This is a genomic window from Paenibacillus sp. RC21 (genome assembly GCF_044907935.1).
GTDB classification, from domain to species: domain Bacteria; phylum Bacillota; class Bacilli; order Paenibacillales; family Paenibacillaceae; genus Paenibacillus; species Paenibacillus terrae_A.
Genome location: NZ_JBIYCS010000001.1, coordinates 230,686 through 288,356, shown reverse-complemented (window position 1 = coordinate 288,356; position 57,671 = coordinate 230,686). Strand labels below are relative to the sequence as shown.

Below are 57,671 nucleotides of genomic sequence, written 5' to 3'. Positions count from 1 at the left end.
ATATCGCCACCATAGCGATCCGTACGTTGGTTCGTTCTCTCCCAAAAGAATTGATCAACCAGATAGCCGTGCGCTCCATGAATTTCAACGCCGTCAAAGCCCAGTCGTTTTGCATTCGCAGCTGCATCGGCATAGGCCCCAATGACCTTGATGATTTCTTCTTCTGTCATCGGCTCGGTCACTTTATTTCCTTCCAAGTCCAGCCCCGATGGACCAATCGACAGCGCTTCCGGGTTCGGCTGAGATCCCAACGGACGAGCCATCCCCATATGCCAAATTTGTGGAAAAATTTTGCTACCGGCTTCATGAACCTGTCTGACCACTTCAGCCCAACCGTTTAAAGCCGCTTCCCCATAAAAATTTGGCACCCTCGGCTCACTTGTTCCAGCCGGATGGTCAATCACTGCACCTTCAGTAATAATAAGACCTACACCATTTGGTGAAAAGGCGCGGCCCATGGCGGGCATTACAATACGAGTCTGTAAGGTCAGATTATGAATGGTATAAGGTTGAAATAAAGCTTCTGTTGAATGGACATTTTGCTGTTGATTACTCATGAATAGTATCTCCTCCATTTTCTTTTATCGTGTTTAGCATTTATATAAAAATTTGGTACACCATCAAGCGGTGTGCAATTGAAATGTTAGCAATGTTTAATTTATCATTCAACCAACAAAATGTTCATTCTGTTGCTTAACCAAAAGGGTTATGAAATTGTTGTATAACTAAATTCACTTGTTGACAAAACAACACATGTTTATAATGGGGGAATCATTCGATTTACCTGAAAGGAGTGTCTTGAGGATGCCTGGTGTAACTTCACCTAACCCAAACGATCCGCGCGTCATTCGAACACGTAGATTAATTCTCGACGCATTCGTTGACCAATTAAATAAGAAAGACTTCTACACTATTACGATCAATGACATTACCCAAAAAGCCACCATTAACCGTGCTACGTTCTATGCACATTTTCAAGATAAATATGCACTGCTTGAAACCCTTTTGTCAGATGGATTTTCGAAGTATGTAATCAATAGAATTGATGCTGAGGCACATTTGACCGAGGAGACCATTCAGAAGCTTATTCTTTCATTATGTGACTATCATGACACAAGTAACCAATGCGTCCATAAATATAATTCAGTGGCGCCGATCCTGGAAGAACATATCAAGAATCAATTAGAGCAATTCATACTTCAGATCATAACAAGAGAAACAAACAATACAGATCAAAGAACGTTAGAACTTGCTGTAACTATTTTAAGCTGGTCCATTTATGGTGTAACCTTTCGCTGGAATGTGGAGGGAAAAAAAGAATCCCCTGCGGCCTTAGCCGAGAGAGTCGTGCCATTAATATTTAATGGGGTTGTCTTATCTCTAGTCTCACAAATCTCTTAGCAGAAAATGCGAAAGGGCCGTTCCCAGTGTTCATCGATGATTTCCTGGGACAGCCCTTATAGTATATAACAAAATAATATCAGCTTTTATTTAAAGAATTTTCTTAAACATCTTGATGACTTGTTCTTTGGTAGGTATGAACGGATTGCCCGGAGCGCAAGCATCCTTCATGGAGTTTTCGGCAAGCAGATCCAAATCCACTTCATTTACACCCAGTTCAGAAAGTTTGGAGGGAATCCCTACTTCCTTCGACAGGTCTTTAATTCTTTGGATGACATAATCTGCGCATTCCTTATCTGTTTTCCCCTTGTCTTCAAAACCGATAACCTTAGCGATGGCACGAAACTTCTCTGGTACATGCTTCGCGTTCTCCTCCTCCACAATCGGCAGTAGCATGGCATTGCAAACACCATGAGGCAAATCGTATACGCCGCCAAGCTGATGCGCCATGGCATGAACGTAACCCAATCCAGCATTATTAAACGCAAGTCCTCCCAAGAAGATGGCGAAAACCATTTGCTCACGAGCTTCTATATCATGGCCGTTTCTCACCGTACGGGCCAAATGATTAAAAATAATCTCTACTGCTGCCAAAGCGGTCGCATCCGTAACAGGATAGGAACCTGGAGTAACCAAAGCTTCAATGGCATGGGTCAAAGCATCTAATCCTGTAGCTGCCGTTAACGCGGCGGGTTTGTCAACCATCAGTTCAGGGTCGTTGACCGAAATAGTAGCTACACTATTCTTGTCAACCATAACCATTTTGACCTTGCGCTCTTCGTCCGTAATGACATAATTGATCGTGATTTCAGCCGATGTTCCTGCCGTGGTATTAATAGCGACAATAGGCAGCGATTTATGCTTGGCTTTATGAACGCCCTCATACTCGGTTATATGTCCCCCATTGGTAGCAATAATGCCGATTCCCTTAGCCGTATCCTGTGGAGATCCTCCACCAATGGAAATTAAAAAGTCACATCCGTTTTCTTGCAGAAATTGAACGCCATCATGTACATTTTTACAGGTCGGATTGGGTTTGACCTCATCATATACCATATAGTCCAAGCCAATCTCATCCAACACGGATGTGACCTTGCCTGCAATACCGCTTTTCATCAAAAACTTATCCGTCACAACAAGTGCTTTGTTTAAATTCAGTTCTTTTATATAGGGTCCAACTTCATGCAAACAGCCTTTTCCCATTAGATTGATAGACGGTACAAAAAATACATGTGCGCTCATAAACATCGGCCTCCTAAAGGATTCACTTCTTGATGCCTCGCTAAATACGGAACCATTCTTTAAAGTGAAATATTTCACATATGTAATTTTATCTTTATTTTGTTTTGATGTCAACAATTAAACACAGATTTTATTTTGTTTTATTTTTGTTTACTTTGGTTTCACAAAAAAGGATAGGCTTACCCGGGCGATTCGGTAACCTTTATTCTTTTTGACGAGTATCCTGCGGATATTGAGCTCGCAAAATAAACAGACGCCACCCTGACAGGACGACGTTGTTATGTTCCATTAGGGGAAGGCCAGCTTCCCCATTACGGTAGGGCGTTCCGCTCCGGTGGCGGAAGGCAGATTATTGCAGAGACCATGCATAAAATCGTTGCCAAGCAGCGCAAAAATAACGGCTTCTTTGGCATCGTCGCTCACTCCGAGCGCTCCTGAAGTCAGCACCTTCAGCTCCGGCAGCAGACGTTCCAGCATTGCCAGCAGCGTGCGGTTATGCGCGCCTCCGCCGCTGACGATCACTTCATCCATCCGGCACACCGGAAACACATGGCGGCGGTAGCCGTCGGCGATCGTCCGGGCGGTAAAGGCGGTGGCTGTTGCCACCATATCCGCACCGTCAAGCCCGCGCTGCCGGGCCGAAGCTACGAACTGCCGGGCATAGTCTTTGCCGAATATTTCCCGGCCGGTCGACTTCGGCGGCTTCCGGGCGAAATAGGGATGCTCCAGCATTTCTGATACCAGCGTCCCGTCGGACTGGCCCTGCGATGCCCAGGCTCCGTCCTCGTCGTAGGACAAGCGGCCATCCGTCAGCAGGTGCACCACCTGATCAATAACCATGTTGCCTGGACCAGTATCGAACGCGAAGACCTGTTGAGGAGTGCACGAAGGCGGCAATATGGTGCAGTTGCCGATACCACCGATATTCTGGAGCAACCGTCCTTTTTCAGGATGCCGGAAGAGGATCAGGTCGCCGTACGGAACCAGCGGCGCTCCCTGACCGCCGACGGCCATGTCAGCCGGGCGGAAGTCCCCGACAACGTAACGGCCCGTTCGTTTGGCCAGCACGGACAAATCTCCAAGCTGCAAGGTGGAACGGAGCAGATGGGGATCATGGCTGGCTTTTTCCGGGATATGCCAGACGGTCTGTCCATGGGAGCTGATCAAGTCGATCTCTTCCATCTCCATTCCGGCGCCGCGCACCGCCTCAACTGCCGCCTCGGCAAACCGTTCGGCCAAATAGACATTCATGCCGCATACCAGTTCTACCGATGAATGCTCCACGGTGCACAGCGACTTGAGCCGCTCGCGGAGCGCAGCTTCATAAGGCACGCTGTAATAATGCAGCAGCTTCACCCGCGCATCCATTCCGCAGCCTTCAATAGACACCACTGCGGCATCAATGCCGTCCAGCGAGGTACCGGACATCAGGCCGACTACAGTGGCGTTAGTTTTGTTCCAGAGTGTGCCGATCATAGGCTCATTCCCCACCCCGCCGGATAGGCGGAGCCCAGTGAGACTGGTAGCCGCCCGCGGAAAGGAATTTCCCCGAGTAGCGCTTTGGCCGCACTCTCCAGCGCGAGCGGACGACTCTCGTAAACGGCGGCATAGACCTGCACGCCCGGCATGACGAGCAGGTCATACGGATTGCGCAGCGCGACGACGGCCATTGGCTTGCCAAGCGTCTGCAATGCTTCGGCCAGCTTGGCCTGCGCGGGATTAAACCTGGCGTTGTAGGTGCCAAGCACAATCTGACCGATTTCCTCCGCAGCGGCTACCGCCAGCAGCTCTGCGCTGTACTGTGCGAATTGATCGGACGGAATGACGCGGTCTTCGCATTCCAGGCCATGCTTGCTCAGCGCCGTACCAAGGCCAGGAGCAGGCGCGAAGGATTCATCGACCTGCGTGGCGACCATCGGAGCAGCCGTAATCACCAACGTGCGCAACCGCCGCAGTGGCAGCACCGGCGTATCGTTGCGAACCAGCGTCACGCTGGCTTCGCTGATCCGCCTCGCCACCTCCAGGTGTGCTGCGGTTCCGCAGCGTGCCAGGCCGGATAACGCCTGGCCTACTGCACCGCCGCCCCCAAGCAGACCGCGCTTCGCCTTCAGGGCCAGCAGTCGGCGCACTGACACATCGAGGCGCGCCTCGCTCAGCCGTCCCTCCGCTACCGCCCGGCCGATCGCCGCAATGGCGGCAAGCTGGCGGTCGGCGCGGTGGCTGATCAGGATCATGTCCGCGCCTGCTTCAATCGCCATTACGGATGCTTCCACTGTTCCGTAATGTTCAGCGATCGCATTCATTTCCATGCAATCGGTCATAATGATGCCTTCAAAACCAAGCTCCTCGCGCAGCAGTCCGGTCAATACCGTCTTCGACAGAGTAACGGGCAGCTTCTCCGGTTCCAGCGCCGGAAAATAAATATGCGCCGACATCATGGCATCCACCCCTTCAGCAATTGCCTGTCTGAACGGCACCAATTCCACCTGCTCCATCCGAGTCCGATCATGCGGCACCGTCGGCAGATCCAGATGGGAATCGACGGCGGTATCGCCATGGCCGGGAAAATGCTTCGCCGTAGCGGCAACACCGGCATCCTGGAACCCGCGCAACGTTGCCACTCCGAAATCGGCCACGCGCTGCGGCAACTCCCCGAAGGAGCGGACTCCGATTACCGGATTGTCCGCATTATTGTTGACATCCATCACCGGAGCATAGTTCAGATTGATGCCCATTGCCGCCAGCTCGTTCCCGCTGACAAAAGCCGCCTCATAAGCATCGGCTTCCGACCCCGCCGCGGCAATTGCCATTCCGCCAGGCATCAGGGCAACGTCCTTGGTAACCCGCGCCACCATGCCGCCTTCCTGATCAATGGATATAAAAAGCGGTGGCGTCCCGCCCTCCAGAGCCGCACGCTGCAACGACGCTGTCAGCCGTGCCACCTGCTCCGGCGACTCCACATTGCGGGCGAAATAGATAATTCCCCCGATTTTGCCGGTTGCGACAAGCTCCCGAACTTTATCCGTCAGGGCAGTTCCTTCAAAGCCGCACATTAACATTTGGCCGATCTTGTCCGCAAGGCTCATGCCAGCGAGGATCGCATCGAGATCATCCCCCGGCCCCGCAGTGTTGCGCAAATCCATATTCACAGCCGCTCCTCCCTTCGCTTCAATAATATCGTCCAGCCTCGCGTCTTAATATCGTTCAGTCTTTCGCCTCAATATCGTCGGTCCTCTCGCCCATCCGGCTCTGTATCTTCCCGATGTGCTTCAATGTATGTTTCCCCGCGTTACCACGCCTGCCGCTTCAGCCGCCGTATTCGCCATTCGCTCAGGTATAGAGCAGATACGGGCGAGCCAGCTCCTTCCAAGCTGCGCTGTCCTGCCGCCAGGATGCTTGAATATCGCGCAGACCCGCTGCCGACGCGATGGAGCGGCGCACCTCTTCGCCTCCAGTAAGCAGGTCGATGAAATATCTGGAGCCTTCCTGCGGCGGGGCCAGCCAGCGGAATGCCTGCGGGTACAGGGCGTTGACCTCGTGCAGCAGCAACAGCCCTGTATTTACGGATTCGTAACGCTGCGGATCGGTAATGAATAACCGCACGCCGCCGCACAATTCCCCCCGATATTTGGAAAAGGCCGGGGTAGCGTATACAGGGTGCACATGCACCCCCGGCAGTCGGTGCTTATTCATGGATTCGGACAGACGAGCGCCATCCAGCCAAGGCGCGCCGATCCACTCGAAAGGGCGGGTGGTGCCACGTCCCTCGGATAGATTGGTCCCTTCAAAAAAACAGGTTCCGCCATAAGCTCTGACTGTCTCAAGGGTCGGCATATTCGGCGAGGGCAGCATCCAGGGCAGCCCCGTGTCCGTATATTGCATGCTGCGGCTCCAGCCCTCAAGTGGAATCACGTCGAGATCGCAGCCCAGCCCTTTCAAATCGTTGACCATTCGCGCCAGTTCTCCAGGAGTCCTTCCGGTGCGGATCGGCATTGACCATGCGCCAACCATGGATTCATAACCTTCCTGCAGCAGTCCGCCTTCGCAGACGGTCCCGCCCAGCGGATTGGGACGGTCAAGGATAAGCAGACTTTTACCATTCTCGGCGCAGGCTTCCATTATATACAGCATGGTGGAAACATACGTATAGAAGCGCATCCCGAGGTCCTGCACATCAAAAACCAGCGTATCCAGGCCGACCAGCATGTCGGGGGTAGGCTTTTTATGTCTGCCATACAGGCTGTATACCGGAAGCCCCAGTACAGCATCCCGTTCATCTTCGAACTTCACGCCTGCCTGATACTGCCCGTGTATGCCATGCTCGCAGGCAAAAAGAGCCATCAGCCGGGACGATGCCAGTCCGCGGCAGACCTCGGCGGTGGAACGGAAATCCGCCGTAATCCCAGTCGGATTGGTCACCAGCCCGATCCGCCGCCCCTCCAGCAGCGGGTGTGACAGCCCCGCGGCCAGTCGGTCCACCCCACTGCACACGCGGGCACTCATCGCAGGCTCCCGCCCGCCATTCCAGCGCCAGTCTCCGCCGCTTCCCCGGCTTCGTTGTCCTCATCCGGGTGCAGCACATTATAAGCCGCTTTATGGAGGTAAACGGCAAGAACGCCGTTGTACAAAGCGGAAAAACCTACAACCGTGACGGCCAGCATCACGCCGACGCACAGTGCTTGAAAAAAAGCACCTATCGTATAGGCCGGATGGCGAAGGAACAGCTTTACGCTCTCTCCCATCGCCTTGAAAATGCCCAGCTTCTGCTGAATGACAAGCTGGAGCGTATAGAACTGAGAGACCAATACCATAGCGACAAAATACGTCTGGATGATCGCGAGCATCCGACTCAGTATCCCTTCGCGTCCCCCGTAATACCACCAGGTGGACCACAGAATGAGCACCAGCAGCGAACAGAGCAGCCCGAAAACCGCCGCAGGTGCAAAGCCGCGCCGCGCCCCCCGGAACATCTCCCGCATTGCGAACTTGTTCCCCTCCGTTCTCCGGTGATAGGCATAAAACGCGCCGAACACCAAAGGCATATAAATGAGCGGAATCAGGATAAACGCAAAGGCAAGCGGCGCGAACAGGACGACTGGCACCAGCACGGCCGAGCCAGCGAGGCTGAGCAGTGTAATCGGTATAATCTCCCTGAACGCCTCTGATCCTGTGCGAACCAAAACGTCATTCAGCTTGCGCATGATTGTCTCCCCCTTTTATCATAGCAGTCCAGCTTGCTTTTAACGGCTGCCGAGTTGTCCGACTACCAGAGGATTCTGTCCTCCGTCACCGGATCGAAGTAACGCGCTTTGGCCAGGTCGAGAATAAACGGCTTATCCAGCCCGTTGTACGCCTTGGTCTCCGGATGCACCTTGGCTGTAACCAATCTCTCACCTACGTGAAAATAGACCAGGTTCTCGGAGCCAAGATGCTCCACAACCTTGATATGTGCATTCAGCCGATGCTCAGCGGAAACGCCCGGCGCAAAGTCCTCGCCGTAAATATGCTCCGGGCGGATGCCGAGAATGACCTCGCCACTTTCATATCCTTGAAGTCCCGTGGCGGCATCCTGCGGCAGCTCGAATTCTCCGCCGGATATGAGCAAGCGGCCCCGCTCCACGCGGGCATTGATGAAGTTCATCGCCGGGGAGCCGATAAAACCGGCCACGAACATATTTTTCGGGTTGGCATACAGCTCTGTCGGTGAGGCAATCTGCTGAATGACGCCTTTGTTCATGACGACGATCCGCTCGCCCAGGGTCATTGCCTCCACCTGATCATGGGTGACATAAACGATGGTTGCGCCAAGCCGCTTATGAAGCTCGCCCAGCTCGACCCGCATCTGAATACGCAGCTTGGCATCCAGGTTGGAGAGAGGTTCATCGAACAGGAACACCTGCGGATCGCGCACAATCGCACGGCCTACGGCGACCCGCTGACGCTGCCCGCCGGACAGCTCGCGCGGTTTGCGCTCCAGCATATCCTCCAACCCAAGGATCGTTGCCGCTTCCCGGACCTTTTGCTCGATATAATCCTTCGGTTTCTTCAGATTACGCAGGCCAAAGGACAGGTTCTCGCGGATCGTCATGTGCGGGTACAGCGCATAATCCTGGAACACCATGGCAATGTCGCGGTCCTTGGGGTGGAGATTGTTGACGATGCGGTCACCGATGATGATATCACCGCTCGTCTGCTGCTCAAGGCCCGCTATCATCCGCAACGAGGTCGTTTTGCCGCAGCCCGACGGACCAACAAACACAACAAATTCTTTATCTTGAATAACAAAATCGGAGCCCGCCACCGCTGTAAAAGCCTGCTTGTTCTGATCGTTAAATTGTTTGCGCACATTGCGAAATTCAACACGTGCCATAGCCTTTCCCCCTTTAAGTTCCCCCACAAAAACTTACACATGGACATTGTCAAAATCCCGGGAGCGGCATCCATGCCGTTTTATCACTATGCCGTTCTCCCATACAAGCAAAGCCTGACCGCCGCTTCAGCCTTTGACCGCTCCGATGGTAATTCCCTGCAGGAAATACCGCTGCAGCGAGAAAAACAAGATAAGCATCGGCAGCGCGCCAACCGTCGCCCCGGCCATAATCGCTCCAAAGTCTGTCGATTCGGCAAAAACGAAGGAAGCCAGACCCACCTGGATCGTCCGCATCTCCGTCGAATTCGTTATCAGGAACGGCCAGAAAAACTCGTTCCAGGAGGCCACAAAGGTGAAGATCGCCAGCACGGCCAGCCCCGGCTTGGCCATGGGCAGAATCACCTTCCAGAAGATGCCGAACTCGCTACAGGCGTCAATCCGGGCCGCATGAATCAGCGAGGTCGGAAGCGAAGACATGTATTGCTTCATCAGAAAAATATTACCGACCGTTACTGCGGTAGGCAGAATAATCGCGGTGTAGCTGTCGCCAAGATTAAACACATTGACGATCAAGATATATAGCGGGATCAGCGTCACCTGCGCCGGAATCATCATCGTGCTAAGCAGCACCCAGAATATCGCATTGCTGCCAGGGAACTTCAACTTGGAGAAGGTATACCCGGCCAGCGAAGCGAAAAACACGTTGGTTACGGTCAACACGGTAGAAATCAGCAGGGAGTTGAACAGCCAGCGCCAGGCCGCCGTTTTGGCAAAAAAACGGTCATACGGCGCAAACGACAGCGCCTCGGGAATCATCCGGGGCCGGAAGCTGGCCGTCGCCATCGAGTCCTGCACGGAGCCGATCAGCATCCAGTACAGCGGAATGATCGTTACGATCGCCCACACCACAAGGATGAGGGTCGCCACGGCCAGAAAAACGGTTTTTGATCTGGTTTTCATGTAATGCTCACCCCTTCGCCCTAATACTCGACATCGCTCGAGAAGTATTTAAACTGGATGACAGAGACCAGGATAATCAGGAATGCCAGTACGAACGATTGGGCCGAAGCCAGGCCGAATTCATAAAATTCGAACGCCGTCTGGTAGATTAAATAGGCAATTGTCGTGGTCGCAAAGTTGGGGCCGCCCTGGGTCATCATATACACCGAAATAAATACCTGGAAGGAAGTAATTACTCCCGTAACGAGCAAATACAGCGTCGTCGGCTTCAGCAGAGGCCAGGTAATGCGTGTGAACTTGGTCCAGCCGCTGGCATGGTCAATGTCGGCAGCCTCATACAGCGATTTGGGCACCCCGCCCATAAAGGCCAGATACAGGATGATTCCTGCGCCGTGCGAGCCCAGCCAGTTCATCAGAATCAGGGAGAACAGCGCGGTTTTGGACTGGCCCAGCCAAATGACAGGATCGAAGCCGAACCAGCCGAGGAACCGGTTGAGCAGACCCACATCGGTCGGGTCAAAAATGGCCAGCCAAACGATGGAGATCGTCACACCGGAAGCTACCGCAGGCAGATACAGCGTTGCTTTGAAAAAAGTCTGCCATTTTGTCCTCATCTGGTAGATCAGATATGCAAGCACAAAGGTGATGATAATGTTCATCGGCACCGTGCACACCGTAAAGATGACCGTATTGCGCATTGATTTCCAGAAGGTCGCATCCTGCACGAGCCGCTCGTAATTGTCCAGTCCGACCCAAGTCGAATCCATAATGTTGTACTGTTGAAAGCTCATGATCAGGGCGGAGACGACCGGATACAGTGTAAACACGAGAAACAGCAGGACGGGCGCCAAAATGAACAAGTAGGCCCATCCGTATTCACGCCATAACCGCCCGGCGGAACTGCGCACCCGCTTTGGCGCGATTGTCGTCATCTCTTCCTCTCCTCCTGTCTATTTGCCGAGCATTTGCGTTCCTTTGCTCTTGAACTCCTCGGCGATTGCCTCCGGCGTTTTCTCTGCGGAATAGAGCGCCTGAAGGTTTGGTGTCACCACCTGCTCCTTGAACTGCTTCATTTTGGCGGCCGTCGCCGTATCGAGCTTCAACGTGACCGGATTTACGATATATTTGGCCATGGCCGCCGATGCCTTGATCGTCTCTTCCGAGCCAAGCGCCTTGCCGGCGAACAGGTCCGCCTGGGATTTGCGCACAAATGGCAGCACCAGCTCATTAGAGGAATTTCCAGCTTTTGCATTGCTCAAGTATTCAAGCACTTGGAATGTATTTTTGGCATGCTGCTCGCCTTTGTCGTTTTTCTGTTTGAAGGCGATGTAGCCTTCCGCCCCCATCGTTGTCTTGGCCGGAGCATTGTCGTTATGCGGAACCGGCAGCAGCACAAAATCGATTTTTTCACCTTTTACCTTGCCGGAATTAATGTCCTTGTTGCGGTTCTGGATCATGACGTCATAATACGGAATTGCTTTGGAAATAATCGCAGCCTGTCCGGCATAGAACATATCGGATCGTTTGGCCGGGGCAATCGCCGCAGTTTCCTTAGGCATATATCCTTTATCCAGCAGCCCTTTGATGAAATCCAGCGTCTCGACGATTCGCTCGTCACCCCATTGGAACGCCCCGGACTCATCCAGAACATCAGGCATATTGTTGTTGCGGGAGAGCATTTCGATAAAATCAAGCGAGGTACCGTCCGTAACCAGCGGATATTGCTTTGAGCCGTCGCTCAAGGTTTTGGTCAGCTTGGCCGCCGCCTCGTTGAACTGTGACCAGGTCCAGCCTTCTTGCTGGATTTTGGCCCAATCAATACCCGCTTCCTCCAGAATGCGCTTGTTGCCTCCCCAAGCCCACTGGAACTGGTACAGCGGAAGCCCGTACTGTTTGCCGCCAATCTGTGCAAGCTCCAGCGTTCCAGGCAGGTAATCAGTTTTGATGTCGTCGGTCATGTAGGGATCAAGATTAAGGGCAAGACCGGTATTAACATACGTGCCGTCCACGCTGTGAAAATACAGGTCCGGCGGGCTGCCGGCGTTCAGGGCAACGTCAAATTTCTTCGGCCCCTCGGCCCAGGACAGCACTTCCGTCTTCACTGTAATGTTGGGATGCTCTTTTTGAAAATTGGCCACCATTTCTTTCAGATCATCTTCATATGTGCCGTGTACCGGATAGGTCCAGACTACAACGGTATCCTTGTCATCCGGGCTTGCGGCTTCCTTGTTTCCGCCCGATTTGCCGCAGGCGCTCATCAGCATCAGCACAACAACCATACAGAGCAACAGACTTTTTTTCATCGTTTCCTCTCCCTTTTGCATATGTTCTTGTTATTTGGCGGCAATGCTGCACCCTGCCCAAGGCGCTACAGCCGTTTGATTTGCTGCCTGCTTCTCTCCAGATAAGTGACGGACTGCTCGTAATTCCGGCTGGCTACGGCGAGATACAGAATGTCAATCAGATTGAGCTGGGTAATTCTTGACGCCATCGCTCCGCTGCGGATTTCATTTTCGGTGGCGGAGGTACACAGCGATATGTCTGCGTTCCGGCTTAATGTGGAATTGCCGTATTTGGCGATGCTGATCACGGTGCCGCCGTTCTCTTTGACGATGGACGCGGCGCGAATTACTTCTTTCGTCTCGCCGGAATACGAAATGCACACAGCCGTATCTTCGGCGGTTGCCGTTATGGCACTGGTCAGCTGCACATGCGGGTCGGCGAACGAAAAGCTCGTTTTGTTGATCCGCAAAAACTTCTGCTGGGCATCCATCGCAATGAGGTTTGAAGCCCCCACTCCAAAAAAGTAAATCCGCTTCGCCCGGTCAATCGCCTCCACTGCCCGCTCCACCATCTCTTCATCCAGAATTTTCAGCGTATCGCGGATCGATTGGATGTTATTGTTCGATACATTCTGCATAATCGCGGCAATGGTATCGTTCGGACGAATTTCCTGATAGCCAACGATTCCTGGATCTCTTCCCTGTAAATCGCCAGCAACTTTGATTTTAAGCTCCTGATACCCCTTGAATCCGATCGTCTTGCACAGTCGGACAATGGCTGCCTGGCTTGAGCCGCTTTTTGCAGCCAGCTCGGCAATGGACAGATGGATCATCTCATCCGGATTCTGCAAAATATACGCGGCAATCTTGTGCTCAGATGGACTGAGCGATTCATGCAATTCCCGCAGACGAATTAAGCCGCCATTCATTGAAAGCAAGCACCTCCCTGATAAAGTGGTATTTTGCAAATGATGCTCGAAAAATACCTTCAATCTTAAATGTTAGATTAGATAACATGAACGGTTTGTTATCCTTCCAAAACATTGGATTGAATTCATTATATGAGTAGTGAAATAAAATTTCAACTCATATTTCTCATGTGAAATTTTATTTTACTTTAAACGAGGTTTCCCATATAATTAGAAAAAAATCAAAGTGGTGATTGATCGATGAAAGTGTATGTAGGCCTTGATGGAGGCGGCACAAAGACCGATGCAGCCGCTTTGGACGAACAGGGAGTCATGCTGACCCGCTGTACCGGAGGGCCTTCGAATCCGCATAGCGTCGGATTCGAGGTAGCGCTTACAGAAGTCATGTCAGTTATTGACGTAGTATTGGAACAATTACAGACGAAAATTGAAGATTGCGCTTCCATCTGTCTTGGTATGTCAGGTTTTTATACCAAGAAAGAATGTGATCTGCTTAAAAGCTCTGTTCAGCAGCATCTGTCAGAACGTGGGCTTGTCCTTCCAGTGTTTGTGCGCTCCGAAGGAGAGATTGCCCTGATGGCCGCGCTCAGCAGCCGTTCCGGAGTGCTCATCATTTCAGGCACAGGCTCCATATGCTACGGTTATCTCCCGGACGGTTCCCGCCTGCGCACCGGCGGCTGGGGACATTATCTGGGCGATGAAGGCAGCGGTTACCAGGTCGGCCTGCGCACGCTGAAAGCGGTCATGCGCAGCTTCGACGCCGTTCATCCCCCGACCATAATGACCGATATGATTATGCAGGAGTATGGATTTCAGCGGATTACCGACTTGAAGGGTTACATCTATAACCCGGCCTACAGCAAAGCGCAGATCGCCGCATTCGCCAAAATCTGCATTCAGGCCGCAGCGCAAGGAGATGTTGCCGCCACTGGCATTCTTGCAAGCGAAGCCGAAGCGCTCGCGGATACGGCGGCAGCGCTGCTGCGCAGATCGCCCGTACTCCGGCAGGGGCAGGCCGTGCTCAGCGGCTCAATGTTCAGATACGCGCCGCTCTTCCGCGAAATACTGTGCGACAGGCTACAGGAGTCATTCGGTGGACTGGTTTTTGTTGATGGGAGCCGGGGAGCGCCGCCTTCGGTTGGAGCAGCGCGGCTGGCCCGCGAACTGGCGAACGGGCGGCAGGATGAACCCCCATCCACCTTGTTGTAGCTTCAATACAGAGAAACAGGATTTTGCATATTCGATTGAAATACCGCTGAAATATTGCTTAGGAAATTATGCAAAATACTCAGTATACTAGACTGGTGGGAGGAAAAACCTCATGAACCATATTTTAGGTAGTTTAGTCACAGAGCAGCCCAATGACAAAACAAATGCAATCGACCATCTCGATTCCACCGGTATTATGCATCTAATTAACAATGAAGACCGCCAGGTCGCCGAGGTAATCCACGGTCTGATTCCGCAGATTGCCGAAGTAGCCGACTTTATCGTGGAGGCGTTCCGCAATGGCGGCAGGCTGTTCTACGTTGGTGCCGGAACGAGCGGGAGAATCGGCATTCTTGACGCCTCGGAGTGTCCGCCGACCTACGGGACCAACCCCGAGATGGTGCAGGGCTTAATCGCCGGCGGCTTCCGGGCCGTCAAGGACCCGGTCGAAGGCGCAGAAGACAGCGAGGAGTTGGGCGCCTCCGATATCGACGATGCCGGAATCAGCGTGAGCGATGTCGTGATCGGCATTGCCGCCAGCGGACGCACGCCTTATGTGCTGGGCGCGATGAAACGCGCCGGAGAACGGGGAGCGGTGGTTATCGGCCTCTGCAACAACTACGGAACGCCGATGACCAGGCTCGGCAAGCTGACGATTGAAGCCGTCGTCGGCCCCGAGGTTGTCATGGGCTCAACGCGGATGAAATCGGGAACGGCGCAAAAAATGATCCTGAACATGCTGACCACAACAGCAATGATCCGTATCGGCAAAGTGTACCGTAATCTGATGGTCGATTTGAACCCCTCTAACGAGAAGCTGGTCTACAGGGCCAAGCGCATTATCGAACTGGCTACAGATGCTTCCAGGGAGCAAATTGAACAAGCCTTCCATGAATCGGAAGGCCACGTGAAGACGGCGATTGTTATGCTGCTGGCCAGAGTTGACGCCGCTGAAGCACGTCGCCGGTTGACAGCTGCTTATGGATTCGTGCACGGCGCCTTGAAGGAAAGCTAGAATCGCTCCAATATTTGGTACACAACTAATCAAGGGCAGCCTCGTACAACTTAGATGAACATATCAACAACGAGGTGATGACAGCATGACAATCAAAAAGGGAGTATTGCTGGCTCTACTGGCGGTATTGCAGTTCCAAGCGAACCCGTCTTATGCGAAGTCGGTGCCGCTGACTCCAGTGACGACCGTCTATCTGGATGACCGCCCGCTCCAGCTTGCCGCCCAGCCGCTGCTGCTAGACGGGACAACGCTCGTCCCCATGCGCCAGTTGTTTGAGGCGCAAGGAGCCAGGCTCTCCTGGAACGGATCCAGCAAAACCGTAACGGCAACCAAAGACGACACGGTGCTGACCTACCGTATCGGGGAACTCACCTCCACCCTAAACGGCAATGAGCTGTCCCTGAATGTTCCCGGACAGATTGTTCAGGGTAATACGATGATTCCGCTGCGTTTTGTAAGCGAAGCGCTTGGGAGCACAGTGAAGTGGGATGCACTGACTCGGACGATCCGGATTGTTTCCAGAAACGATTTTTTCACAACGGTTCTTTCCGGGGTCAACCTGCGCAGCGAGCCAGATTCATCGGGTGCTTCCCCTTCCCTGAGGCTTATTTCAGGCGGCGAAAAGGTTCATGTCATCCGCGAGGTCAATGCCCTCTGGCTGGAAGTGCGCACCAAAGACAATCTGACTGGATACATATCGGCAAAACCAAAATACAGCGATTATACCAGCCCATCCCTGGCGGAACGGCAAGGGGATGAACTGATCGCCTACGGGGAGAAATTCCTCGGTACCCCTTATGAATTCGGCGCAGCAACCAGCCAGACATCGACCTTTGATTGTTCTTCTTTTGTAGCGGAAGTGTTCCGGCATACGCTCTCCATCGAGCTCCCCCGTGTCTCTTACGATCAAGCTAAAGAAGGCCGGAAGGTCGGGCTAAACGAGCTACGCAAAGGCGACCTGCTGTTCTTCAGCGCACGCGGGCTGGAGATCGGCCATGTGGCTATCTATGCGGGGAACAACAAATTGCTGCATACGTTCTCCAAAGAACGCGGCGTTCATTTTGACACGCTTGACGATAAATGGCAGCAACGTTTCGTAACAGCCCGCAGGCTGTTTTAGAATGAAGCGGCCCTATTTTATATTGTCGAAGGCTATTATGTTGAGGTATTATACTTCAATGGATACTATGACATGGACACAAAATTGGTTTGCTCAACATTGTAATGGAGTCTGGGAACATGCAGAAGCCTTCATCTTCTCCACCCCGTCCTTTTGAAAATTTTCGTACTCTTAAATATGCATATAGCATCGATCGGCTACTTCACTTCTTAATCAATGGCTTCATTTCTAAATTTCCGGAATTCTTTAGGTGTTCTTTTATAATGTTTTTTAAAAGACTGAATGAAGTGATTTGCATTATTGAAGCCCACTCTGTGGGCTATTTCAGTTATTGTATAATGTGTTGAGATTAATAATTCACTGCTTTTCTTGATGCGGTATTTAATCAAGTAATCGTAAGGTGTCATATGAATGGTTCTCTTAAAACTACGATTGCACTCTGAAACACTTAAATGTGCTACATCAGCAATTTCTTGCAATGTTATATTGTTTGAGTAGTTTTGATGGATAAAGCTAAGCAGCAATTGAAGTCTTTCCTGTTGCAGTTTCATGTATTTAGGTGCTTCCTCGGCAGAAATCGAAATATTAGATATTAAAATTAACCATAATTGAACAGTTTTGATGGAAACCTCATATTCCCACCCCCAGTTTTTTTTCATATCAAATTTCTTTTGCATATCCCAAAGCATTTCTAGTACTTGACTTTGCCATTCAACTTCTCCCTTTATTGCTAATGACACTAAGGAAGAGTTTGTATAAGGTAGTACATAATTTTTTTCCATGGCACTATCTGCATAAAAGGCAAGCAGCTTTTCAGGGAAATTAAAACTAACATATTGACCGTTATGTGTCAGGTGCGTAGTAACATGAAGGGCGCCCTTATTAATTAAAATGGCCTGACCGGTTTCTAATTCATGATTAATCCCATTAACTTGTATAACTAGTTTTCCTTTAGTAACCAAAGTGATTTGTAGTTCTTCGTGCCAATGTAAATCATTAAATCCTCTACCTTCAGGGATACTTCTATGAATAGTATGGGTGTACATGATGTATGGAAATGAAACATCGGGATATAAAATGGTCTCGTGCAATTGTTTTTCCATTTTTGCGAGGTCCTTTCTGATGACGATATTTCTATATAAATTAAAGATATTATTACACAAATTAAATAATAGTGGTGATATTATTATATACAACTTCGCTTTATCATTACAATTCTGTGCACAGAAAACATCTTGGAGGCGTCATTATGAAAATAAATAAACCGTTTCTGCTGTTTCGTCCGTATGTTTTGCTTTTCATCAGCATATTGTCTGTTTCTATCTCTTCCATCATGATAAAATCCTCAGACACTCCAACCTCTGTCGCTGGGATGTACAGACTGTATATATCAGTTATAATAATGCTTCCTTTTGTACCCTGGAAAATGACCCGATCCTTAGAGATGAACAAAAAAGATTGGAGTACCGTTTTCTTAGCTGGTCTTTTTCTCGGGTTACATTTCTTATTCTGGATGGAATCTTTAGTATATACCTCAGTTGCGAGCTCGATGGTCATCTTATCATTACAGCCTTTATTTGTAATGATGGGTTCATACTTTATCTTCAGAGAACGAGCAAACATAATAACAATACTTTGTTTGATCGCTGCTCTTTTCGGTTCAATCATTATAGCTTGGGGAGACATTGGGATTTCGAAAGGGGCATTAATCGGAGATGGATTATCTTTATTAGGTACAATCTTGGTTTCAGCATATATGTTGGCAGGACAGAAAGTAAGTCACAAAATAGATGCAAATTTATATAGTGTTATTGTTTTTTTTCTGGGTGGCAGCGTCATGCTAGTCTACAATTTGTTGAATAATTATTCCTTGATCGAATATGACTCGTCGGATTGGATGTATTTCTTTTTACTTGCAGTAATTCCAACTATTTTCGGACAATATATTTTTAATCTGTTATTGAAATCAATGGGTGCAACTACTGTTTCTGTAGGTATTATTGGAGAACCTGTTCTCGCCATAATTCTCGCCTACTTTTTCTTGGGAGAAACAATCTCTGTATCTCAATTCATAGGTGGAATGATGACTTTATTCGGTATGGGGGTGTATTTTTGGGCAAAATCCTTAAACTATACAGTTGCTAAATATTAAAATTGTAATTAATTAGTGTGTAATTCAAAAATAACAGTAGATGAGGAGAATGTTTAAATGACAACGATTGACGATTTTTTGAAACTGGATATTCGTGTTGGAACAATTATTAAAGCTGAGTTTTTCGCAGAAGCAAAAATACCTGCTATTAAACTTGAGATTGATTTTGGACAAGATATTGGAATAAAAACATCTAGTGCACAAATTACAAAAAGATATGTCGCTGAAGATATTATAGGGGGACAAATAATAGGTGTAGTCAACTTTCCTCCCCGACGGATAGCAGGCTTTAATTCAGAGGTATTAGTCCTTGGAGGAATACCCGAAAAGGGGGATGTGGTTCTATTGAAACCAGATATTAAACTACCTGATGGAACACCTATTGGGTGACAGGTAAACATTACAAAGGCTCTACCGGTTACATACCGATAGAGCCTTTTATACCGAAACAATGATTGGGCATTACCGTGACATTGCTTTAAAAATTAAACCCAACAGGCTTTAGTGATGATAACCAACAGAATAAAGAGCACCAAAATTGCTGCTGGCGATGTGAAAGCACCAAAACAGTTTTCCCTACGCTCTTCCCTACGCTCTTCCCTACGCTCAGCTCCTCCAACACATCCACTCACATGAACTCCTCCTTTTTTTAAGATACTGTATACCGTATGTGTCATTCAATAAATTTGACAAGGCTAAACGGAAATTACTTCAATTAAAAAATTCTGTTAACCTCAGGTATCTGTAACAGTTTGTCAGGTGGAACTAATACTCGCTCCATAGGTCCACGCTTACTATAAAGTAGGATGTACACCATGTTATCAGAAGGTTGAAATGACGTATATCCATATTTTATCCTGATATCTCTTTTATATCGCTCAATGTGATTGCTTGAATAAACCTTTTTCCCCTTGTCGAAAGCACCAGTTTGTATCATTTAACAGAAAATCACTGAATGAACAATGTTGCTACGATTAAATAATACGAAAGCAGAAAGCCCCTGCCGCAAGTGGCAAGGTTCAGATGTAATTATGTAGTTTATGTGAGTTATACTCTATATGATCTCCGAAAAGTGTGATTTTGTTTTATCAAGTCCAAGCAACAATCGTTTCGTTGGAAATCACCAACTTGATCTTTACAAGATTCGAAAAGAGAGATTCCCTGAATAAACAGACTGCTATTGTTAAGCAGGACGGATGTTTCCAACATTTTCAAAATATTAACTGCTACATCTTCAATCCGTCCTTTGCGTAACAGATAAATAGCAAGTTGATAGTGAAAATTCAAGCGCCAGTGATTATAGATATTCTCGTCTCGTTGTTCTAGTTTTACCATTTTGTTAGATAATTTAGTAAGTGTATCTTCAATCGCAAATCCATACTTATTAGCGGCTTCTGTAATGACTGCCAAACCAGTTAGAATTTCTTCTGGATGGTCGAATAGATACTGTGTATATTCCTCTAACATGTCTGCATGTCCCATAAGCATATCAAGAGTGTAGGAGTTAGCGACAGCAAACATTTTGAAATTCTCTACATCATTCTTTCCTTCTTCATACAAACCTTGCTTCTCACAAGCAGTTGCCTTCATCAGATAACCTTGGCCATAATAAACAACTAGATTTCGTTCTGTTTTTAAAAGGGGCTTTTTACCTCTACCTGTTTTTCTTTGTTGCTGTTCTTGATAAGCAACCTTAGCTAATATGATTAGATTATCTGCGCTTTCTCCCAATCGCATCCAGTCATGCAATGTAAAATATGCATTGCCCAATTGTATTAGTCCATCCAACTGATAATTCACAGGTAAACGATTACGAAAAGGTGAAAATCGGGTTACCGCATCTCTGTTCTTTGCCAAATCCTTTCCCAATGGTGCTCAAAACAGCCGATATTGGCTGATTGCCAAACGCTCGGAGTGCTGATATCTCTCATGTTCTGCTACACATTCAAAAAACACAAGCGACTTATGAATGTTTCCTTTGGTGTGCAATTCCTCTGCAACTTCAAACACCAAAGAAATATAATTTAAATCCTCCATCATACGAGATAATACTTGCTCAATACAATTCTTTTTGTCCAACTCCGCGCAACGTAACAAAAAAGGCTTCACACGACTACGATGTGGTTTTCCTGACAAAAAACATTCATCTACATACAACTCATAAAAACAACCTTCCGGATTATTTAGAGTAAAGTTAATTCGATCCAGTTGATGAACCGATAATGGTCGACTAGGTCTTTCACTAAGCAACGAACTGAGATGACTGGATGTAATAGTTGATGCTTTCGCAAAATTTGATAAGTTATATCCCTTCTTTTGCATACACTTCCGTATCTCTGTACGGATTTCAACTGCATATTCCATAAACCTTCCTCCAATCATCAGAACTTGTCATACTGCTACTCACCCTCATATACTAGATCACTACTTTTTTCATATAATATCCTGATTATACAACTGCTTCAGAATGGATATAAATAATATACAAATCAAATTTCTTTTTACATTTTTAGTGTGAAGAAGAAATTATGGTATTTTATTGTACGCTTAAAATGTAAATAAATTAGTAAATTCAACATCATAGCAGATAGCTCATTTTATACACTTACTAATTTTTCAATCCTTAATATAGAGAAGGTGAATCATGTTGGACAATAATAAAAAACACCCTGTAACGCCCTTCGGATGGACGATCAAGCAGAAGCTTGTGGAAAGGCAACTGGATCAGAAAACGTTTTGTGAGACGTACCAAATTCCGCCTTCTCGTCTGTCGAATCTCATTCACGGTACAAGAAAAGCCAAACGACACAGGAAAATAGTATCCCAATTACTTGGCATTCAGGACGAGTCATAGAAACCTATCGTACATATGAGGGGAGACTTTGAACATGCGACATTTTTACAAGCATAAGCCTGAACGTTGTGTACTCTGCCATTCGACAGAATCTATCATTATGTCCAAAGGTGCATTCATTTGTGCCCACTGTTATCTCAAAAGCACGTACAAGTACCCTACCAAGTTAGAGAGCTACCACCGTTCCAAAGTTGCCTTTCTGGTAAGAATGTACATCGAACATCATAAATGAACACACTACTTCACACTGCCTGTTTTACACTCCTTCACAACCTCGCCATGCTAATGACCCTTGAGATAACCATATGCTATAATGTGGAAAGTATGGATAGTTACATGTACAGGAGGATGGGAGCAGAATGATCGGGAAATTTTTAATTTTCTCTCTATTATGGAGCTTGCTCGGCAACCCGTTTCTGGCGTTGCTCGTACTGCTGATTGTGATCTATATATTGGATCGCAGCTTTGTCGGTGTATTGCCCAGCATCAGCAAGCCATGGAAAAGAAGGCGCAATGCTGCCCGGCTGCGTCAACAGATCGCTTTAAATGCCAACGATGTGGCTGCCAAGTTCGATTTGGCTCGTATTTGGATCGAGAGCAAGAAATACCATCAGGCTTTGGAGCTGCTGCTGGACATCCAGTCCCGCTATGAGGATTCCGCAGATTATTGGAACGCACGGGGAACGGCTGAGGTACATACGGGGCACATCGAAGATGGAGAACCGCATTTGCTGAAAGCACTGGACATTAACCCGCGGGTACAATACGGCGAACCCTATTTGCATTTAGCCGCAGCTTTCAAGGAACGTGATGTAAATAAGTCGCTTCACTATCTTCAGCAATTTCAGGAAATTCAGTCCTCTTCCAGCGAAGGCTATTATCTGACAGGCTTGATGTACCGGATGCTGGAACGCAAGGATGAGGCCACGGCAGCCTTTAACCAGTCGATTGCCGTCTATCGTTCTCTGCCCAAATACCGCAAACGAAGTGAGCGCAAGTGGGCTGTACGCAGCTTATTCCGTAAATTAATCGGCTGACGAGCTTATATTTTTTTCTTAACGACCTTTCTCATCCTTTGAGAAAGGTCGTTTTTATGCTTGTCCACCCTGCACCTCCACTCGCCTGAATCGGCTTTTTTTGATACCTGAATTTGGAATGTTTTTTCATAACAGTTATTGACATGCCACAGATCAGACCCTATAATCCGTTTATGAACTAATGAGTTTAAATATAAACCATAAAGTCCAAATCAGGAAGGATGATCATCTTGTTGAAACACAGTCTCTACATATCTGCTATATTCATTCTTCTGTTCACCTCAGCTTGCTCATCTACAGGATCGAGTGATCATGAAGCAGCAGAACAACAAAACCAAAAGGTGGAAGCGATAGTTGTTAAAAAAGAGCCGCTGTCTGCTTCTTTTGACCTTTCAGGCACACTACAGCCCTATGAGGATACCTCTGTATCTTTTGAGTTATCCGGACTGATACGCGACACAGTTGTCAATGTGGGAGACTCCGTATCCCAAGGGCAGATATTAACGAAGCTTGATCCATCCAGCTATCAGCTACAACTGGAGCAAGCGAATGCGACTATTTTTGAAGCACAAGCAGGTATCAAAAATGCTACAGCCGCCATTTCAAGCGCAGATGCCTCCATTCAATCCGCCGACGCGAAAAAGATGGCCGCTCAGGCCGGAGTGAATAAAGTGAACAAGGGCGCCCGTGAACAAGAAAAAGCGCAGGTGCGCACCAAAGTGCAAAGAGCACAGTCCGCTTTGACTAAAGCACAGGCTACCGCTGAACGCACCAAGCTCTTATATGACCAGGGAGCTGCAACCAAAAACGATTATGAAAATGCGCAGCTCGCTTTGACCAATGCCACCAAGGACCTGGAGGATGCACAAGAAGCCCTCTCCTTAATACAGGAGGGAGCGACATTAGAAGATCGGCAATCGGCAGCATCCAGTTTACAGCAAGCCCAAGCCGGGAAAGAATCTGCCATCGCCGCGAAGGAACAGGCCGTAGCCTCCAAAGATAACTCTGCTGCGGCATACCAGCAAGCGGTCATTGCCAAAAAGCAGGCCGAGCTTGCCCTCTCCAAGACAGCTTTAAAAGCACCGATTTCCGGCGTTATTCTGGAGAAAAAAGCAACCGTCGGACAATTGGCGAGCGCTGGACAGCCGGTATATCGTATCGGACAAATCGACAGGCTCAAGGTGTTGCTCCCTGTTCCCGATCATGAAATCACGAACTGGAAGCAAGGTCAGATAGTCCAGCTTCAACTGTACGATGAGAACAGAGAAGGAACGGTCAGCAAAATTTATCCGGCCACCAACACCAATACGGGCAGTATCAACGTGGAAGTGATGGTTCCCAACATCCAGCATGATTGGGCCCCCGGACAAGTCGTAAAGGCAGGCCGCCAATTGACCCAAAGTGAGCAAATTTTGCTCCCGGCCAAGGCTGTCATTAATAACGGTACAGATACCTTTGTTTATAAAGTGGTGAACAACAGGGCGGTCAAGACGGTCGTGAATGTCGGTCAAATGTCCAACAACAAGCTCGAAATTACCAAGGGGCTGAATGTCGGGGATCGTGTGGTTACGACCGGAGTAAACCTGATCTATAATGGACTTCCTCTTCAGGTCACGGAGGGAACCAGCAAATGATTGCATATTTTATCCGAAAGAAAAAACTGACCCTCTTTATTTTTATCATGGTGATTGTTGCCGGGCTGTATAGTGTCTCTCAACTTCCCCGGCAGGAAACGCCGGATATTATCAAGAAAACCGCTGTGGTCACGACCCTCTACCCTGGAGCTACACCCCAAAAGGTAGAACAAACGGTCACGAAGCCTTTGGAACAAAAAATGAAAGAAATCAATCATATTAAAAAGATTTCTTCTACATCTGAAAATGGACTTTCGACGATTATCATTGAGACCAAAGGCAATGCCAATGCTAAGGAAGCCTGGGATACATTACGCAAAAAAATAAACGATGCCCAGTCTTCTCTGCCCACAGATGCTCAAAAGCCTGTCGTTAACGATGATTTGAATAAGGTATTTATCCATTCCTACGCCATCACGGGGGACTCTATAGAGCAATTGTATCAACTAAATGATATGGTGAAATCGTGGAAGGATCAATTAAAAACCATTCCCGGTGTATCGGAAGTAACAATTAAGGGATTACCCGATCAAGAGGTTCAAATTCAGATTGATGCTCAAAAGCTACAGCAGTACCATATCAGTTGGGAACAGCTCATGAGTGCAGTGCAGAAGGAAAATGAGCAATATCCGATAGGCAATCTGGATTACAATGAACGTACGTACCGAATGAATGTAACGCAGTCCAAGAATGCTCAGGATTTGAGTAAAGTCATTATTTCCAGAACGGACAGCGGCGCTCCTGTGTATCTCAGTGATGTGGGCACCATATTGCTTACACATAACACCAGCAGCTATATGGCCTTTTTTAACGGTAAACCAGCTATTACACTGACGATTAACGGTAATACCGGCTCTGACGTAGACACGATTTATAGCAAAGTAAATAAAGAGATGCAGTTGTTAAAACCAGATCTGCCTAATACGTTTCAACTGAATACGTTATTTTCACAGACCGAGCGGATTGATCATATTTTTCATGGCTTGACCCGTGAATTGCTGTTTGCCATTGCGGCGGTTGTGATCGTATGTACATTGGGCTTGAATCTGATTACATCCTCTTTTGTGGCACTGGCTATTCCTATTTCAATCGCCATAGGTCTCATTATTCTCCCTATGCTCGGAATAACATTGAATCAGGTTACGGTCATTGGCTTAATTATTGTAATGGGGATTCTAGTCGATGATGCTGTGGTGGTTAATGATAATATTGAGCGCAGGATGATGACCTTGGGTGAGAGTCCCAAGATAGCTGCATTAAATGGAACAAAAGAAGTTTCCATTTCCATTTTGACCGCAACTCTGGCAACTGTAGCCTCCTTTGCCCCGCTGTTCTTTTTATCAGGCGATGCAGGCTCCCTTATAAAACCATTACCGTTTGCTGTTATCTTTACGTTATTGGCTTCCATGCTCATGTCCTTTACCGTCATCCCAATCTTTAGAGAATGGTATGGACAACGAAGTCAAAAAACGCCCAACTCCACCATGAAGCCGCCGGGACTGCTGGGCAAACAAATTGATGCTCTTCGTAACGTATATGTCAGTGAGCTGATTCCCAAAGTCATCAATCGACCTGCATTGTATGCTTCATTAGGATTATTGATTAGTACCACGCTGTACGGTGTACTTGCTCTGATTCCGATCGACCTGTTCCCCAGAACCAACGATCCGGAATTAAGCATTAATGTGCGTATGCCTATAGGTACTTCTATAGAAGAAACCAAGCGGGTCACCGAGGATATTGCCAAATGGGTGAAGCAGCAGCCTCATGTGGAAACGATCAGTTATGCGGCTGGCGGCGACGCCCCCCCGTTGTTTCAAGATATGACCGCTGACGCCAAAACAGGCACAACCGTGGGGCAGATTGCTATTGTTGGGGAAGAAGGTGCATTTGATCCCGATGAAATGGCAGACAAATGGCCCTCCATCTTAAAGGATCGTTATCCGGGTCAATCCATTTCCTTGAAAATAGCCAAAGTGGGGGTGCCTCTCGGTAAGCCGATCTCCATTCGGATTTTAGGCAATGATGTAGATCAGTTGCGTTCGTTGTCACAGCAGTTAAAAGAAGGCATTATGGCTACCAGAGGAACACAGGACATACAAGACAATATGGAAAATGAAGGCTATACGCTGGATTTCCAAATCAATAAACAAGCGATGGATCAATATCAGATTAGCAATAATGATCTGACACGTACACTCTTGTTAATGGGTAATGGCGTGAGCTTTAGCCGATTTGATACGGGGAAAGATTTGATAAATATTAAGCTGAAGCTAAGCCAAACCGATCAAAATCCTGAAATTTTGTTTCAGCAATTGAATGTGACCAATGCCAATGGTGTTCAAATCCCTTTATCTCAATTGGCTGAGTTGAAGCCATCCTTTGCAACACAAAAAATTAACCATTATAATTTAAAGCGTTCGATTACTGTTGAAGCTGAAGTTCACGGGCGTACAGCTTCCGAAGTCATGAAGGATGTCAAGCTTAAATTGCAGGACATTAAATTTCCTCCAGGCTACACTTGGGAAATTGGCGGCGAGATTTCAGGACAAGATGACATTTTATCAGAAATAGGATGGTTATATGTTGTCGTCATACTATTAATCTTCATGCTGATCTTTTTGCAATTTTATTCGTTCTCAACCCCACTTATCATCTTGACTACCGTGTATATGGCGGCTGCGGGTGGATTCCTCGGCTTGTTCATTCTGAACACACCGGTCACTTTTATGGGGGTGCTCGGATTGATGACCTTGGCTGGTATTGTCGTACGGAACGGTATTGTGCTGATCGAGTTTATAGAGGATGCAAGACGCGAAGGGATGGAACTGAAAGAGGCGGTTATTGCAGCGACCAAAGCGCGCTTCCGCCCCATACTGCTTACTTCGCTGACAGCCATTGTCGGTCTGATTCCGATTGCTCTTATTGGGGAACTTATGTTTAGACCTCTGGCGTATACCATTATGTTTGGATTGATGTACTCGACCATTCTTACAATGTTTGTGGTTCCGTCCCTGTATATGGTTATTGCCCGCTGGAAATTAAAAAGACAGAGCAAAAAATTGGGGGTACAATGAAAAAAATAACGAGCGATGATATTATATATGCCGCCCTTTCCCTGTTTTCAGAAAAGGGCTACGATGCCACCTCGGTCGATGAGATTGCCCGCGAAAGCGGGATGGTGAAGGCTTCCTTTTATAAATACTTTCAAAGTAAAGAAGAGTTGCTGCTGGGGACAATCGTCCTGATTGAAAAACTTCTTGATGCAGATATTAAAGAACTTTATTTGAAGCACCAGCTACCTTCCCGTGAAAAGTTGAGACAACTGAATTTGATTGCGCTGGGCCGGATTTATAAGAATAAAGTTCATTTGCTGGTATACTCCGTCCCTTTAATCGGTTCCAAGGAAGAAAAAATCGCACAAGCTATTGACCGTGTTGAACATCATTTATCTAACGTGATGGTTGATTTCTTAATTGATGCTTATGGAGAGTCCATAAATGACTATGCGTACGATATTGGGTTTGTCGTCAAAAGCATTATTATCAATTCCTTCCGAATGAGCGATTCAGAGCTGTCCTGGACGGAACATCAAACACTGGCTGAATTTATCGTCAGCATTACGGATATGCTGGCACAAAGTATGCTGAGCCCTGATGTTCAACATCAAATCATGTGGGGCCGCGATTCCGGATTCCATGAAGATTCTGATCAAATCTGGACCAAAGGAAGACAAATCGCCCATGTGCTTCAACACATGGACGCAGTCTTGAAACAAATCGAATTAGATGAAGCAATCCAGAATGAACATATGCAAATACTAAGCAGGCTACAGGGGGAGCTTTCGGAACAAAACGTGGAAACTGCCCACGTTAAAGCACTCCTCCTTTTTTTGGAGCAGCTACCCGAGTTACAGGAAGACTGTACCAAGCTGAAAGCTATTTTGGAAGTTTAAAAGGTTCAATTCAGCTAAAGATAAAGAGGTCCACTATGGTCAGATACACAGCCATGATGGACCTCTTTCTTCTGTTGCAAATTCCTTCTACGCTCACCGTAATGGCGAATATCCAAGCCGATTCAGCTCCTCCGCAATGACGCGATAGCCGCGACTGTTCGGATGCACCCGATCCAGCGAGAGCAGTTCCCTTTCGTTGCCCTCAAACGCAGGGTAAATGTTCGCCACCCGGTAATTCGGACCGCCCAGCGTAGCGAGAAATGAGTTATATTGGCGCACATATATCCCCGCCTCCCGCACGCCCGGCAAAGGATTATACAACCCCACCATTCGAATGATAAATGGCTCACGCTGGCCGGACTTTATCTGATACAGGGCATGTACGATTTGGCGTACATGTTCTTTCGTGCGGCTCACCGCTTGCGGAATGGACGATGCAGACGAACCGGAGCCTCCAGCAAGGGCGCTGACGTATGGGCGCAGATCATTCCCGCCAATCGTCACCGTTATGAGTTCAGCCGCGCTCAACGCCGACCGAAAGAGCGGATTGTTGCGGATCAAAGACAGCAGTTCCTGCGATGTCAGTCCGTTGATTCCCAAATTCTCGTAACTGACTGGAGTACGAAGACGTGCTTCCGCCATTCGTCGATAGATAGGCACAAATCCGCCAGTCAGCAGCGTCCCGGCACCTGTCGTTAATGAATCTCCTATAGCCGTGTAGTGGTAACCCATTGGAACCCAACTCCCCCGCTAATGCCTTTGCAACCAAAGGCACATCAACTTTTACATGAGAATGATGTCAATTCCCGACATATCATATCTTATGTAAAAAAAGAGACGCAGGACCCGGAGATTCGCTTATTCTTCGTCCATTTCATACACACAATGAAATTGCCCATCCTCGGACAAGTCCTCCGATCCGTATACAGCAAAGCCCACGTTGCGAAAAAAATCTGCCCCTTCCGCATCGGTGTCCACAGTAAGCCGTTTCGGATTACGCTCCTGTATGAGCGTAAGCAGCATACCTCTGGCATATCCTCTATGACGGTTTTCAGGCAACACGGCCAGATGCCGGATTACGATGGTTTCATCCTCCTGCTCCTCAAATCCGACAATACCTACAACAAGTCCTTCATCTTCTACACCGAACAGCTTCCAGTCATCCGAGGTTTGATAGGTACGTAAAGCTGCTTCTCCGCGTTCAGGGTGATCCAGCACGGCGTAGGTTAGCAGCTCCAGCACCTCCTCACGATCTGAATCTGTTTTTATATTTTTAAACATGGTTCGTCGTCTCTCCTTATATCCTGAAATGGGGATTACGCTCTAGTTCTCCAAAATAAGCAACGGCCAGTTATCCAGCCACTGCTTCTCAAATACACGCTGACGAAAGGCCGTGGTGTGGCGGAACAATGGACTTTGGCGTACCCGCATATCCAGCAGATCATTTAATCCATGCGGACAAACGACCTCCATTTGATCCTCGTCATTCAATCTAATCGCTACTGCCGTAGCCGTCTCCGGCCAGCGGCTCATCGCATCCTCTACCGAAGCATAAGGAGCTGTCCCGTTGCGAAGATGCATCCGCGCCTGATTTTTGACAGACCAGTTGCGTCCCGCCTGCTTGCGGTTCAAGGACAGCTCAAGGTGCTCGTCCCGTTCCTCCAGCGTATTTTTCGGATCAAAATAAATAACATCTATATCATTCAAAGGCGTAGGAGTTGTATAACCATGCAGCTTGTCCCACACCCGATTACGTACATAGCCTGCGGCAATACAGCCCTGCGGCAGCCTCAGCTCTCGCACATAGCGCAAGTCTTCCAGTACCTGTGGATCATTCATATATTGTATGATTCGTAGCACATCTTCTTCCGACTTCATCCTGCACTCAGCTCCCTTTTTTATGATGACAGTTGCTGCACGGACTCTCCTCCTTGAGCTGCGATCCGGGCTGTACGCTGCGCCAGACGGCGGCGTGCGACCAGCAGGAATGGAATGCCAATCACGACCGACAGCGCAACCGGAACAAAAATGGCAAGCGGCGCTGTTTGACCATAGGTATCCAGCAGCCAGCCACCAAACAAAGGAGCAAGCACGCTACCCAGATTATTAAAGCCAATCGTACCGAAATAGGTCCCTTTATATTGAGCATCTGCAATTTGGTCAATCAATACGTCCAGCATCGTGAACAACAGCACTTCGCCCACTGTAAACAGCACCATATCCAGTATAAACAACCAGCCCGAATTTAACATACCGCACAGTAACAGGCTGACTGCAATACATATATTTCCTGCAATCAAGGAATTCACCGGGGAAAAACGGCTTGCCAGCCGTACCAGCGGATATTGAAAAGCCAATACACACACCGCGTTGATTGTAAGCATATATGTAAACCACCGGGTTCCTTCCTCGAAGGATAAGGACAAGAATTGAGGCATCGTGGAATTGGAATGAGCATAACCCATGACGCAAAATACCGTCCCCAGCAAAATCGGCATAAACACCGGATCACGGCTGGCTGTACGGAACGCCTCACCCATCCGTAGTGGAGCCTCTCCCGCCGTTGTCCCTGTACGAAGATCCGATGCATACCGAGCAAATTGGATCAACAGCAACACCCCGTACAGTGCATACACACCAGCCGCTACCATAAACGGTGTACCCGAGGATGCCGATCCTAACATCAAACCAAGCAACGGCCCTGCCACTACACCTACATTAATCGCCGCATATCTCATATTGTAGATGAGCAATCTTTTTTCCTTGGGGGTTACATCTGATAACAGCGCCCGCGAGGTTGGCTCGAACAAGGATCTGCACAGACCATTCAGAGCATTGATGACAAAAAAGGCCCAAGCCGCTTCAGCCAGCGCAAAAGCCACGAATACAAGCGCCCAACTGGCGATGGACACCAGCATCACTTTACGCCGTCCGATCCGATCGGAAATATAGCCGCCATAAAAGCTGGCAAAAATGCCAACTAATGAACTGACTGATACGATCATCCCTGTATGGAAAGGGGATACCCCCAACCGGGTGGTCAAATAAATGGACAAAAACGGGATACTCATGGATGTCGCCATCCGACCAAATATAGTACCCGCAATAATCGTCCAGGCCAGTGGGTGAATCGAACGCAACTGTTCTTTCATATCTGTTATCTATGTCTCCTTCTCTGCCCTGTCTCCAGAAAAAAACTTGCACACAGCTCTTCCATCTGTGTGCAAGTCTAACAGGGATAATTCCAACGATTACTGACGGATATACCGTTCCAATTCCCTGCACGTTGCCTGATAAGCAGACTGAAGTGCAGCCAGCATCTCTTGCGCAGCTTCAAGTCGGTTCTCCCGTGCAAGCTGCTCAATATCGGAAAATAACGTGGACAAACGACCAATTCCCAGACTCACGCTACCTGATTTCAGCTCGTGAGCAACCTCCACTACTTTTGCTGGCTCGTTCGCGGCAGCCAGTTCAATTAATGTGCTTATTTTTGCAGGTGTATCACTGGTGTATATCTCTACGAGTGAAGCCAGCAGCCCCATGCTGCCATCCTCGTCCAGCATCATAATTTCATGAATAACTTCTTCATCAAGGATAGGCTCGACATCGGCCTTGGGAAGCCATTGGATAAGCTTTTCAGACAGCCGTTCGATCATAACCGGCTTCGATAGATAATCGTTCACTCCTACCTCCAGGCCCTTCACTCTGTCTTCCTCTGACACATTTCCTGTCAAAGAAATGATCGGTACTGGTGGCAACTTGTCCACCGCTTCACGCTGGCGAATAGCCCTCGTAGCATCAATACCATTCATGACAGGCATATGATGATCCATCAAAATACAAGCATAAGATCGTTGGAAAGTCGCTCTTACGGCCGCTTCTCCATCTTCCGCAAAATCAATATGCTGGAATCCCAAATGACGAAGCTGTAACTCTACCACCTGACGATTGACCCGATTATCCTCAGCTACCAGAATAGCGTGGGAATGACTATGTTCACGCAGACACTCACCAAGCTCTGTCTGCTCGACAGTTTCACGCTCCTTTACTTCGTCTACCTGCTCCGTCCCCTTGACGAGAGGAATCTCAAACCAAAACGAGGAGCCTTGACCTTCCTCACTGACGACTCCAATTTGTCCCTTCATCAGTTCAACGAATGAACTGCATATCCATAGTCCCAGTCCGGTTCCTCCATATTGTGAGGCACTGCCTTCCCCTGCCTGCACATAGGGCTGAAATAACTTGACCTGATCCTCCGGTGAAATTCCGATGCCCGAATCCTGCACCTCAAACCGAACACGCTGGGAACCCTCTGTTTCTTCTACCAACATCGTCCGAACAACTAGCAATCCGTCACTCGTAAATTTATTGGCATTGTTCAGCAGATTGAGCAGAATCTGCATGATCCGTGCCGAATCTCCTTCCAAATGATCTGCTACCCCGGAATCGGTCTCTATACTCAGACGGTTCCCCTTCTGATAGATTTGTGGCTCCAATAACTGGGCAACATGGCTCATAATCGCCTGGACCCTGACGTTTCCGATCTCCAGCTCCATCTGCCCCGCCTCCACCTTGGATATATCCAGCAGGTTATTAATCATGTTCAGCAGCAGAGAGGCCGATTCACGTATGACACTGATCGCCTGCCGTTGATCCGGGGAGAGTTTGGATGAACCCAGCATTTCGATCATCCCGAGTATTCCGTTCATCGGAGTCCTGAATTCATGACTGACCACAGCGAGAAAGGTGCTTTTCAAGTCATTCGCCCGTACCGCTTCTTCCTTTGTCCGCTTTAAAGCCGCATTGCTTTTGGCAAGCTGACGCTGCAAATTGACAAGCTCATTATTCATCGCCGAAAACTCATTCAGCATGTTTTCTTCTTCAGCCTTGCTTTTCACAATCTCATCTGTTAATTGTTCGATCGTTTTCCGCAGGACAGCCATTTCTGCTGCCGGTTCCTTCATATAAAAGGCCCCCCTTTACCGAATGACTCCTGGTTTCGATACAACATCTTATTTAATACAGCTTCACACCCTGGACGACAGCAGGTGTTCTGCAACCTCCAGCGCTTCCTCTGCACCAGGCGCACAACCGTCCGCCCCTACTTCCTGCCACAAGCGTGGATCAAGATTAAAGGGCAAACCACCGACCATAATTCTCACATGGCTTGTAGCGCTATTTTGACGTATTAAAGTAATCAGATCCTTTACCAAATGGACATGGTAAGCCATGGTAGCCGAGATAGCCACCACGTCCGCCTTGTAATTCACAATTTCCTGAAGCAAGCTCCGGTTAGGCACATTAGCTCCCAAATAGTACGTATCCCAACCCTCCATCTCGAATAAATCAGCCAGCATACGCAAGCCAATTTCATGCTGCTCGCTACCCACACAAGCCGCCACGAGACTGCGTCCCGGATGTCCGCTTACGAGCCATCTGGGATACAAAGTAGAGATAATAAATTGAGTAGCCGCTGTGCAGAAATGCTCTTGCCCTATCGTGATTTTACCTTCATGCCACAGACGTCCTATTTCATATTGTGAAATTTGAAATATATATTTATAAATATGCCGAATGGACGTGCCTTCATCCATCAAACGGACGATACAGTCCATAGCCTGTCTGCGGCTGCCTGCGAGCAAGTACTCTAAATATTGACCCACATCAGCCGCTAAAGGATTATCATTCGTAATAAAAGATGTATATTCCTCTCTCTTCCCAATTTGCTGTATCCCTAAATCCAGATTCTCCAGCACCATGCTTTTATCCGGGTGATGAAAATGCTCTTTCAACGTCTCCTGTATCAATCTGAAATTGGTTGTCAAATCCTCTTGTGTTATACCAAAACCTTGCAGGAGCTTTTGTAACCAGGAAACATATTGAGTAAATAGAATAGGGCTATTCACAATTACGCTTTCTGCTAAATAGTTCAAACTATATATTGAATCTTGCTTTGTTTTTTCTTTACCGTTATCCCCAAAACGCTGCAAAAGATCCGGCTGTAATTCGTATTGCTTATTTGTGACTAATTCCGCCAAATTCCCTGCTTGCAGCAATAGCGATTCACCTGCGGTATATTGCTGTATACTCATATACAGCTCCTTCCCCGACAAAGCCGTATTTATATCCATAGACGGTAACGGGGGGAATGCATCCGAACGTGACTATTCGTCAATTATACCTGATTTCCGCTTCTACATTAACCCCGTTGCCCAAAATTGCGACAAAAAAAATAAAATACCGGGAAACCGGTATTTTATCTAAAAGCATATTTAGCGCGGATATTCGCAGCTTATTAGTCGTTACTTTTCTGTCCCTCAGCCGTTAGCCCCAGCTTTTTTAGCAGATGAATGACCTGTTCTTTCTCTTCCACAGATAATCCGTCCACTGTCTCCATAATGACACGATGATGCTGTGGAAATATTTGCTCAAAGAAATGACGTCCCTCGTCAGTCAGTTCAGCATAAATCACACGCCGATCATCCTGTGATGCACGCCGGGTAAGCAGCTTTTTTTTCTGAAGTTTATCTACGACGTACGTAATATTTCCGCTGGAGATCAGCACCTTTTCACCAATTTTCTGCAAGGGCTGCGGGCCGCGATAATACAACAGATCGAGCACACCAAATTCCGTCGTGTTCAATCCGTGACTATGAATATCCCGATTCGTGCGGGATGTGACCGAATTATAGGCTCGAGCCAGCACAACAAACAAGTTAAGCGCCAAGTCCTGATCATCTGGTTTTACAGACATATTAACAGCCTCCGTTACTCATATCTTTATTCAAAGATATCTTAATTGCAAACTTTTGTCAAGCTCAACCGTTTTATTCCTTTGTTAATAAGGCCTATTATGAGAAAATTACAGTCTATTATGTACAAAAGCCCGTCTCCAATCGGTACCAGAAGCACCGTTCGTGAGAGCAGGGCTTTCATCATTCAATCCCTAACCTCTTTCGTAGAAGCTCGTAAACAACTCGACCGATAAGCATGCCCAGTACATTCAGGATCACATCATCCACGTCCATCGTGCCTGCGCCGAGCAGCATTTGGGACACTTCAAGAATGACCAGCGCGACCACCACTGTCAGCAGCAAGCTACCTAATCTGCGTAAGGATACCCAAATGATAGGCAGAAGGATGCCAAACGGGACGAATATACCAATATTACCGAGCAAATTGACACCCCACACCCGGAAAGGAAGCGACTGCGCCGCCCTCAGATATCGCCCGATCGTATCCAACGGAACTATATTATACGAATATGGAGGACCGGGTCGTAGTGTACGTCCAAAACCAAGAAACATCCAGTATAATAACAGTCCCGTATATAAAATGAATGCCACGAAGGCTACAGTACGAAGCAGACGGACGCTAGGCATCACTTGTTTCGAACATCAATCTGTCCATTGGCCCGTGCGATGATAACCTGGTCCGCCATATTAATGAACAGTCCGTTATCAACCACACCCGGAATTTGATTCAATCGGATTTCCAGCTCTTGCGGGTTTTCAATGGTTCCGTAATGACAATCGACAATATAATTGCCGTTATCCGTAAGGAAGCGCTCACCGTCCTTCATGCGCCATTCAGCCTGGCAGCCTGTCTGCTGTATTGCCTCCAACGTCCATACACTGGCAAAAGGTACGACTTCGACCGGTAATGGAAATGCACCCAGCACCTTCACATCCTTGGACTCGTCCACAATGATGATTAGCCGGTTGCTGTTGCTTTCCACGATTTTCTCTCTCAGTAAAGCTCCGCCTCCGCCCTTCACCAGAACAAGCTGCTCATTCACCTCGTCCGCTCCGTCAATGGTTACGTCGAGTCGTCCAATCTGATCAAATGGAACGATGGGAATTCCTAGTTCTCTGGCCTGATCCTCCGAGGCTTGGGAAGTAGCTACAGCCTGTATATGTAAGCCTTGCGCCACACGCTCACCTATTTTTTGAATGGCCCAATAAGCTGTCGAGCCTGTGCCGAGTCCTACTTTCATGCCGTCCTGAATGGCTTCAACTGCTTTTTCAGCTGCTTTTTGCTTCAAATTCATTGTCATCTCTCCCGCTATATAGGCTAGTATGGATCATCATTTATTTTATATGAAAACGTTTTATAAAGACACTGTCAGCTTCTTACCGTAACAAAGACTATTTTCATCCTCTTCATATTCACCAAATCGTTCAATAGGCTCATATCCCTGCTTCGTATAAAGCGCAATGGCTTCAGGTTGAGCAGCCCCTGTCTCCAGCTTGATTCTTACAGTGCCTCGTTTCCGGGCCTCACCTTCCAGGAAAGCTAACAGACTGACGGCAATACCTTGCCTGCGATAAGAAGAATCGACATAAAATCGTTTAAGCTCCATCTCTTCCGCATCTATAGGCCTAAGCCCACCGCAAGCGACCGGTTTTTCATCCAAATACACAACAGCGAAAATCATCTCTTTAACTTTTGGATTGGAAAAATCAACCAAGTAAATTTCATCAGCAGGATACCTTTCCAGCAAATCCTCATCCAGCCTTTGAATCAATTCATGCAGAACTGCATGATCGCTTTTAACCTTTACAATTGTAAGCTTGGACATTCTCTTCATCCCTCTCCCTATGTCGTGTTTGCTATATTGGCTCATTTTGCAAGGAATACGCAAAAACCGCGGCAAATCAAGCATCTGTAACGCCAAATATGAAAAATGTCCCAAATTGACAAGTGCATTTGACTCTATTATAAAGTATGATGGTTTCTATTGGATACCTACTTGAAGCCTGAAATGAATTCCAATTTCAAGTTGAAGTATAAAATGGAATATACTGAAATATACACAGGAATTACCCGGTAAAAATTAAATTTTTATTGGGCAAGGTATTCATTTCAAGGGCTTATCGTACGACATATATATAGGGATACATACTTATCTAAAAAAAAGGACTAAAGACCTACTAACAAAAATTCAAGGGGTCTATTTCCTTAATTACTATGTTTGTAAGGGGGACTAAATTATCTCATTCGATAAGCGGTTCAACACCATATACAAAAATTACAACCAGGGAGTGGAACATTTTGAAAAAGTGGAGTAGCTTATCTTTCTTCACCAAGAACTTATTATTATCCTTCTTCAACATCGTATTGATCGGGCTAGTCCTCATTGTGTCCAGCTATTTGATCCAGCGTACAATTTTGATAGACCAATTGCATGGGCAAGTGGAAAAAATCACATTAAAGTGGGCTGAGGGAATTAATGTAAATGAAGTAACCCAAGCTGTTCAGGAAAAAAGTTATGATGGTCCCGTTCAGGCAAAACTCCGCGCTTATCTGGATAACATCACAGCGACGAATCCGAATATCTCTCAAGCTTATATCTTCGGAACCGAGCTGGAAGACGGTGACAAAACATCTGTTGTAGCGATGCCTACCACTCTGAGAGAAGCATTCGAAAAAGATAAACTGGGTGTCGGCGGTATGTACAAACAACCCTCTGTAGTCACAGAAGGTGTAAGCCATATGCTGGATACCGGAAAACCGACGTTTACCAGTTTCTATGATGACAGCTTCGGTACGTGGACAACCTTGACGTATCCGCTTAAAGATTCAAGTGGCAAAATCTTTGCATATTTTGCTGTCGATGCAGATGCAGGCGCTGTACCTGCCGGTTTGACCAAGCTGCTGATCAGCGGTGCTACCATTCTGGCTATCTTCCTGCTCATCTGCTTGGCGCTCCAATATTGGGTCGTGAAGCGTACGTTGTCCCCTATTAAACAACTGATGTTCGGTATCAGTGAAGTAAGCCGTGGAAATCTGGACGTTCAGATTCAAGCAGGGCAAGACGATCTGGGCGTTGTGAATAGAAACTTCAACGATATGGTAAGCCATATTAACAGCATTATGACCAAAGTGAAGCTGACAACTGATGAAGTGAATGAATCGGCGAAGGAATTACTCGCAATCTGCGAACAAAACGGAATCAATTCGAACATCATCAATCAGAACATCAATGAAATTACGGGAAATATCCGTTCACAGGAAAAGGCAACGGGCGATAGCGCACGTGCCATGGCTGAAATGGCCTCGGTTATCCAAAATATTGCCGCCAGTTCCGCCACCGTTGCAGAGGAAGCCAATTCGGTAGAGAAGCGTTCTAATGAAGGCAACGAAATCATGGGCAAAGTTTCTTCACAAATGCATTTGATTACCGATACAGTTACGAATACATCCCGTATTATCAAGTTACTGAACGACCGTTCACAGGAAATTGGTAATATCATCGGTACGATTTCAGGCATTTCCAGCCAAACGAACCTGCTTGCCCTGAATGCTTCTATTGAAGCAGCGCGTGTCGGTGAGGAAGGCAAAGGCTTTGCCGTGGTTGCCAGCGAAGTACGCAAGCTGGCAGAACAAACAGCGGATGCAACGAAACAAATCACGCCGCTGATTGAAGAGATTCAAAGTGAAATCGGTCAAGCTGTGAAGTCGATGGAACAAGGTAACGTTGAGGCACAGAGCGGAATCGTCGTAGCCGGACAAGCAGGCGAGCTGTTCAATAACATTCTTCAAGCAACCAAAACGGTGGCATGGCAAATTCAAGAAGTATCCAGCGCTACCGAGGAAATATCCGCCGGTACGCAGGAAATGACGGCGACAGCGGATGAACTTTCTTCCACCGTAAGCAAAACAGCCAACAACAGTGTTCACATTGTGCAAACGGTTGAGGAACAAAAAGCTTCTCTGGATTCCATCATTGAATCGTCCCATAAGCTGTCTTCCATGTCGGAAGAGCTTCAGGAGATTACTTCTTACTTCAAAATTGCAGACCCTAACCGCACCAAATCATAATTTTCATAAGTAAGTCGTTCGGTAGTGCCTCCCTCCTATTCATGCATTTGAAGGGATCGGAGGCATTTACTGACTTTAGCATTCATATTACGACATCATACGTTCAGGAGGTTAGCGTAATGACTTCATTGTTACAAAACAGTACACAAACAGCGCCATCCCCATTCCTGGTTCCTTTGAATTTTGCACGTCTGCAACGCAAGTATACATACTCTGCTTATCAGGTAGAGTTAGAACCATTCATTTCGAAGCTGTTGCATCAGCAAACGTCGGCGGAAGAACAACATGCTTTGCTTCTGTCTGTATATGCAGCATGGCTGTATCGTCTGTCCGCAGAAGAAGAAGTCTCCTTCTCTACTTTGGTGCCTCAATCTGGTGTACTTACGGCTTCGCTGACGATGGTAAAGAATACTACTTTCCATGAGCTGGCAGGCTTGTTTCAGGACATGCTCCATAAACCACATGCTTATCTGGCAGACCCGCAGGCTGATACCTCGTTCTCGGCAAATCTGCTGGCAGATGAAGGCACAGAGCCTCGTATCATGGATTGGGCTGTCATCGAGAGCAACGGCACTTACCAAATCCAGATTCGGTATGATGATTCTCTTCTTCTGGAAACAACGGTTGTCCGGTATGCAGAATACTTCGAATTACTACTGCGTGGCGCACTCATCAACAGCCATGCCCTTGTCAATTCGATTGACATCTTATCCGAAGCAGATCGGGCAGCTCATGAAGCCTTAAATAATACAGTTGTGAAGTATCCTGAGCATCAGACCATTCATGGAATGTTCGAGGAAGCCGCTTCGCAGTATCCTGATCGTCCGGCCATCGCTTCCCACGCCGGGGAATATACGTACCGTGAGCTTAATGAACGTGCCAATCAAGTCGCACGTGTGCTGTTGTCCAAAGGTCTTGCCAAGGGCGAATTCGTGACCATCTTCATGGAACGAAGCCTGGAAACCGTCATTTCCCTGCTTGGTATTCTGAAAGCCGGGGGCGTATATGTACCTGTCGATCCAGCCCATCCAGCCGATCGGAGTAGCTACATCGTCGAGGACACGCGTTCTCCCTTCGTCCTTACCACTTCCGCGCTCGCCGGGCAAGCCGCTGAACTATGCGGATCCATTGAGACGGTAAAAGAAATTTTGGCCATTAACGGGCCTCTGGCAGGCTATGCTGCAAGCAATCCAAACGTTAACGTAGGACCAGATGATCTCGCTTATGTGATCTATACGTCCGGCTCGACAGGCAAGCCGAAAGGGGCCCTGATTGCTCACCGTGGCGTCGTTAACCTGGGGGCTGTCGTACAGCGCGATTGCGACATTACACCTCAGGATGTATTGACTCAATTCGCCACCTATAGCTTTGATGCATCCGTTTGGGATACGATTGGAGCCTTGTTCTACGGTGCCAAGCTGTATCTGCTGTCCTCCGAAGAACGCGTGTCTGTTGAAGAATTCGCAGAAGCCATCGCACGCACAGGCACGACGATCATTACCATCTTGCCAACCGTATTCTTTAATCAGCTGTCCACGTATTTGTCGGACGAGGGTTACCGCAAATTGGCTAAGGTACGAATTGTCACCGTGGCAGGCGAGGCGCTGTACGGCTCACAAGTTCGGGCGTTCCAAAGCAAATTCGGTACAGATACAGACATCGTTAACGTGTATGGACCGACCGAGTGCACCGTAGCGACCACGACCCACCGGGTTCGTGGTGCTGTGCCTGAGCACGTCGTCAACATCCCGATCGGTAAGCCGATCTACAACTACAAAGTCTATATCGTCAACGATGATAACAAGCTATGCCCGATTAACATTCCGGGAGAAGTATGTATTGCTACGCCAGCACTGGCTCATGGCTACCTCCATCAGCCGGAACGGACAGCACAATCGTTTGTGGACAACCCATTTGTTCCGGGTGAAAAAATGTACCGCTCAGGCGATATCGCCAAGCTGCTGCCAGACGGTACGATTGAATACGTAAGCCGGAAGGATTCACAGCTCAAAATCCGGGGCAACCGAATCGAAATCGGAGAGATTGAAGATCATTTTTCCAAGCATCCAGGCGTTCAGGACGTGTCTGTCGTAGCCGTCAAGGATCACACGGATCAAAATATGCTGGTCGGCTATTACACCACTTCGGATGGACAGTCTATTCCGCAAGACGTGATTCAGTCTTATATTGCGGGCAAGCTGCCTTCCTATTTTGTACCGAGCCATGTCGTTCATCTGGAAGCTATGCCAATTTCACCGACTGGCAAGATTGACCGCAAGAAGCTGGCCCTGCTTCCGCTTCCCGAGGTGTCCGACAGCGCCTACGGCGGGGAACCTCTTCGTAAAGGAACAGAAACGCTCATTGCTGAAGCATGGACACAGGTACTTGGCAAAACCAACATCGGCGCAACGGATGACTTCTTCCTGATCGGTGGTGACTCCCTTCGTGTCATTCATGTGCTAGCTATTTTAAAACCGCGTTATGGCGCGTTACGCATTGGAGACTTTTTCCGTTACAAAACCGTTCGCGAGCTTGCTGAATACGTGGAGCAACTGGGTACGGAACAAACGCCGCAACGCAAAGCACTAGCGGTTTCACAAGAAAAAACTGACCTGAATGAACATCCTATCGAGCTGTCGGGCACTGCGAGTGTAGCCGAATTACGCGACATGAATGTTGTTTTATTGACCGGGGCTACGGGTTATCTCGGTTCGCACATTCTGTATGACCTGCTTCAACGGACAGAAGTCAAAGTGTACGCGATGGTACGCCCATCACAGGACGGGCCATCCGGCATCGAGCGTATTGAGGCCGTACTGACAGGATATTTTGGACAAGATGTCTCCGCCTTGATCGAAGGACGGGTCAAAGCCGTGTACGGTGATCTGGAGCAGGCAGACCTTGGCCTCTCTACCGTTGACCGCCATATGCTGGAGCATCAAATTGACGGCATTATTCACAGCGCCGCTGACGTTCGCCATTTTGGTGATTCGGCTGCCTTTGACCGTACGAATGTAACCGGAACACTGGAACTGCTGAAAATTGCTCAGGCCAAGCCAGGTGTATCCTTCCATCATGTCTCAACTATGGGCATACCGGAGGATCTGGCGAATGAAGGACAATGGGAATCCGTATTGGAACTGTCCTCCTTCCCGGACGAGCTACAGGTGGACAACCTGTACACGAACAGTAAGCTCGCAGCGGAAAAGCTGTTGTTCCAAGCGGCTCAGTCAGGCACGCCTGTCTCTATCTACCGTGCAGGTAATTTGACGGCCCACTCGGCTAACGGACGCTTCCAGCGCAATATCGACAGCAACGCTTACTATCGGATGATGAAGGCCATGCTGTTGCTGGGCAAAGCGCCACAGGCTGATTGGCATACGGACTTTACGCCGATTGACTATGCGAGCCGCGCCATTGTAGAGCTGTCTGTGCATCAAAAAAGCGCGAACCGCATTTTCCATATCTGCAATCCGAATCCGCTGCCATATGATGAGCTGATCGCTATGGTCAACCAGCTCGGATATGCAGTAGACACGATGCCTTTTGACGATTATAGCGCTTGGCTGCTGAACCCCTCTTCCGGTATTCAGGAGGACGCGCTGCACCTTGCTATGGGGCAGTTGGAAGGTGATGGAGCCAAGGATTCCGCTTACCGATATGGCTGCCCTGTGACCGCCGCGCTACTGGATCAGGCTGGCGTTAAGTGCCCGACAACCGATCTGGAGTTTATTCGAAATATGATCCAGCATGCGGTAGAGATCGGTTATTTCCCTATCGCGTCATCGGTATCCACAAAAGCAACACAGAGGTAACAAAGTTGTGATATTTTCCCCGCGTGTATTAGGTATGATAGACTAGATTTTGCTAGTTGATATCGGGTTTACATATCCATACTTTTAGAATTTCTGCATGCGGGGGATGTCATTCATATGAAACACGTCATATTCAAAAGAACAATGCTTATTATGAGCATGTTAGCTATTTTAGGGATTTTGGTGTACGAAGCACGCACCATCTACCATCCCCCCCTTGTTAAAGGGACTCACCGTACACGCACAGCAAATGCAGATCGACTGGTACGACACTTATTCTCTCTGACACCAACGCCGGATAAAGTATATTACCAGAACAAAGTTATTGTCCTGATGTATCATGAAGTAACCAAAACTCCACCGGATCCCGGCGCTCTCAAGCTCAGCAATTTTACGAAGCAGCTGGATGAAATGAAAGCCAACGGCTTCCACTGGATTACGATGAAAGAATATACGGACTTTATTCTACATAAAGCCAAGGTGCCCGATAATGCTGTACTTATGACCTTCGACGACGGCTATGAATCTTTTTATACAGACACCTTTCCCGTGTTGAAAAAGTACCGTGTACCTGCAACCAATTTTCTCATCACATCCACGATCAGTAATCCCAAGCACATCGGTATTAAGAAGCTAACGTGGGAGCAAATCCAGCACATGCATGCCGAAGGTGTTGATTTCTACAATCACACCAATGATCAGCACGCGTATGGATACACAAATGTAGCACGCTCCAAGGAAAAACCGCTTCTCATGGACCCGGTATATTCGAAAAAGCTGGGGCGTATGGAAACCGAGGACGAATTCAAGCAACGGGTTTACAACGATTTGGACACCGCCGACAAGAAGCTGTTCAAGTATCTTCACAATGATCGCAACGTCCTTGCCTTTCCGTATGGAGGATATACCAAGGAAACGCTGGAAATTTGCCGCGCCTTGGGCATTGACGTTACCTTCACGGTGAAGCGTGGCATTAACTCACCTGGACAAACGAATGGCTATCGCGTTAATGCAGGTGGGATACACAATATTCCGGAAGTATTGGTGCAATACATGAAGGAAGGCGCTCCGGAACGACCGTTGCCGTTTGCCCAAGGTCCTAACAAAGCGTCCTAAACTTTGGAATAAGTAAGAACCTTCAAAACCATCTATAGCGTGGTTTTGAAGGTTCTTTTGCTGATTTTGAAGATGATGAGCTTATGATTAGAGCCAGAGACGAATGGCCGCAATAGCAGCCAGATGCACCGGATAAAAGCTGCGCCACAACCAGCGCGGTACCCGGCTATAAAATCTGCTCTCCCCGGATGCAAAGCATGCGATAAGAATGGTGGACAGCAGGCTAAAATGCTGGAGATTCGCGTGATGCACCATATCATATAAGACGTTCAGCGCAAAATGCGCCGCAACCATCATATAGGAGCGGGTATAGCGGTAAATGAGGACGAGCAGCAGTCCATAGGCTCCGTAATCCATCAGGCTAAGCTCCATGACCAGAGCTGTGAGCACATATAATCCTGTTATAGCCACCCAATTCTTCAATCGCGACGCAGCAGCCAGCGCCAGCAACGAGATCAACAGCGTCCAGACCACGTTTGGTCTATACACATCAAACGCCAGCATATAGGGCACCTGAGAAATCAGGGCGATTCCGAGCAAGCGGAGCATATAACCTCGCATATTACGAGTGCGGGCATACCCCATATACAGCGCATATGCATAGATTGGAAAAGCAAGCCTGCCGGCAATTCTCCAGGCCGGATCAGTCGGAAAAAATACAAGTCCAACATGATCAATCAGCATGGTCAGCATGGCCAACCAGTACATATAAGGCCCCCTTTTTCTTCTTTTACGTCTTCTCTTCCGTCAAGCTCAAAATAGCGTTCATGATATCCGTTTTGGTAACCCGGCCCACCAATCCATTGGTTTGAATGAAGGAGGTCTCCATACACTGCTCATCCATGACCGGAAGGCAATTGACCTGATGACGAACGAGCCTGGATATCGCCTCCAGCAGAGAATCGCCCGGAGTGAGTGTCGTCATTTGGGCGCGTCGCGTCATTGCCATCGTTACCGGAACAGCGTGAAGATCGGTATGCCCCAGCGTCACCTTCAGCAGATCCTTGCGAGTAACAATTCCGATCAGCTCCTGATCCTCTCCTGTGACCATCAGCGTACCGGTATTTTGCTGAAATAACATCAGTACCGCATCGTAAGCCGTAGCGTCACCAGAAATTAAAATCGGATCACTGAGCACATCAGCCACAGTCAGCTTTTTGAGCATGGTGCCAACATGACTGTCGTATTTAGGGTAACGGCCTGGCAGATATCCTACCTTCGGCTTGGCGTCTATCAGACCGAGCATGACGAGCAGCGCAAGATCGGAACGGAGGGTCGGTCGCGTCAACCCCAACTCCTCAGCAATTTTATCCCCCGTAACAGGCGCCAGGCGCTGGACAATATCAACAATTTCCCGCTGTCTTTCAGACAGTTGAATAATGATTACCTCCTTATAGAATGGGGTAGTATACATTATAGATGAGCATAGATCGGTAAATTTCCGCATTTTCCGACAATTCATCAAATTTTAATCAAAGACAGCTTGTTTTCAATTTTAAAATGTGTCACAATTGAGTATGTAATACATACTAATTATAAGTTTAACGTGTGCAATATGCTATCTTTTATTTGGCTGATGTACATGGTGTGTGATATGTATTATGAATTTTAAAAAACCTGAGGAGGAAATCAAATGAAATTTTTCTTGGATACTGGTAACATTGAAGAAATCAAACGTATTGAACGTTTGGGTCTGGTTGATGGTGTAACAACGAACCCTTCGCTGATCGCTAAGGAAGGTCGGGTGTTCAAGGAAGTCATTCAGGAGATTTGCGGTATCGTGGAAGGTCCCGTGAGTGCTGAGGTCATTGGCTTGAAAGCCGAGGATATGCTCAAGGAAGCTTATGAGATTGCCAAATGGGCACCGAACGTTGTTATTAAGCTGCCTATGACTGAAGACGGTTTGTATGCTTGTAACGAACTGACCAAAAACGGGATTAAAACGAATGTAACGCTGATTTTCTCCGCGGCTCAAGGTTTGATGGCTGCCAAAGCTGGCGCTACTTTTATCAGCCCGTTCGTAGGACGTCTGGATGATATCGCTGTTGACGGTATGAAGCTGATTCGTGAACTGAGACAGATTTTGGACATTCATGGTCTGAAAGCCGAAATCATTGCAGCCTCCATCCGTAACATCAAGCATGTGGAAGATGCTGCTCTGTCTGGTGCGCATATTGCCACCATTCCTGGCTCCCTGCTCCCTTCCCTGTGGAAACACCCGCTGACTGACAGCGGTATTGAACGCTTCCTGAAGGACTGGGAAACTGTACCTAAAGCCTAATTCGCCCGAAACGGCAAAACTATATTGCTTTAAACCCGAACAGCCCGCATATTGCGGGCTGTTTTTTCGTCCGTATTATTTTCTCTCCATATTTCGCAAGTCTGCCAAAGGCCGCGTCAAGTTTCTCCAGCGTTCAGGCACATCCTCACCATGATCCACGTAAACCGATTTCAGATAGCTAGACATATGGTTAACCCGATCCTCTACCAAGACCTCTCGTATGTCGGATGGCTTAACAGGCACGAAATTATTCCGTACCACCTGGAAGCGGTCTAGAGGTAAAAACATGTCCAGACTTTTCTTGTAGGAACAATGGGCCGGAAAACGTGGCGAGCTTCCTGAATCATATTTGGTGAGCTTCACTGCGGAAGCATGCCCGGATATCAAGGAATACGCGTCCAATTCCAGAACGGCAAACCTTTCCTCCGGTTCTCTTCGTGAATAGGTATTCATCATTTTCTGACAATCCTTTAACGTGGGCCAAAAAAATACATGCCGATCCAGCGCCTCCCTAAATTGCTCCTGTGTGATTGCAGCATCTATCATCTGGTCAGGAATCCGCAGATGGGCATTTATAGTGATATCATACCCCTCATAATCTACTTGTACCGCCTTTACGCGGCGTTCCCCTGCAATGTGGTGATTGATTTGGTAACTGGACAATATAGCGTCGAAATAAGCAATCATTGATACATTACATACTCGTGTAAAATGAAATAAGGATTTCCTGTTTTTGGCTTTGGTGATGGCAGTTACAATCGCATTATCCATGAGTTCTCTCCCCTCTCCAATGAAATCCAGTTCAAAGTAAACGGTGAATAAAGTACAACTTTTTTTGACAAAACAACTTGTTTTACATATAATTGTTTTAACAATTAATTTACTTTTGAATTAATTTATGTACGGAAAACAGAAAGGAGCTACTCATGAATAACCTGCCCCCGGATTGCTCCATCGGCATGCTGCTCGGCATTACCCACCGCAAGATGAGCCAGCAGCTTATGCATCGCCTTAAATCTTATGATATTTCCCCTGAGCAATGGTCGGTTCTGTATCAAATCTACCAGGCAGAAGGTCTGAATCAGAAGGAAATTGCAGCTAAGGCGGTTAAGGACCAGCCAACTACGACCCGAATTATTGATTTGTTGGACAAAAAGGGTTGGGTGCAACGTGTGAATAGCCCACAGGACCGTCGAGCGTATTTGCTTCATTTGACTGAAGCCGGACGACAGCTCGTGGAGGAAACTCTTCCGGTCGAGCGCGGCGCCAACCACGATTTTGTGAATGGAATTTCCCCTGCTGATCTGGAGCAGTTCCGTCAAACTCTTTTACAAGTCCACGCTAACCTGACTCAATCGGAAAAACAAGGAGAGAACGACTAACATGCAACAAGGCAAGCAGCCTCTTTGGACCAAGGAATTTATCGTTTTAACGGTATCTAATCTTTTTTTATTTCTGGAATTACAGATGATCGTATCTTCCATTCCTGCGTATGTTAAAAATACATTCCACGCCAGCTCCGTTCAGGTCAGCCTCGTCACTACGCTGTTCGCATTGAGCGCGATTGTGGCAAGGCTTTTTTCAGCCCGCATGCTGGAAAAAGGGCATCGCAATACCCTGATTTTCATCGGTCTGCTGTTCGGATTAGCGAGTACGCTCGGATACAGCGTTTCACCGACGATCACGGTGTTGCTACTCATGCGTATGCTGTTTGGCATCGGCTTCGGTTTGAGTAGTACCGCCTTTCCAACCATGGCCTCAAATATCATTCCTGCCAAGCGTCTCGGTGAAGGAATGGGGTATTTCAGCTTGTCCACCAGCCTGGCGATGTCGATTGGACCGACCATCGGTATTTCGATGCTGCAATATGGCAGTTTTAATCTGCTTGTATATACGACCTCAGCTGTCATTGTCCTCATTTTCCCGTTGGCCTACTGGCTGATTCGCACCCTGCCGAAAGGACATGTTGAGCCGCCGATGGTTCCTGTGGAAGAAGGACGAAAACCGGCATTTAACCGCAAGCTCTGGATTCCCGCCTTGCTGAACATGCTCATGTCTATTACGTACGGCGGATTGATCGGCTTTATGGCGCTTTACGGAGATGAAGCCAATTTGTCGCACCCGGCCTATTTTTTCCTGTTTAATGCGCTGTCCGTTCTGATCGTACGTCCCTTCTCAGGCCGTATCTATGATAAAAAAGGAGCAAAAGCGCTGCTCATCCCCGGTTCCCTGTTCCTGTTCGGCGGTCTCATCCTGCTTTCCTATGCGCACAGTGATGCCTTCATGTATCTGTCTGCCCTTTGCTATGGCATCGGTTTTGGCGTCATGCAGCCGACTTTGCAAACGTGGATGATTCAGGTCGTGTCGCCCAAACAACGGGGCATGGCAAACGGTATGTTTCTAAACTCCCTTGATTTCGGAATCGCTGCCGGAGCGCTTATTCTTGGTATTATCGCCAAAGCCAGCGATTATGCGTGGATGTATCGCCTTTCCTCGCTGTTTATCGTATTATTCCTGCTCATCTATATTATTCAGCTTGCTGTAGGTCGCAAGCCCAAAACGCGTGTCCCTGTCGAGGGGTAAAGCATATTTCAAAAAGAGCACCCAACACCATGGCTTCATGGAATCGGGTGCTCTTTGGTTTTATATCGCTCTTATTTGGCCGGGGTTTTGCGTCTCAGCTTGGAAGAAAGCGGCTTTTTCCGGGATACGTCTGTCAGCCCCCCAGTGGCGTTCATATGTTCACCGGATTTTTCGTCTGAGGGTTCATCTTGCTTCGGTTTGACCGCAAACAGCATGAGCAGAGCCGCAATTCCGCCCACTCCGGCCATCACGCCAAAAAGCAAACCATGTCCACTGCTTCCGATCAGCAAGGATACAATCGGAGGACCTAGTGACACCCCGACAAAGCGCATACTGCTGTACAAGCTGGTAATCGTTCCGCGCTCCTCTTTTTCAATCCCTTTCGTAATCAGGGCATCCAAACAAGGCAGTGCCAGTCCAATTCCGGCTCCCCCCAATGTAAACAGTCCGATCACCGCATAAATATGTTGAAAAAATCCGAGAATGCCAAAGCTGATCGTCAACACTGCCAAACCGGAAAAACCGATCCATTTCATCCGTTTTTTGTGCTTGCCGATGATTTTTCCTCCGATATAAGAGCACAGACAGAGAGAAACCAACGGAATCGCCAGTACGAACCCTTTCCAGACCCCACGAAGGTTGTAACGACTTTCCAGTATGTCGGATAAGTAGAACAGGACGCCAAAAATGACAAACATACAAATGCCGCCCACGGCGAAAATTGCATATAGCCAGCGTCCTTTTTCTTCAAGCACCTGCTTCACATTTCCCAGAAACTCCCGAAACATTATCGGTTGTTTCTTACGCTTGGGCGCATGAATCAGCCAAAGAACCAAAATGAGCGAAATCAGACAGAGACCCGGAATCACTGCCAATGGCAAAAACCAAAGGACTGCGCCGAATGCCGCACCCAGAATTGGGCTTAGCACTTTACCGAATGTATTATAGGTCTCGACTACACCCAGGTTTTTGCTGGCTTCTTCCTCGTTCTCATACAAATCCCCCACGAGCGGAATGACAATGGGAAAAGCTCCCGCCGCTCCGACCCCCTGAAGCAACCGCCCCCCAATAATGGTCCAGTACGCTGCCTGATCATGAAGCAGCCATGCCCCCACCGCAGAAATTCCCCCGCCAATCACCGTCAGGATCAAGCAGGGCACAATCACCGCCTTGCGACCAAATCGGTCAGAGAGATATCCCGCGATTGGAATCAGCAAAATGGCAACTACCGCATATACCGTAATTAACATGCTAATGCGAAAGGAGCTGACATGTAGCTTACGTCCGATTTCCGGCAAAACAGGAATCAGCATGGAATTGCCCAGCGTCATCATCAGCGGGATGGAACCTAATGCAAGCAGATTCCCTTTATTTTGTTGCATCCCGTTACCACCTTTGCAAAAGTAATAACACAGCTGTCCAAAATGGTTCAACAAGTGTTATTGTGTTTACATTAGTGTGGATTTATACAGCTACACCTTAAATCCTCCAACCCTTGCATTCAGCAATTTCGACATTTCTGCCAGCGTATGAATGGATGACGCGATATCCTCCATGGAAGCCAGCTGCTCCTCAGCCGCTGCGCTAATGCTCTGGGTTCCGCCTGCGGACTGTTCCGCTACTTCGCGGATACGCTCCACGGCTCCCACCATTTGCCCCGATCCGGTGGACATCTGTTCCACAGACCGATTCACACTGTGAATCTGTTCGCTGACCTGCTGAATGGAGCTGCCAATCTGGCGAAATGCCGTTTCGGCCGATTCCATGATCTTCACACCTGACTGCACTTCAACTGTTCCGGCTTGCATGGTTGATGCGACATTACCCACATGGTCCTGAATATGATGCACAAATTGTGTAATTTCCGCTGCTGAAACGGATACCTGATCAGACAGTCTTCTTACCTCAGATGCTACGACAGCAAATCCTTTGCCCTGTTCTCCTGCTCTGGCGGCTTCAATCGACGCGTTAAGCGCCAGCATCCCTGTCTGCTTGGCAATGCCGGTAATGACAGAACCGATCATTCCGATCTGTTCAGCCTGTTCACTAAGCAGACGTACAGCACGAGCAGAGCTATCTACACTTTCGCTTACTTTTTCCATCTGCCTCATTGCCTGACCGATGGATTGCTCTCCTGCTTCTGCGTCCTTGGCAGCCGTATCCGACAGCTTGTACACCTGCTGGCTCGTCACCGCAATATGCTCCAGTCCATGAGCAAGCTCTTTTACTGCATCTGTGGTCTGTGTGATGTCATCGACCTGATGCTCCATGCCAGTCGCTAGCTCTTCCATCACACCGGAAGTATGACGATTGGCCTGATTCATTTCTTCAGTGCTCAGGCTTACCCGCTCGGCGGTCACAGATAACGTACGGGCTGTATCCTGAGCATCCACAATAATATTGCGAAAGCCCGCGATCAGCTTGTTGTACGAGCTGGCAATCATGCCAATCTCGTCCTTGGTCGTAATATCGAGTTGACTACGCAAATCTCCGCCGCCCGCTGACATCTCCAGCAACTGTTCATTCATATGGTACAACGGCCGGATGGAACGAATCAAAATGATCGATTGTGCAATACTGTAAATGATAATAAGACAGCCCAGAATGCTCGTAATCCAGATCGTGTTGGTCATGGTTTGGTGGGCTTCTTGTACTTTCGCCGCTACCATGTCCTCCTGAGATTTAACGAACGCCATCATTTTCACATCAAGCTGTTTCCGTAAAACCCGTTCATTTTCATATATATCGAGTAAATCCGAAAACGGGGGAAACGTATCGATCGTACTCCGGTAACCCGCTGTATTCAATAATCCATGGACGTAGTTGAAATAGGAATTTATTCCCATTTTCAAATCATCCATCGTTTTCTTCGTATCTCCTGCATTCAGATCGAGCAAAGCTTCCGTTTGCTGAAGCAGCTTCACAATTTCGCTCTGCTTGCTTTCAATCCCTTTTCCATATTGTTCATCCCGAGTTAGCAAGTATCCTCGCTCGTCATTAGATATCCCGTTTAACAAAAACTGAAGAGACTTTGAATTATATACAATGGTCTCTTCACGATTCACAATATCCTTGTATTTATTCTCATTTTGTACGCTCAGAATGTAGTTTGTCAGCAGCATAGCTGCAATTACACCCGGAATAAGCAGCGCACTAAGAATCATTTTAGCCTTAATCGTTAAATTCATGAATCGGTCCCCCAGTTATGTCTGAATATAATGTCAACTTACTATATATCGTTTAATTCGCTGAAGTTGTTGAACGAAACAAGAAAAGTGTATAGTTTTTTCAATGTAATTGTGACAATATGGTGAATTAATATGTTCTTTTCTGAAATAAAAACAAAAAAAGTAACGCCATCCTTATATTCATCTCTTATTAGATGATCATGAGATTTATCGGATTTGTGATCTTTAAAAATGATATACTATTTATTTATGTACTATAAATGTCAAGGAGGGACTTACTTGAGTAGTCTGGAACTTACACCGCTTGTTTGCGAACTAACCGAGCTGGAAATCCGTAGCTGCCTGATCTTCCAGCATGGGAGCATGGCGCTGGAATACTACCGTGAACCTCAATTTGCGAATGAACTCTATAAAATAAATTCCTGCACCAAAAGCGTGCTTGCCGCATTAGTCAGCATCGCCATGGATCAGCAAATCGTACCACAGCCGGGTACACCTATCCTCGAATTTTTTCCCCAGATTGCCGAGGACAGCGATACGCGAAAGCGTGATATTACGATTGAACATCTGTTAACGATGTCCGCGGGCTTTAACTGGACTGAATTTGGCGGGCAAAATTCATTTCCGACGATGAGCAAAACATCAGACTGGGTGCAATTTGTGCTATCACAGCCGCTCGCTGATGTACCAGGTACGCGAATGGAGTACAACTCCGGCTGTTCTCAGCTTTTGGCTACCATTCTGCGTCATGCTTCTGGACAAGCGGTAGCTGAATTTGCCGAGCAGCAGTTATTCCAACCGCTGGGTATCGAAAACTACCATTGGGAAACCGATCCGCAAGACACTCATACAGGAGGCTTTGGACTGCGTCTCAAACCCATGGATATGCTTCAATTTGGACTGCTCTACCTGAACGAAGGAAGCTGTGAAGGCCATCAGCTCATACAAGCTGAGGCCGTCCGGCACTCCACCCGTGCGCTCCTTCCGACGGCCAAACCCCAAAAAGCCTTTTACGGCTGGCACTGGTGGGCTTCTTCCTTTTCAGACGAAACGGAGAAAAGCGCTGAAACGGATTATTATTACGCGCTCGGCTTTGGCGGTCAATACATTGTTGTCGTCCCGTCTTATGACATGGTGGTTGTTGTTACTGCTGACAAGTTCAAAAAGAAGCGGACTCCTGTGGATATATTCAGGCAGTACATCGTACCGATGCTTGTTCAGCAAGGGTAAATAAAAATCGAAACCTAAGTTGAAAATTGCCATTACGACTCCAAAGCAAAAAAGGGTCTGCCCGGTTGATCAGGCAAGCCCCTTTTTGCAATACATTGCTACACTATAGAATGGCGAATTTTACTTGTGAGCGAAAGTGTACATGACCTATCCCAAGTGAATGGTAAGCTCCTGCTGTCCGCTTGAGGCTGGTGTAATGATCACACCCTGCTCTCCCGCTTGACTGCTGCCACCCTCGACCTGAATAGCTTCGTGAATGCACCGCAGTACCAGTGACCATGGTTTAACCGTACCCTCAGCTTTCACCGTAATCACAGCATCCTTGCGACTGGCAGTGACGGTCAGCTCTTCTTCACCAGAAGTGTTCACGATAACCGTCCGAGCCTGCTGCCCTTCACCCAGCTCGAACAAGTGGAAAGACACTTGTTCTGCATAATCATAATCCGGACGGCTGTCCTCATGACCGATCGCCAGCAGCGTGTTCGGCTTCACCAGCACGGGCAGGGTTGTAAAATCGTGATGCTCGTTAACCCAGCGACCACCCGACACGGTTTCATTCGTCAACAGATTCGTCCACTGGCCCTCCGGAACGTAATACTGTACGTTGCCTTCCTTATTAAAGATCGGGGCCACCAAAATGGAATCGCCCAGCATGTATTGCAGATCCAGCGTTGCACAGCTCGGGTCCAGCGGGAATTCCAGCACCATTGCCCGCATCATCGGCAGACCCTTCACCGAGGATTCCACAGCGGACGGATACAGATACGGCATTAATGAACATTTGAGCTTCGTAAAGCTGCGAACCACATCCACCGATTCTTCATCGAACAGCCAAGGCACGCGGTACGATTCATTTCCGTGCAGACGACTGTGGGAAGACAAAAGCCCAAATTGTACCCACCGTTTATACACGTCCGGCGCAGCCGTTAATTCAAAGCCGCTAATATCATGGCTCCAGAAGCCAAAGCCGCTCAAACCAAGCGATAAGCCGCCCCGCAGCGATTCCGCCATCGACTCATATGTCGACGAGCAGTCACCGCCCCAGTGAACCGGGAACTGCTGTCCCCCGGCCGTAGCGGAACGTGCGAACAACGCCGCTTCATTTTTACCCAGCTTTTCCTCCAGCACGTCAAATACAGCCTTGTTGTACAAATGCGTGTAATAATTGTGCATTTTCACCGGATCAGAGCCGTCATGATACACCACATTCGTAGGAATCCGCTCGCCAAAATCAGTTTTAAAGCAATCCACACCCTGATCCACCAGCACCTTCAGCTTATCCTGATACCAAGCCACCGCAGCCGGATTCGTAAAGTCAACCAGCCCCATACCCGCCTGCCACATGTCCCATTGCCATACGCCGCCATCGGCGGTTTTGACCAGATACCCGTTCTCCATGCCTTCATCGAATAAAATGGATTTTTCCGCAATATACGGGTTAATCCAAGCACAAATTTTGAGTCCCTTCGCTTTCAAACGCTGTAGCATACCTTCCGGGTCCGGGAACATATCTTGATCCCATTGGAAATCGCACCATTGGTATTCCTTCATCCAGAAGCAGTCAAAATGGAATACCGAGAGCGGCAAATCACGCTCAGCCATCCCGTCCACAAAATGATTCACCGTCGCTTCATCATAATCGGTCGTGAACGAGGTGGTCAGCCACAAACCAAAGGTCCAGGCAGGTGGTAACGCGGGCTTGCCCGTCAGCTTGGTGTAATTGTCCAGCACCTCTTTAGGGTTGGCTCCGCCAATAATAAAATACTCTAACGATTCGCCAGAGACGCTAAACTGCACCTTCGAGACATTTTCCGATGCAATTTCATACGATACCTTTTCCGGATGATTGACAAACACACCATACCCTTTATTAGACAGGTAAAATGGAATGTTTTTGTACGCCTGCTCACTGCTCGTGCCGCCGTCCTCATTCCAGATATCGACCACCTGCCCATTTTTCACAAATGGAGTGAAGCGTTCCCCGAGGCCGTATACGTACTCCCCGATTCCCAACTCCAGCTGCTCCCGGAAAAAAGGCTGATCCTGTGGGTCTGTAATGTATCCAGGCCCACGATGTCCGCTACCCGTGATTTTACGATCCTCCACATAAAAACCTACGTCCCAGCTCTTTCCACGACCGACACGCACACTCAGATTACCGCTTTTCAGCACCGCTGCGTCCTCACCTGCCGTAATCTCCACCTCTGTTGGCAAGGTATGAATTTCAAAATCCGGTCCATGATGCACCCGCCCCTTGTGGTGGTTAAAGCGTACCCGAATGACATTCGGCATCGGCGAGCTATAGGTCGCTTTCAGCAACGCCCCGTTCAGGGTGTCTCCTTTATGCTCGATCCGGTGGGTCGACGCGTATACCGTCATGGAAACATCGTCCGTCACAATATCACGGATTTCCGCAGGATTTTGGATCTCATAGCCTTTGCGGACCATCCAATAGCCATCTGTAAATTTCATCTGTTTATTTCCTCCGTTTCGATCTATATATTGTTGAACCCAAATAAAATCGCTTGTTGGATTTTTTCGAAATCCTTACTATAATAATATTGATTTATGTAAGGGTTTACTTCTTTTATTTTGACGTATTGTATCAATATTTTGATATTTTCTATACAAAACAAAAATCAGGAAGGGAGTGGGTGAAATGAATCGGGAAATGTTGCGGGAAAATCGTATTCATGGTAATCCCATGTATCCGGTCAGCGTGTATCCGAGCGTAGAGCAGTTGAACGGAAACAGCGTGCTGGAGTCTCATTGGCATGAGGAAATGGAGTTTATCGTCGTGGAGCAGGGTAGCGCCGTCTTTCAGACGGATATGGAATACACCGAGGTCAGCGAAGGTGAGGCTCTTTTTGTCAACAGCGGAGAGCTACACGCCGGATATTTAAAAAAAGCGCCAAGCTGCGTATTCTCTGCTGTGGTATTTCATCCCGATCTGCTGCACAGCCGGACACAGGATACGGTGCAGGAGCAGTTTATCGACCCTTTTATCAGCAAAAAGCTCGTCGTTCCCCCTCACATTCGCGGGGTCCTGCCTTGGGAACAGGAGGTACTGACCGCGCTGCGCCGCATCATCACCAGCCATGAGCAGAATGCGCCTGCCCGTGAGCTGGCGACCAAGGCACAGCTCTATGGCATCATCGCCAGCATGTATCCTCATATGACCCCGGCTAACGGAGAAGACGTGATTATGGCAGGTCAGCGCAGCAAAGTCGAACGAATCAAAAAAGCGCTGGCGTACATCAACAGTCATGCTCATGAGCCCATTCGTTTGCGGGATATCGCGGATGAGATTCGTATGAGCGAGGGACACTTTTGCCGTTTCTTCAAGCAGATGGTGCAAAAAAGCCCGGTCGAATACATCAATTACCACCGGGTTCAGAAGGCTTGCAGACTGCTGGAGCAAAGTGACCGCAAGGTGGTCGATATTGCGCTGGAGGTTGGCTTTGATAATCTGAGCTATTTTATCGCAACCTTTAAAAAATGGAACGGCATGCCTCCTTCACAATATCGCAAGCAGCACGAAGCCGAGCAGATGGTTGGAGCAACGCCCTTTGTCACAGATATAAGTTGAAGGATGGCAAAAAGTAAAAGGCGAACTCCAAGCTGAATATGAACAGCTCAAGAATTCGCCTTATACGACATCTTTAATCTTCATTTACCTCTTGGTATATGGCTCCGAGTCGCGAATTTCTTCCCACATATGGCTTGTATCCATAAGCTCCTTCGTAATCATCTGCTGGCGAAAAGCCAACATTATACTCCCTGCCATCTGCTAAAGTGTAGAATAAACGGAATAATCCCTCTGAGCAAAAATAGGCATGATTCACGGGTTCACCCGTTTCGATCAGATACGTTCCCTGCTGTACATGTTTTACACGGGTTCGTTCTACAAATCTGTTCCAATCCTGCTCTACAATCGAGGCCTGATAAACCATCTGCTCTAATGAAAGATAATACTGATACATATGCTCATTGCTCCCCGGAATTCTTAAATAGAAGGAAACCTTTTTGATTTTTAAATACAGAAAACAGGAGCTATCTCTCCAGTCTTTACAGACCTTATGGGACAACCCCCTTTCAAAAAAGCGCACATATCATAAATACACGCGTATGGGCAAAGTAGCCTGTCAGGCTTCCGCAATATCCTCTTCGACGAAGATCGAAACCTTGCGGATACCGTCTGCTCCGATCACAACAAGCCCCTGATCCGACAGGCGGATTTCGGGGATGACGACCAGCGCCAGCAGCGACAGTGTCATCAGTGCGTTGTTCAGCACACAGCCGGATTGCTGAAGTGCCCGGCTGATGCTCTCGGACTGCGCAGCCACCTCTACAAACGGCGCAGGAGACATCAGCCCGGCGATAGGCAGCGGGAAGCGCGTTTCGCCCGAGGCGGACACGACCACTACACCGCCGCGCATAGCCACGGCCTGCTTCGCCGCCTGGGTCATCAACT

51 protein-coding genes and 1 pseudogene (2 of these 52 only partly in view) are annotated in these 57,671 nt (G+C 47.9%); 19 read left to right on the top strand and 33 right to left on the bottom strand.

Features of this window, described 5'->3' with window-relative positions; genetic code table 11:
- Window positions 1-557: the 5' portion of an NADH:flavin oxidoreductase gene (locus tag ABIA61_RS01370; RefSeq protein WP_404580213.1), read on the bottom strand. The gene continues 517 nt to the left of window position 1, outside the view; only the first 557 of its 1,074 coding nucleotides appear in the window; its start codon is at window positions 555-557; its stop codon lies off the left edge, out of view.
- A gap of 247 nt (window positions 558-804) precedes the next feature.
- Here ABIA61_RS01370 and ABIA61_RS01365 point away from each other — a divergent pair, with 247 nt between their 5' ends.
- Entirely contained in the window at window positions 805-1,401 is a 597-nt protein-coding gene (locus ABIA61_RS01365; protein ID WP_404519283.1) for a TetR family transcriptional regulator, read from the top strand.
- A gap of 90 nt (window positions 1,402-1,491) precedes the next feature.
- Here ABIA61_RS01365 and ABIA61_RS01360 read toward each other — a convergent pair whose 3' ends face one another.
- The 10 genes from ABIA61_RS01360 to ABIA61_RS01315 form a co-directional block, all read right to left on the bottom strand.
- Window positions 1,492-2,643 (bottom strand): iron-containing alcohol dehydrogenase, encoded by a 1,152-nt coding sequence (locus ABIA61_RS01360; protein ID WP_283655585.1) that lies wholly within the window; start codon window positions 2,641-2,643, stop codon window positions 1,492-1,494.
- A 288-nt stretch (window positions 2,644-2,931) separates the two neighbouring features.
- On the bottom strand, window positions 2,932-4,119 hold the full coding sequence (locus ABIA61_RS01355) for an anhydro-N-acetylmuramic acid kinase (protein WP_283655584.1): 1,188 nt from the start codon (window positions 4,117-4,119) through the stop codon (window positions 2,932-2,934).
- Window positions 4,116-5,786, bottom strand: a complete 1,671-nt coding sequence (nagZ, locus tag ABIA61_RS01350) for a beta-N-acetylhexosaminidase (protein WP_283656240.1) — start codon at window positions 5,784-5,786, stop codon at window positions 4,116-4,118. The genes ABIA61_RS01355 and nagZ overlap by 4 nt, the downstream gene beginning before the upstream one ends.
- 187 nt (window positions 5,787-5,973) lie before the next feature.
- Window positions 5,974-7,146, bottom strand: coding sequence for an exo-beta-N-acetylmuramidase NamZ family protein (locus ABIA61_RS01345; RefSeq protein ID WP_283655583.1), 1,173 nt, complete (start codon window positions 7,144-7,146; stop codon window positions 5,974-5,976).
- Entirely contained in the window at window positions 7,143-7,844 is a 702-nt protein-coding gene (locus ABIA61_RS01340) for a hypothetical protein (RefSeq protein ID WP_283657818.1), read from the bottom strand. The genes ABIA61_RS01345 and ABIA61_RS01340 overlap by 4 nt, the downstream gene beginning before the upstream one ends.
- A 62-nt stretch (window positions 7,845-7,906) precedes the next feature.
- Entirely contained in the window at window positions 7,907-9,013 is a 1,107-nt protein-coding gene (locus ABIA61_RS01335) for an ABC transporter ATP-binding protein (RefSeq protein WP_283655581.1), read from the bottom strand.
- 126 nt (window positions 9,014-9,139) lie between these two features.
- A complete protein-coding gene (locus ABIA61_RS01330) occupies window positions 9,140-9,973 on the bottom strand; it encodes a carbohydrate ABC transporter permease (protein WP_283655580.1) in 834 nt (277 codons plus the stop codon).
- A 20-nt stretch (window positions 9,974-9,993) separates the two neighbouring features.
- Complete coding sequence (locus ABIA61_RS01325; RefSeq protein ID WP_404580212.1) at window positions 9,994-10,905, bottom strand: carbohydrate ABC transporter permease; 912 nt, start codon at window positions 10,903-10,905, stop codon at window positions 9,994-9,996.
- Between the two features lie 18 nt (window positions 10,906-10,923).
- The gene (locus ABIA61_RS01320; protein WP_283655578.1) at window positions 10,924-12,276 is read right to left on the bottom strand and encodes an ABC transporter substrate-binding protein; all 1,353 of its coding nucleotides are present in this window, start codon (window positions 12,274-12,276) and stop codon (window positions 10,924-10,926) included.
- Between the two features lie 65 nt (window positions 12,277-12,341).
- Window positions 12,342-13,184 (bottom strand): MurR/RpiR family transcriptional regulator, encoded by an 843-nt coding sequence (locus ABIA61_RS01315; protein WP_283655577.1) that lies wholly within the window; start codon window positions 13,182-13,184, stop codon window positions 12,342-12,344.
- Window positions 13,185-13,424: 240 nt separating this feature from the next.
- Between ABIA61_RS01315 and ABIA61_RS01310 the strand changes: the two genes are divergently transcribed.
- From ABIA61_RS01310 to ABIA61_RS01300, 3 genes are all read left to right on the top strand, one after another.
- Window positions 13,425-14,393 (top strand): N-acetylglucosamine kinase, encoded by a 969-nt coding sequence (locus tag ABIA61_RS01310; protein ID WP_283655576.1) that lies wholly within the window; start codon window positions 13,425-13,427, stop codon window positions 14,391-14,393.
- 112 nt (window positions 14,394-14,505) lie between these two features.
- Complete coding sequence (gene murQ / locus ABIA61_RS01305) at window positions 14,506-15,408, top strand: N-acetylmuramic acid 6-phosphate etherase (RefSeq protein WP_404580211.1); 903 nt, start codon at window positions 14,506-14,508, stop codon at window positions 15,406-15,408.
- Between the two features lie 85 nt (window positions 15,409-15,493).
- Window positions 15,494-16,528, top strand: a complete 1,035-nt coding sequence (locus tag ABIA61_RS01300; protein ID WP_283655574.1) for a C40 family peptidase — start codon at window positions 15,494-15,496, stop codon at window positions 16,526-16,528.
- A 209-nt stretch (window positions 16,529-16,737) separates the two neighbouring features.
- Here ABIA61_RS01300 and ABIA61_RS01295 read toward each other — a convergent pair whose 3' ends face one another.
- Window positions 16,738-17,631 (bottom strand): AraC family transcriptional regulator, encoded by an 894-nt coding sequence (locus ABIA61_RS01295; protein WP_404580041.1) that lies wholly within the window; start codon window positions 17,629-17,631, stop codon window positions 16,738-16,740.
- A gap of 146 nt (window positions 17,632-17,777) precedes the next feature.
- Here ABIA61_RS01295 and ABIA61_RS01290 point away from each other — a divergent pair, with 146 nt between their 5' ends.
- Complete coding sequence (locus ABIA61_RS01290; protein ID WP_283655573.1) at window positions 17,778-18,680, top strand: DMT family transporter; 903 nt, start codon at window positions 17,778-17,780, stop codon at window positions 18,678-18,680.
- 57 nt (window positions 18,681-18,737) lie between these two features.
- Window positions 18,738-19,070, top strand: coding sequence for a chaperone CsaA (csaA, locus tag ABIA61_RS01285; protein ID WP_404580040.1), 333 nt, complete (start codon window positions 18,738-18,740; stop codon window positions 19,068-19,070).
- 95 nt (window positions 19,071-19,165) lie between these two features.
- Here the strand turns inward: csaA and ABIA61_RS01280 are convergent.
- The 3 genes and pseudogenes from ABIA61_RS01280 to ABIA61_RS01270 form a co-directional block, all read right to left on the bottom strand.
- Window positions 19,166-19,243 (bottom strand): annotated as a pseudogene (locus tag ABIA61_RS01280) (YjcZ family sporulation protein); the annotation flags it as partial.
- 484 nt (window positions 19,244-19,727) lie between these two features.
- Window positions 19,728-20,480: a hypothetical protein gene (locus tag ABIA61_RS01275; RefSeq protein WP_404580210.1), complete on the bottom strand. Its 753-nt coding sequence runs from the start codon at window positions 20,478-20,480 to the stop codon at window positions 19,728-19,730.
- Window positions 20,481-20,555: 75 nt separating this feature from the next.
- The gene (locus tag ABIA61_RS01270) at window positions 20,556-21,044 is read right to left on the bottom strand and encodes a helix-turn-helix domain-containing protein (protein WP_283655571.1); all 489 of its coding nucleotides are present in this window, start codon (window positions 21,042-21,044) and stop codon (window positions 20,556-20,558) included.
- A 280-nt stretch (window positions 21,045-21,324) separates the two neighbouring features.
- Between ABIA61_RS01270 and ABIA61_RS01265 the strand changes: the two genes are divergently transcribed.
- From ABIA61_RS01265 to ABIA61_RS01245, 5 genes are all read left to right on the top strand, one after another.
- Window positions 21,325-21,534 (top strand): XRE family transcriptional regulator, encoded by a 210-nt coding sequence (locus tag ABIA61_RS01265; RefSeq protein WP_283655570.1) that lies wholly within the window; start codon window positions 21,325-21,327, stop codon window positions 21,532-21,534.
- A gap of 359 nt (window positions 21,535-21,893) precedes the next feature.
- Window positions 21,894-22,571 (top strand): tetratricopeptide repeat protein, encoded by a 678-nt coding sequence (locus ABIA61_RS01260; protein WP_283655569.1) that lies wholly within the window; start codon window positions 21,894-21,896, stop codon window positions 22,569-22,571.
- A gap of 221 nt (window positions 22,572-22,792) precedes the next feature.
- Window positions 22,793-24,205: an efflux RND transporter periplasmic adaptor subunit gene (locus ABIA61_RS01255; RefSeq protein ID WP_404580039.1), complete on the top strand. Its 1,413-nt coding sequence runs from the start codon at window positions 22,793-22,795 to the stop codon at window positions 24,203-24,205.
- Window positions 24,202-27,282, top strand: a complete 3,081-nt coding sequence (locus ABIA61_RS01250) for an efflux RND transporter permease subunit (protein ID WP_283655567.1) — start codon at window positions 24,202-24,204, stop codon at window positions 27,280-27,282. Before ABIA61_RS01255 ends, ABIA61_RS01250 begins: the two co-directional genes overlap by 4 nt.
- On the top strand, window positions 27,279-28,160 hold the full coding sequence (locus ABIA61_RS01245) for a TetR/AcrR family transcriptional regulator (protein WP_137062646.1): 882 nt from the start codon (window positions 27,279-27,281) through the stop codon (window positions 28,158-28,160). Before ABIA61_RS01250 ends, ABIA61_RS01245 begins: the two co-directional genes overlap by 4 nt.
- Before the next feature lie 93 nt (window positions 28,161-28,253).
- Here ABIA61_RS01245 and ABIA61_RS01240 read toward each other — a convergent pair whose 3' ends face one another.
- From ABIA61_RS01240 to ABIA61_RS01195, 10 genes are all read right to left on the bottom strand, one after another.
- A complete protein-coding gene (locus ABIA61_RS01240) occupies window positions 28,254-28,892 on the bottom strand; it encodes a GDSL-type esterase/lipase family protein (protein ID WP_283655565.1) in 639 nt (212 codons plus the stop codon).
- Window positions 28,893-29,018: 126 nt separating this feature from the next.
- Window positions 29,019-29,441: a GNAT family N-acetyltransferase gene (locus ABIA61_RS01235; RefSeq protein WP_283655564.1), complete on the bottom strand. Its 423-nt coding sequence runs from the start codon at window positions 29,439-29,441 to the stop codon at window positions 29,019-29,021.
- Between the two features lie 42 nt (window positions 29,442-29,483).
- On the bottom strand, window positions 29,484-30,038 hold the full coding sequence (locus tag ABIA61_RS01230) for a nucleotidyltransferase family protein (RefSeq protein ID WP_283655563.1): 555 nt from the start codon (window positions 30,036-30,038) through the stop codon (window positions 29,484-29,486).
- Window positions 30,039-30,058: 20 nt separating this feature from the next.
- The gene (locus ABIA61_RS01225; RefSeq protein ID WP_404580209.1) at window positions 30,059-31,312 is read right to left on the bottom strand and encodes an MDR family MFS transporter; all 1,254 of its coding nucleotides are present in this window, start codon (window positions 31,310-31,312) and stop codon (window positions 30,059-30,061) included.
- 99 nt (window positions 31,313-31,411) lie between these two features.
- On the bottom strand, window positions 31,412-33,124 hold the full coding sequence (locus tag ABIA61_RS01220; RefSeq protein ID WP_404580208.1) for an ATP-binding protein: 1,713 nt from the start codon (window positions 33,122-33,124) through the stop codon (window positions 31,412-31,414).
- 63 nt (window positions 33,125-33,187) lie between these two features.
- Window positions 33,188-34,252, bottom strand: a complete 1,065-nt coding sequence (locus tag ABIA61_RS01215) for a cobalamin-dependent protein (protein WP_283655560.1) — start codon at window positions 34,250-34,252, stop codon at window positions 33,188-33,190.
- Between the two features lie 203 nt (window positions 34,253-34,455).
- On the bottom strand, window positions 34,456-34,914 hold the full coding sequence (locus ABIA61_RS01210) for a MarR family winged helix-turn-helix transcriptional regulator (RefSeq protein ID WP_044648507.1): 459 nt from the start codon (window positions 34,912-34,914) through the stop codon (window positions 34,456-34,458).
- Between the two features lie 181 nt (window positions 34,915-35,095).
- A complete protein-coding gene (locus ABIA61_RS01205; protein WP_283656239.1) occupies window positions 35,096-35,542 on the bottom strand; it encodes a VanZ family protein in 447 nt (148 codons plus the stop codon).
- Window positions 35,542-36,210 (bottom strand): ribose-5-phosphate isomerase RpiA, encoded by a 669-nt coding sequence (rpiA, locus tag ABIA61_RS01200; protein WP_044648509.1) that lies wholly within the window; start codon window positions 36,208-36,210, stop codon window positions 35,542-35,544. The genes ABIA61_RS01205 and rpiA overlap by 1 nt, the downstream gene beginning before the upstream one ends.
- A gap of 60 nt (window positions 36,211-36,270) precedes the next feature.
- Complete coding sequence (locus tag ABIA61_RS01195; RefSeq protein WP_404520922.1) at window positions 36,271-36,741, bottom strand: GNAT family N-acetyltransferase; 471 nt, start codon at window positions 36,739-36,741, stop codon at window positions 36,271-36,273.
- A 473-nt stretch (window positions 36,742-37,214) separates the two neighbouring features.
- Between ABIA61_RS01195 and ABIA61_RS01190 the strand changes: the two genes are divergently transcribed.
- From ABIA61_RS01190 to ABIA61_RS01180, 3 genes are all read left to right on the top strand, one after another.
- Window positions 37,215-38,984 (top strand): methyl-accepting chemotaxis protein, encoded by a 1,770-nt coding sequence (locus tag ABIA61_RS01190; protein WP_283655558.1) that lies wholly within the window; start codon window positions 37,215-37,217, stop codon window positions 38,982-38,984.
- Window positions 38,985-39,103: 119 nt separating this feature from the next.
- Complete coding sequence (locus ABIA61_RS01185; protein ID WP_404580207.1) at window positions 39,104-42,799, top strand: non-ribosomal peptide synthetase family protein; 3,696 nt, start codon at window positions 39,104-39,106, stop codon at window positions 42,797-42,799.
- Window positions 42,800-42,916: 117 nt separating this feature from the next.
- On the top strand, window positions 42,917-43,915 hold the full coding sequence (locus ABIA61_RS01180) for a polysaccharide deacetylase family protein (RefSeq protein WP_404520924.1): 999 nt from the start codon (window positions 42,917-42,919) through the stop codon (window positions 43,913-43,915).
- An 87-nt stretch (window positions 43,916-44,002) separates the two neighbouring features.
- Here ABIA61_RS01180 and ABIA61_RS01175 read toward each other — a convergent pair whose 3' ends face one another.
- Both ABIA61_RS01175 and ABIA61_RS01170 read right to left on the bottom strand, forming a co-directional pair.
- Window positions 44,003-44,623 carry a TraX family protein gene (locus tag ABIA61_RS01175; protein ID WP_283655554.1) on the bottom strand — a complete coding sequence of 207 codons (621 nt, stop codon included), beginning with the start codon at window positions 44,621-44,623 and terminating at the stop codon, window positions 44,003-44,005.
- A gap of 22 nt (window positions 44,624-44,645) precedes the next feature.
- Window positions 44,646-45,362 (bottom strand): CBS domain-containing protein, encoded by a 717-nt coding sequence (locus tag ABIA61_RS01170; RefSeq protein ID WP_349361932.1) that lies wholly within the window; start codon window positions 45,360-45,362, stop codon window positions 44,646-44,648.
- A 186-nt stretch (window positions 45,363-45,548) separates the two neighbouring features.
- Between ABIA61_RS01170 and fsa the strand changes: the two genes are divergently transcribed.
- Window positions 45,549-46,196 carry a fructose-6-phosphate aldolase gene (gene fsa, locus ABIA61_RS01165; RefSeq protein ID WP_044646942.1) on the top strand — a complete coding sequence of 216 codons (648 nt, stop codon included), beginning with the start codon at window positions 45,549-45,551 and terminating at the stop codon, window positions 46,194-46,196.
- Between the two features lie 75 nt (window positions 46,197-46,271).
- On the opposite strand, the gene ABIA61_RS01160 is transcribed toward fsa, so the two are convergent.
- Complete coding sequence (locus ABIA61_RS01160) at window positions 46,272-46,967, bottom strand: DUF7002 family protein (protein ID WP_283655553.1); 696 nt, start codon at window positions 46,965-46,967, stop codon at window positions 46,272-46,274.
- Window positions 46,968-47,122: 155 nt separating this feature from the next.
- Between ABIA61_RS01160 and ABIA61_RS01155 the strand changes: the two genes are divergently transcribed.
- Window positions 47,123-47,578, top strand: coding sequence for a MarR family winged helix-turn-helix transcriptional regulator (locus ABIA61_RS01155; protein WP_404520925.1), 456 nt, complete (start codon window positions 47,123-47,125; stop codon window positions 47,576-47,578).
- 1 nt (window position 47,579) lies between these two features.
- A complete protein-coding gene (locus ABIA61_RS01150) occupies window positions 47,580-48,779 on the top strand; it encodes an MFS transporter (RefSeq protein ID WP_044646946.1) in 1,200 nt (399 codons plus the stop codon).
- Window positions 48,780-48,850: 71 nt separating this feature from the next.
- On the opposite strand, the gene ABIA61_RS01145 is transcribed toward ABIA61_RS01150, so the two are convergent.
- Window positions 48,851-50,161 (bottom strand): MFS transporter, encoded by a 1,311-nt coding sequence (locus ABIA61_RS01145; protein ID WP_404580206.1) that lies wholly within the window; start codon window positions 50,159-50,161, stop codon window positions 48,851-48,853.
- Between the two features lie 90 nt (window positions 50,162-50,251).
- Complete coding sequence (locus ABIA61_RS01140; RefSeq protein ID WP_404580205.1) at window positions 50,252-51,967, bottom strand: methyl-accepting chemotaxis protein; 1,716 nt, start codon at window positions 51,965-51,967, stop codon at window positions 50,252-50,254.
- Window positions 51,968-52,246: 279 nt separating this feature from the next.
- On the opposite strand from ABIA61_RS01140, the gene ABIA61_RS01135 reads away from it, so the two are divergent.
- The gene (locus tag ABIA61_RS01135; protein ID WP_404580204.1) at window positions 52,247-53,197 is read left to right on the top strand and encodes a serine hydrolase domain-containing protein; all 951 of its coding nucleotides are present in this window, start codon (window positions 52,247-52,249) and stop codon (window positions 53,195-53,197) included.
- Window positions 53,198-53,344: 147 nt separating this feature from the next.
- On the opposite strand, the gene yicI is transcribed toward ABIA61_RS01135, so the two are convergent.
- Window positions 53,345-55,669 (bottom strand): alpha-xylosidase, encoded by a 2,325-nt coding sequence (gene yicI / locus ABIA61_RS01130; protein ID WP_283655548.1) that lies wholly within the window; start codon window positions 55,667-55,669, stop codon window positions 53,345-53,347.
- A 187-nt stretch (window positions 55,670-55,856) separates the two neighbouring features.
- Here yicI and ABIA61_RS01125 point away from each other — a divergent pair, with 187 nt between their 5' ends.
- Entirely contained in the window at window positions 55,857-56,786 is a 930-nt protein-coding gene (locus ABIA61_RS01125) for a helix-turn-helix transcriptional regulator (protein ID WP_283655547.1), read from the top strand.
- Between the two features lie 73 nt (window positions 56,787-56,859).
- On the opposite strand, the gene ABIA61_RS01120 is transcribed toward ABIA61_RS01125, so the two are convergent.
- Entirely contained in the window at window positions 56,860-57,180 is a 321-nt protein-coding gene (locus ABIA61_RS01120) for a Crp/Fnr family transcriptional regulator (RefSeq protein ID WP_283655546.1), read from the bottom strand.
- A gap of 162 nt (window positions 57,181-57,342) precedes the next feature.
- Window positions 57,343-57,671 carry the 3' end of an adenine deaminase gene (locus tag ABIA61_RS01115; protein WP_283655545.1) on the bottom strand. The gene runs 1,513 nt beyond the window's last position, so the window shows 329 of its 1,842 coding nt (coding positions 1,514-1,842); its start codon lies beyond the right edge, outside the window; its stop codon occupies window positions 57,343-57,345.

Bases quoted from the DNA above. Each gene is read 5' to 3' on its own strand.
- ABIA61_RS01365 (WP_404519283.1), top strand. From the start codon at position 805: ATGCCTGGTGTAACTTCACCTAACCCAAACGATCCGCGCGTCATTCGA.
- ABIA61_RS01360 (WP_283655585.1), bottom strand. From the start codon at position 2,643: ATGAGCGCACATGTATTTTTTGTACCGTCTATCAATCTAATGGGAAAA.
- ABIA61_RS01355 (WP_283655584.1), bottom strand. From the start codon at position 4,119: ATGATCGGCACACTCTGGAACAAAACTAACGCCACTGTAGTCGGCCTG.
- nagZ (WP_283656240.1), bottom strand. From the start codon at position 5,786: ATGGATTTGCGCAACACTGCGGGGCCGGGGGATGATCTCGATGCGATC.
- ABIA61_RS01345 (WP_283655583.1), bottom strand. From the start codon at position 7,146: ATGAGTGCCCGCGTGTGCAGTGGGGTGGACCGACTGGCCGCGGGGCTG.
- ABIA61_RS01340 (WP_283657818.1), bottom strand. From the start codon at position 7,844: ATGCGCAAGCTGAATGACGTTTTGGTTCGCACAGGATCAGAGGCGTTC.
- ABIA61_RS01335 (WP_283655581.1), bottom strand. From the start codon at position 9,013: ATGGCACGTGTTGAATTTCGCAATGTGCGCAAACAATTTAACGATCAG.
- ABIA61_RS01330 (WP_283655580.1), bottom strand. From the start codon at position 9,973: ATGAAAACCAGATCAAAAACCGTTTTTCTGGCCGTGGCGACCCTCATC.
- ABIA61_RS01325 (WP_404580212.1), bottom strand. From the start codon at position 10,905: ATGACGACAATCGCGCCAAAGCGGGTGCGCAGTTCCGCCGGGCGGTTA.
- ABIA61_RS01320 (WP_283655578.1), bottom strand. From the start codon at position 12,276: ATGAAAAAAAGTCTGTTGCTCTGTATGGTTGTTGTGCTGATGCTGATG.
- ABIA61_RS01315 (WP_283655577.1), bottom strand. From the start codon at position 13,184: ATGAATGGCGGCTTAATTCGTCTGCGGGAATTGCATGAATCGCTCAGT.
- ABIA61_RS01310 (WP_283655576.1), top strand. From the start codon at position 13,425: ATGAAAGTGTATGTAGGCCTTGATGGAGGCGGCACAAAGACCGATGCA.
- murQ (WP_404580211.1), top strand. From the start codon at position 14,506: ATGAACCATATTTTAGGTAGTTTAGTCACAGAGCAGCCCAATGACAAA.
- ABIA61_RS01300 (WP_283655574.1), top strand. From the start codon at position 15,494: ATGACAATCAAAAAGGGAGTATTGCTGGCTCTACTGGCGGTATTGCAG.
- ABIA61_RS01295 (WP_404580041.1), bottom strand. From the start codon at position 17,631: ATGGAAAAACAATTGCACGAGACCATTTTATATCCCGATGTTTCATTT.
- ABIA61_RS01290 (WP_283655573.1), top strand. From the start codon at position 17,778: ATGAAAATAAATAAACCGTTTCTGCTGTTTCGTCCGTATGTTTTGCTT.
- csaA (WP_404580040.1), top strand. From the start codon at position 18,738: ATGACAACGATTGACGATTTTTTGAAACTGGATATTCGTGTTGGAACA.
- ABIA61_RS01270 (WP_283655571.1), bottom strand. From the start codon at position 21,044: ATGGAATATGCAGTTGAAATCCGTACAGAGATACGGAAGTGTATGCAA.
- ABIA61_RS01265 (WP_283655570.1), top strand. From the start codon at position 21,325: ATGTTGGACAATAATAAAAAACACCCTGTAACGCCCTTCGGATGGACG.
- ABIA61_RS01260 (WP_283655569.1), top strand. From the start codon at position 21,894: ATGATCGGGAAATTTTTAATTTTCTCTCTATTATGGAGCTTGCTCGGC.
- ABIA61_RS01255 (WP_404580039.1), top strand. From the start codon at position 22,793: ATGATCATCTTGTTGAAACACAGTCTCTACATATCTGCTATATTCATT.
- ABIA61_RS01250 (WP_283655567.1), top strand. From the start codon at position 24,202: ATGATTGCATATTTTATCCGAAAGAAAAAACTGACCCTCTTTATTTTT.
- ABIA61_RS01245 (WP_137062646.1), top strand. From the start codon at position 27,279: ATGAAAAAAATAACGAGCGATGATATTATATATGCCGCCCTTTCCCTG.
- ABIA61_RS01240 (WP_283655565.1), bottom strand. From the start codon at position 28,892: ATGGGTTACCACTACACGGCTATAGGAGATTCATTAACGACAGGTGCC.
- ABIA61_RS01235 (WP_283655564.1), bottom strand. From the start codon at position 29,441: ATGTTTAAAAATATAAAAACAGATTCAGATCGTGAGGAGGTGCTGGAG.
- ABIA61_RS01230 (WP_283655563.1), bottom strand. From the start codon at position 30,038: ATGAAGTCGGAAGAAGATGTGCTACGAATCATACAATATATGAATGAT.
- ABIA61_RS01225 (WP_404580209.1), bottom strand. From the start codon at position 31,312: ATGAAAGAACAGTTGCGTTCGATTCACCCACTGGCCTGGACGATTATT.
- ABIA61_RS01220 (WP_404580208.1), bottom strand. From the start codon at position 33,124: ATGAAGGAACCGGCAGCAGAAATGGCTGTCCTGCGGAAAACGATCGAA.
- ABIA61_RS01215 (WP_283655560.1), bottom strand. From the start codon at position 34,252: ATGAGTATACAGCAATATACCGCAGGTGAATCGCTATTGCTGCAAGCA.
- ABIA61_RS01210 (WP_044648507.1), bottom strand. From the start codon at position 34,914: ATGTCTGTAAAACCAGATGATCAGGACTTGGCGCTTAACTTGTTTGTT.
- ABIA61_RS01205 (WP_283656239.1), bottom strand. From the start codon at position 35,542: ATGCCTAGCGTCCGTCTGCTTCGTACTGTAGCCTTCGTGGCATTCATT.
- rpiA (WP_044648509.1), bottom strand. From the start codon at position 36,210: ATGAATTTGAAGCAAAAAGCAGCTGAAAAAGCAGTTGAAGCCATTCAG.
- ABIA61_RS01195 (WP_404520922.1), bottom strand. From the start codon at position 36,741: ATGTCCAAGCTTACAATTGTAAAGGTTAAAAGCGATCATGCAGTTCTG.
- ABIA61_RS01185 (WP_404580207.1), top strand. From the start codon at position 39,104: ATGACTTCATTGTTACAAAACAGTACACAAACAGCGCCATCCCCATTC.
- ABIA61_RS01180 (WP_404520924.1), top strand. From the start codon at position 42,917: ATGAAACACGTCATATTCAAAAGAACAATGCTTATTATGAGCATGTTA.
- ABIA61_RS01175 (WP_283655554.1), bottom strand. From the start codon at position 44,623: ATGTACTGGTTGGCCATGCTGACCATGCTGATTGATCATGTTGGACTT.
- ABIA61_RS01170 (WP_349361932.1), bottom strand. From the start codon at position 45,362: ATGCGGAAATTTACCGATCTATGCTCATCTATAATGTATACTACCCCA.
- fsa (WP_044646942.1), top strand. From the start codon at position 45,549: ATGAAATTTTTCTTGGATACTGGTAACATTGAAGAAATCAAACGTATT.
- ABIA61_RS01160 (WP_283655553.1), bottom strand. From the start codon at position 46,967: ATGGATAATGCGATTGTAACTGCCATCACCAAAGCCAAAAACAGGAAA.
- ABIA61_RS01155 (WP_404520925.1), top strand. From the start codon at position 47,123: ATGAATAACCTGCCCCCGGATTGCTCCATCGGCATGCTGCTCGGCATT.
- ABIA61_RS01150 (WP_044646946.1), top strand. From the start codon at position 47,580: ATGCAACAAGGCAAGCAGCCTCTTTGGACCAAGGAATTTATCGTTTTA.
- ABIA61_RS01145 (WP_404580206.1), bottom strand. From the start codon at position 50,161: ATGCAACAAAATAAAGGGAATCTGCTTGCATTAGGTTCCATCCCGCTG.
- ABIA61_RS01140 (WP_404580205.1), bottom strand. From the start codon at position 51,967: ATGAATTTAACGATTAAGGCTAAAATGATTCTTAGTGCGCTGCTTATT.
- yicI (WP_283655548.1), bottom strand. From the start codon at position 55,669: ATGAAATTTACAGATGGCTATTGGATGGTCCGCAAAGGCTATGAGATC.
- ABIA61_RS01125 (WP_283655547.1), top strand. From the start codon at position 55,857: ATGAATCGGGAAATGTTGCGGGAAAATCGTATTCATGGTAATCCCATG.
- ABIA61_RS01120 (WP_283655546.1), bottom strand. From the start codon at position 57,180: ATGTATCAGTATTATCTTTCATTAGAGCAGATGGTTTATCAGGCCTCG.